We start from the raw sequence: 54,663 nt of genomic DNA, 5'->3' as shown, positions 1-54,663 counted from the left end.
GCGACGCGTCGGCTCGGGGAATATTGGAGCATCCAATGTGGCCCGAGCGGTGGGGGCACGGTTGGGGTTTCTGGTGGGGGTCTTTGACGCTTTGGGAAAGGGCACCCTCCCCCTCCTGTTATGTAAAGTTGTGGGCCTCTCTGTGCCCCAACAAATGGGCGTGGGATTGGCATTGGTGGCCGGTCACAACTGGTCGCCCTACCTGCGTTTCACGGGGGGGCGGGGCGTAGCCACCTCCCTAGGGGTGCTAATCGGCGCACCCCTCCCGGGAGTGCCCTGGGAACTGCTGGGGTTCGCCGTGGCCATGGGGCCGGGGTGGCTGGTGTTTCGCTCCACCGCTTTGTGGATAGGGATCGGCTTCCTCTCCCTTCCTGTGTGGGGTGCACTGGTCCCCGGGCGTCCTCATTTCTGGCTGACTGTCGGCCTGTTGGGTTTGGTGGCCCTGAAGCGCCTCTTGGCCAACTGGGAGCGCCCCGACGGGCGCTACCCCTGGTATAAGGTGTTCGTCTGGCGCATCCTGTACGACAGGGATGTGCCCACCCACGTGCCCTGGCAGGAGAGGGGCATCCCCCCCGCCCGCTAGGGGCTGGCGTGGGGAACCACGAATCCGTAGCGCTGGAGAATGGCGCGCCCCTCGGCCCCCAGCACGAACTGCACGAAGCGCCGCGCCTGAGCCTCCTGGCGCGTCCCCTTGACCACCACAATCCCTTGCTCTATGGGGGCGTGCACCTCTTCGGGGATCAGGTACCACTTGCCCGGTGTGCGCACCGCCAGGGCCAAGGCGACGATGGCCACATCCGCATTGCCTGTCTCGGCATACTGGAGGGCTTGGCGCACATTCTCCCCCAGCACCAGTTTGGGACGCAGAGCATCCCAAAGGCCAACGCTCTGGAGAGCCTGGCGGGCTGCCACGCCATAGGGGGCATGCTGGGGGTTAGCGATGGCGATGCGACGGATTTCGGGGCGGGCCAAGTCCTCCAGCCCCCCCAACTCCAGGGGGCTATCAGGGCGAGCCCACACCCCGATGCGCCCCCGCGCATAGAGGGCGAGAGTGTCGGCATAGGCCAAGCCCTTGCGCACCAGGTCCTCCACCAGAGCCATATCGGCTGAAGCGAACACATCCACAGGGGCGCCGTATTCAATCTGGTGAGCCAACTGCCCCGAGGAGCCAAAGGTGAAGGTAACGGGGATGCCCGTCTGCTCCTGAAAGCGTTGCCCCATCTCGCGGAAGGCGAAGGTCAGGTCCGCCGCTGCTGCCACCGTCAGGGCCGAAGGGATGTCCCCCTCACTGCGCTGGCACGCCCCACTCACCCACACCAAGAAGGCCAGAGCACCCAGGAGCAGATAACCTCTCTTGACCATTTCTCAACTAAAACTCAACCCAAACTTGACCGCCAGCCTCTAGAAAAGGGAAAGGGGAATGGCCTATACTTGGGGGCACACGGGTGTGGTATATAATCAAAGATGGAGGTGGCGAGGCGATGCAGGAGCAATCTCGGAGCACCGGTCAGCGCCCGACGGTGGGCGGGCACCCCCCCTTCGTATCCCAAGGGCATGTGCGCGCGTATACGCCCCTCCAGGCTTACTTCCTCCAGCGCCTGATGCGCCTGGTGCGTCTGCGCCAGGAAGCGGGAGACGTCCTGGCCCAGGAACCGTGGCTTCGCCGCGCCGTGGACAAGGCGATTTACTCCACCTTCCTGGATTGTGCGGAGTTGGGCGTGGGGGCTGAGGCCCGCCTGGTGCTGGGGCAAGGTAACGCCCCCTCCCCCAGTTAGCCCGTCGCCCCTTGCAGAGACACCGCGCCGTGTCAAGCCCCCGTGTGCAGGAGGAGGGCTATGACCCACTTCCCGACGGTGTGCCCCGACCGGGCAATTCCGACCCTCCGTTGCCCCGCCCCTGCTGACGCAGGAACTCCTCCAACTCCCTGACCATCTCCTCCGGCGCGGGGAGTTCCTCTTGGCGTTCGGGGGGCCGTTCCGCCAGCAAATCATGCGCCTCTTCCAGCCGCCGCAGGTGAGCCAGCATCTCAGCGTTGCCGGCGATGGCCTTGCCCACCTCGGCCTCAAAGGCCACAACCATCCCCCGCAAGGCACCCAGGGGGAAAGTTACTCCCAACAGACGCTCTAAACGGCTTAGCAGGGCGAGGCTGGACTTGGGATTGGGAGAGGTCTGCAGGTAGTGGGGCGAATGGGCCCACAAGGAGCAGAAGGGGAGGTGGGCTTGAGTGCACGCCTCGCTGAGGGCGGTGCCAATGCCGGTCGGCCCTTGATAGCGGGAACTGAACACCCCCAACCTTTCCAGCGTTCGGCGCAGGTCGGGGCGATTGGCCGTGCCGGTGATGCGCACCTCCCGCGTGTGGGGCACAGCGTCCAGAAGGCTTCCCAACATCACCACCCGCTCCACCCCCACCTGGTGCGCCAAGCTCAGAATGGTGCGGGTGAAGGTCTTCCACCGCAGGTGGGGTTCAATGCCCACGAACAGCAAGAGACCGAAAGGTGCACCCTCCCCTTGCCAGGCGTAGAAGTCGTTGCTGGGCCAATGGATGACCCGCTCCCCCCGCTCGTTCAAATAGACGACGGGGCGCACCCGTTGGAAGTCGTAGAACTCCTCGGGGTCAATACTCGCGCAAGCCGTGGCCCCCAAATGGCGCACCAGGTAGCGCACGGCATAGGTCGCACCCTCCTGGGCATCCGGCCAACCGGCAAAGGCCGTGATCAGCACCGGATGGGTCAGGCGGGGCATGGTATGCACGATCAGGCTCTCCACTGCTCCCCTCCCAGGGCCAGTGTAGCACATCCCCCTTGCCGCGCACATCCTGATGACCCCGCCTCCGCTCCCATACCCCTGGCCCGTGGGTGCTACAATAAGAGCTGGTTGTGCGAGGGGATGCGTTGACCACCACGAGCCTGGCGCGTGTTGAGGTCCAGTCCATTACCTGGAAGGGCCTCACCTGGCTGAATGTGGAACGGCCAACTATGGCCGAAATGGAATACCTGCGCGCCCGCTTCAACTTCCACCCCCTCGCCCTGGACGACTGCCTCTCCCGGGTCCAGTTGCCCAAAGTGGACGAGTTCGACGACCATATCTTCCTGGTGGTGCACTTCCCCCTGTTCAACAAGCAGATGCGCCTCACCCTGCCCAGCCAGGTGGCCATCTTCGCCGGGGCCCACTATGTGGTTACCGTCCACCGGGGGGAACTGAAACCCCTGGTGAAACTGTTCACCGACTGCCAGCAGAGTGAAGCGGTGCGGGACGAACTGATGGCCCGCTCCTCGGGCTACCTGCTGTATCGCATTTTGGATGTGTTGGTGGACTACTGCTTCCCCATCCTGGGCAAGATTATGGACCAGGTGGACGAGGTGGAGGAGCACCTGTTCGAGCGAGGCACCCGCCAAGTGGCCGAGCGCCTGTCCTATATCCGGCGGGATATTATCGCCTTTCGCCGCATCATTCGCCCCCAAATCGGAGTGATGGAACTGTTGGAGCGGCGAGAATATCCCTTCTTGAAGGTGGACCCCGATGTCTACTTCGGCGACTTGGCCGACCACACCCGCCGTATCTGGGCTGAACTGGAGGAACTGCGGGAGGTAACGCAAGGGCTCAACGAGACCCTTTTCACCCTCTCCAACCAACTTACCAACGACGCCCTGCGCATCCTCACCGTCATCTTCACGGCTTTGCTTCCCATCACCATCATTGGCACCCTCTACGGCATGAACTTGCAGTTGCCCATCGCCGAACACCCCCAGGCCTTTTGGATCACCACGGGGGCGGGCATCCTTCTGGGAGTGGTCTTGTGGTGGTGGTTCCGTCTCAACAAGTGGGTGTAGCATGCGCCTCCGCTTCCTGGGTGCCCATCAGAGCGAAGCTGGCCCCCACCGCCCCATGTCCATTTTGGTGGACACCACCCTGGCCCTAGACGCAGGCGGTTTGACGGGTGCCCTGACCCTGCCCGAGCAGGCTCGCCTGCAGGCCCTCCTCCTGACCCACCGCCACTACGACCACATCCGCGACATCCCTCTGCTGGGGCTCAACATTCTGGAGCGGGGCGCTCCCCTGTTCATCTATGGTTTGCCCGACACCTTAGAGCACCTACGCCGCTACCTCTTGGACGGCACCCTCTACGTGGACTTCTCCCGCCGTCCCTCACCCGAGGCTCCCCTTGTGCGTCTGGTGCCGGTGGAACCTCTGCACCCCTTTTCCCTGCAGGGCTACCAGGTGCGAGCGGTGCCCGTGCCCCACAGTGTCCCCAGCGTGGGGTGGGAGCTCACCACACCCGAGGGCAAGGTCGTGTTCTACACGGGCGACTGCGGCCCCCAGGTATCCACCGCTTGGGAGCACACTCGCCCCGACCTGCTGGTCATCGAGACCACCATGCCCGACCGCCTGCTGGGGCGGGCTACGGCCGCAGGCCACCTGACCCCCTCCACCATGGCCCAAGCGGTGGAGGCCCTCCTGCGCCGACGGGATACGCCCCTGCGCCTGGTCGTCGCCCACATCAACCCCGGGGTCAGGGACGAAGTGATCCGTGAGGTGCACCAGCGCTTGGGGCCGTTGGGTATCACCTTCCATATCGGTGTGGAGGGGTGGCAGACGGAGGTATGAACGGGGCTTTTGTTGAGGGGGGGTCCCCACTTCTGTTGGCGGATGTCAATGTGGGGCGTTTGGCCAAGTGGCTGCGGGCCCTGGGCTACGATGTCCTCAACGCCCCCCACATCCACGACCAGGATCTCCTGGCCCTGGCCCACGCACAAGGGCGTATCCTGCTGACCCGCGACCGTCATCTGCCCCAGGCCCCCCCTGTGCGACGGGGCCTCGTGCGCGTTCTGCTCGTGCACAGCGAGCATCTGGACCAGCAGGTACAAGAGGTTCTCACCTGGCCAGGGTTAGGCCCCCCTCGTCCCTTTACCCGGTGCATCCGGTGCAACACCCCCCTGGTTGCCGCCAGCCCCGCGGAGGTGCACACCCACGCTCCCCCGTATGTGCAACGCACCCAGCGCGAGTTCCGCCGGTGCCCCTCCTGTGGGCGTCTCTATTGGCGAGGAAGCCACTGGCGTCAGATGGAACACCGCCTGCACGCCCTCCTGCATTCCGTAGCCCCTGTTCAGGAGCGTCTATGAGCACCGCAGCCTTTGTGTATGCCCCTGTCCTCACCCAATACGTCCTGCGCCAGGACCACCCCCTCGTGCCTCGCCGCCTGCGCCTGGTCTACGAACTGTTAGAAGCCTACGGCGTATTCCAGCATCCCCACGCCCGCCTTGTTCCCCCGCGTATGGCCACTCCAGAGGAGCTCCTGTGGTTCCACACCCCCGATTATGTAGAGGCCGTGCAAAGCCTCAGTGGTGGTGAAACCCGCATCAATCCCCTTCGCTACAACTTCTCCCAGGAGGGGGATAACCCCGTGTTCCCCGGGATGTTTGAGGCCAGCGCCTGGGCAGTGGGAGCCTCCTTGGTGGCCGCCGACCTGGTGGCCCAGGGGAGCGTAGGGGCGGCGGTAAACTTCGCAGGGGGCCTGCACCACGCCATGCCCAACTACGCCTCGGGCTTCTGCATCTTCAACGACGTCGTTATTGCTATCCAGTCCTTGCTTCGCAGGGGGTTGAAGGTGGCCTACATCGACATTGACGCCCACCACGGGGATGGGGTGCAGTTCGCCTTCTATGACACCGACCAGGTGCTCACCATCTCCCTGCACGAATCCGGGGAGTACCTGTTCCCCGGCACGGGCTTTGTCCACGAAATCGGGGTGGGCAAAGGGCGAGGCTATGCAGTGAATGTTCCCCTCGCCCCGTATACCGACGATGAGACCTATCTGTGGGCCTTTCGGGAGGTAGTGCCCCCCCTCATTAACGCCTTTTGCCCCGATGTGCTGGCCACCCAACTGGGCATTGATACCCATCGGGACACACCCATTACCCACATGAAGATGACCGTGCAAGGGTTCATTGCCGTGGTGCGCGACTTGCAGGCGCTGGCTCGGGGGCGGTGGCTCGCCTTTGGGGGCGGGGGCTATGATCTGAGCGCCGTGGCGCGGGGATGGGCGTGGGCGTATGCCGTGATGGTGGGGATGGACCTCCCCGATACCATCCCGGCGTCCTTCCAAGAACGCTACGGGATCCGGCGTTTGCAGGATGACCCCCAGCCCCTGGACGAGACCCAACGCCGTCTGGTGCGCAGGTATGCCGAAGCGTCGGTGGCAGAGGTGAAGCGCCTGGTCTTCCCTCTGCACGGGCTGTCCGCCCTGGCGTGAAGAACGTCCCCAAGCAGCGCCACGGCCTCTCCCGCACCACCACTGGGCGGGGCAGGAAGGGGGACGACACATGGAGCACACCGGCGACCTGGAGGAGGCCAAGGAGCGCCTTTTCGCCTTATTACGCCGGGAGCGCCAAGCCGAGGGGCTGGATGAACGGGTGATTCAGGCCATGGAGCGGGTGCCCCGGGAGCGTTTCGTGCCCCCCGCCTTGCGCCACTTGGCGTATGAAGACATACCCCTGCCCATCGGCTGGGGCCAAACTATCTCCCAACCCTTTATCGTCTGCCTGATGACCTCCGCCCTGGACTTGCAGCCCACCGACAAGGTGCTGGAAATCGGCACAGGAAGTGGCTACCAGGCTGCCGTTCTGGCTGAACTGGTGCCGCGGGGCAAGGTGATTACAGTGGAACGGGTTCCTCACCTTTTGCACTCAGCACGGGCGATTCTGGAGGCCTTGGGCTATGGCAACCGCGTGGAGGTGCGCCCGGCGGGGGAGGTGCTCGGCTGCCCCGAGGAGGCCCCCTTCCACGCCATCCTCGTGACCGCAGGAGCACCCACTTTGCCGCGGGTGCTCCTGGAACAACTGGCCATCGGCGGCCGCATGGTCATCCCCATCGGCTCACGCTACGAACAGGATTTGATGCGGGTCGTTCGCACACGGGAGGGCTACTCCCTGCGCACTTTGGGGGCGTGTCGCTTCGTGCCCCTGATCGGCAAGGGCGCCTGGGAAGAGGACGACCAAATCACTGAAACACCTCACCTGTAAGGCTGCGCCCTAGCGCCCCTCAAGCAGACATCTCCCCTATGCCTGTGGTAAGATAGGGGCGAACCACCCCCAGGGGTGCGGGAGGTGTGCCCCATGCCCAGCAAGGTTACCACCCTTGACCAGGCCGTCCGTATGGTCAAACCCCACGACCTCATCGGCCTGACCCTTCCAGGGGAGTTCCTGGCCCAGCCCATGGGGTTTGTGCGTGCCCTGGTGCGCGAAGGAACCCGCCCCCTGCGCCTGCTGGGTGTAACGGGCGGGAGCATCAACTGCGACCTTCTCATCGGGGCGGGGCTTGTGGCCCAGATCGAAACCTGCCATATGCGCCTGGGGGAACTGGGCACTGCCCCCAACTTCGAGCGGGCCGTCAAGGCCGGCACCCTCACAGTCCTGGACAACACCTGAGGGGTCATCCTCTCCATGCTCCAGGCTGGAGCCATGGGCGTCCCCTTTGTCCCCGTGCGGGGGCTATTTGGCTCGGACCTCCTGCGCGCCCGCACCGACTGGAAAGTCATACCCCATCCCTTCAACCCGAGCGAGGAGATTGTCGTTTGCCCCGCTTTGAACCCCTCGGTGGCCCTCTTTCACGCTTTGGTTGCCGACGAGGAGGGCAACTGCATCGTCCCGGGACGGCAGGAGGCGGTGCCTATGGCTCGCGCCGCTGACGCTGTCATCGTTACCGCCGAGGAGGTGGTGCACGGACCCTTGTCGCCTCGGGACGCCGAGGGAACCTTCATCCCGGGTATCTACATCACCGCCGTGGTGCATCTGCCCTTCGGCGCCCACCCCACAGGGATGCCGGGACGCTACCCGCCCGATATGGCTCACATCCGCACCTATGCCCAGGCGGCCAAACAGGGCCAGGTCGGTGAGTACCTGGAGCGCTATGTGCTGGGCCCGCGCAGCGAAGAGGAGTATCAGGCTCTGGTAGGCATCCGCACGCCCGCCTAGGGGAGGAGCCATGCCCATACCCCGCTATACCGTGGAGGAACTGATGGCCTGTGTAATCGCCCGGGAGGTGCGCGATGGAGAGACCTGTGCCACGGGCATGGCCTCACCTCTGCCGGCGGCGGGGCTTCTCTTGGCCCAGGCTATCTACGCCCCCCGCGCCAGGATCATTATCTTGGAGCACCCCGATCCCCGTTTCAACCCCTTCCCCGATGCCAGCGGGATTCACTTCCTGGCCCAACGGGGCAAACTCGACCTCTTCTTCCTCAGCGGCATCCAGATTGACCGCTTTGGCAATTTCAATCTGCACGTTATCGGCGACTACTACCAGCCGCGGGTGCGCATGCCAGGGGCCTACGGCTCAGGAATGCTGTATTACATGGCCAAGCGGGTGATCCTGTTCCGCACCGAACATACCCGCCGCACCTTCGTGGAGCGGGTGGATTTCATCTCGGGAGCGGGGAGCACGCCCCCAACCGTCTACCGCCCCGGCGGCCCGTATAAATGCGTAACGCCGATGGCTGTGCTCCGCTTCCGCAAAGACCCGCCGGGCTGGGAACTGGAATCCGTCCACCCTGGCCACACTGTTGAGGAGGTGCAGGCCAACACGGGCTTCCCTCTGGAACTGGCTGCGGACTTCCGCACCACCCCCGAGCCCACCCAGCAAGAACTCCGCGCCTTGCGCACAACGGTGCGGGAGCGCCTGGCCCCCGCCTATCCCCAGTTCGCCCAGGAGAAAATCGTAGCGGGGTAACCCATCCATAGCAGCTCAAGCCACTGCCCCACACAAGGGATGGGTGCCCTTAGCCCATGGGCGCGTTACCCGGTCAAACCATCTCGGCGGAGGCTTGGCGGAACGCCGTTTCGTCCAGAACCCCTGCAGCCAAGTCTATCAGGATGGCATCCACCCTGTTCGCGAGGTCTATGAGCACGGGGGCGTGGGAGTCCAGAATGCCCTGTACCTGTGTCAAAAGCCACTGCTCGAGAGCCTGGGCCGCAATGTGGCCACTAGCTAGCGGGCCACCGCGCGGGAGCCCTGACGCCTATGCGTATCCGAGACACCGCCCCTTGCTTCGGCCTGAAGAGCAGGACGGGCCGTGGTGCACGCGCTCCCAAAGGATACGTTACCTCCAGCCCAATGGTCAATGGGTTGTAAAGGGGCACCAGTATTTGCAGCCGGATGGAACCCTCGGCAGTTCAGGTCAGTCAGACCTGAAGCACATCCGCATCGGTGCGATGATCTACACCATACGGTGGCCCGCCAGAGATTCCGCCGGAAGGATATAATAGACACAGCCTCTACGAAGGAGCATCCGTGCGCCCCAACGCCACAAAAGCCAAACTCCTCCAAGACCAAGCCGTTTACGGGTGGATCATCCAGACCCCCTCGCCCTCCATCGTGGAACTGGCGGGCCTGGCGGGCCTGGACTTCGTCATGCTGGACTGTGAGCACGGCCCCATCACCGCGGAATCTCTGGAGGACCTGTGCCGCGCCGCCGAGGTGGTGGGGGTTACCCCCCTGGTGCGCGTCCCCGCCAACCACCCCGAGGCCATCTTGCGGGCATTGGACAGGGGAGCGGCGGGAATCATTGTCCCCCACATCCGCACCGCACACGACGCCCAGGAGGCAGTGCGCGCCGCCCGTTTCGCCCCCGAAGGGGAGCGGGGCTTCGCCGGCTACATCGGCGCCCGTTGGACAATTGGTATCCAAGATGCCAACCCCTTCGCCTTCGCCAACCGGGAGGTGCTGGTCTCGGGCATGGTGGAGGACAAAGAGGGCTGGCAGAACCTGGACAGCATCCTGAGGGTGCCGGGGCTGGACGCTGTCCATATCGGCCCGGGCGATTTGTCCCAGTCATTGGGATACCTGGGCAAGACAGACCATCCCACAGTCCAACAGGCTGTGGAAGACATCGTCACCCGTGCTCGGCGGGCGGGGAAGGTGGTGGGCTTGGGGGGCATACGCCCCCGCGACCTCGAGGCCCTGCGCCGCTGGCACAGCTTGGGCGTGCGCTTCTTCACCCTCTCCTTCGCCCAGATGGCTGTGGAAGCAGCCCGCGACTTGCTGGCCCAGGTGCGCGGCAAGGGCTAACCCCCGTTCCTGCCATCGTTGCCCCAAACATCCTCTCTCGTTGCGTTACAATTAGGTGAGGAAGAGGAGGCGTATGGCGTCGGAGGAACACCCCCAAGTCTCCATCTACCTCTTCCCCCATCTAGAGGAGTTCCTCGTAACCGACACACGCCCCGAGGTGCCGGGCACCCCCCGTGTGCTATTCATCCCCTGGCGGGAGGCTTTGGATACCACCTTCTACCAAGAGGTGGAGAGGGCCTTCAGTGAAGCCCTTCGGGAGCAGGAGCCTTTCCCCTTGGCCCACCTGATGGTTCTGCCCACGCGCCTCGAGGGTATCCTGCGGGAGGCGGGGTTGAAAGCCATTTTGCGCCGCCTGGACATCCCCCCGGAAAGCCCATCCCTGCCGCGCATCGGGGTGTTCCTGGTGGCGGGACAGGCCTTGGCACGGAGCGGACGCACCATCGCCGAGGCCCTGGGAGAGTTGGTAGACCATCTGGCACCGCCCTCCTTCCAAGCCCAAGCCGCCCAAGCCCTCCAGCGGTTCCTGGAGCAGGAGCACGAAACCCTGCGCCGTTTGGAGCGCCAGTATCTGCAGAAGGCCCTTCTGGGCGAGGAGCCCGGCTTCTACACCCTCTGGCAACAGCCCAAAGACACCCCCTAGCCTGCCCCCCTTCCGCCCCCTTGACACCCCCGCCCAATTCTCTACAGTGATTTCAGCACTACGGGAGGTGAGGCCATGAAAGTCTACGCCCCCCTGCGCGGGCGCACCTTGGCTGAGGTGCCCGCCGAAGCCCGCCGTGCCGAACACCTGGGCTACGACGGCGTCACCCTCAGCGAACTGACCACTGATCCCTTCCTCACCGCCACTTTAGCGGCCGAACATACCCAGCAGGCCCGCGTGGGCACCGCTATTGCCGTGGCCTTTCCCCGCTCGCCCATGGTCGTCGCCTACGAGGCGTGGAACCTACAGGCCTTCTCCCAGGGGCGCTTTGAACTGGGGCTGGGCACTCAGGTCAAGGGCCACAACGAACGGCGCTTCAGCGTGGCGTGGAGTGCTCCCGGCCCCCGTATTCGCGAATATGTGCAGGCCCTGCGCGCCATCTGGGACTGCTGGCAGAACGGCACTCCCCTCAACTTCCGCGGCCAGCATTACACCTTCACCCTCATGACCCCCGAGTTCAATCCTGGCCCCATCGCTCACCCCCGCATCCCCGTCTACCTGGCCGCCGTCAACCCTTATATGGCGCGCCTAGCTGCCGAAGTAGCCGACGGCGTCCTGTTGCACGGCTTCATGACCTGGAAGTACATCGCTGAAGTCGCCTTGCCCGCCATTGAAGCAGGAGCCCGCAAGGCTGGCAAGTCTTTGAAAGATGTGGAGATCTCCGGCGGGGGGTTCATCGTTACGGGCGCTACCGAAGAGGAGGTGTTGCAGAACCTGGAGGTTACGCGTCGGCGCATCGCCTTCTACGCCTCCACCCGCACCTACAAGGCCGTCATGGACTTACACGGCTGGGGGGATGTTACCCTCCGCCTCCACGACCTTACCCTGCAGGGCCGATGGAAGGAGATTGCCTCCTTAATAACCGACCAGATGGTAGACGCCTTCTGCGTGGTGGGCACTTACGACAGCATTTTCCCCCGCCTGAAGGAGAAGTACGCGGGGCACGCCACCCGCATCGCCCTCCCCCTTCCCACGACGTCAGGCCCCGGCGACAATGCCCTTCGCCAACTGCTCGCAGCCCTGAAAACCGTATAAAAGGCTGTGAAGCGCCATCTTGGCCCCTTGCGCCGACAGAAAGGCAAGGTTACCATATGCCCAAAGCCCTGCACACGGTGGGAGGTGCCCCCATGCTGGACATGGCCCTGTCCGATGTGAAAGTGCTGGACTTCACCCACGCCATCGCCGGCCCCTACTGCACCAAACTCCTGGCCGACTTTGGGGCCGATGTCATCAAGGTAGAACGCCCCGATGGGGGGGATCCCGCCCGCCGCTGGGGCCCCTTCCCCAACGACGACCCCCACCCCGAGAAGAGCGGTCTGTTCCTCCTCCTGAACACCAACAAGCGCTCCATCACCCTCAACCTCAAAACCGAGGCCGGCAAGAAAATCGCCCGCCAACTGGTGGAATGGGCCGACATCATTGTGGAGAGTTTTCGGCCGGGCACGATGGCCAAGTTCGGCTTGGACTACCCCACCCTCCATGCCCACAAGCCCACCCTCGTCTACACCTCCATCTCCAACTTTGGGCAGACCGGCCCGTACCGGGACTACCTGGCGTCCGAGATCATCATTTACGGCATGGGCGGGGAACTGTATAGCACCGGCCTGGACTTCCGTGAGCCGGTCAAGATGTACGGCACCATTTGCCAGTTCCTGGCCGGCAACATCGCCGCCCTGGCCACCCTGGGGGCCGTGTTCGCCGCCCGTCACCAGTCCCTGGGCCAGCATGTGGACATCTCCCTCATGGAGACCCAACTGGGCAGTCAAGACCGGCGCATGCCAGCCCTGGTGGCCTACCAATACACGGGCGAAGTCAGTGGGCGCATCCCCCTGGGGCAAGCGGGCTATCCCATCGGCATCTACCCCTGTAAGGACGGCTACTTTGAGATCATGAGCGGGCTGGGACGCTTCCGCCAGGCGGTGGAGATGCTGGGCAACCCCGACTGGCTCCGCGACCCCAAATGGTATGCCCCCACCGCCCAGCAAGACCCCGCCCTCAAGGAGGAGTTTGAGAGCCACTTCTTCCCCTGGCTGATGGAGCACACGATGGCCGAACTGTGGGAACTGGCCCAACGCCACCGCGTCCTCTCTGCCCCTGTCAACACCGTGGCCGATGTGGTCAACGACCCCGTGTTCAATCAGCGGGGGGCCTTTGTGGAGGTAGAGCATCCCGTGGCCGGCAAGGTGAAAATGCCCGCCCGCCCCTTCATCATGAGCGAGACCCCCTGGCAGTTGCGCCGCCCGGCCCCCCTGTTGGGGCAACACAACGAGGAGGTGCTCTGCGGAATGCTGGGTTACAGCAAAGAGGACCTGGTCAAACTTCGGGAACAGAATGTGATCTAGGCCTGGCCAATCCTGTGGTAAGGAGGGTCGCCATGCCCCGTCTCCCCCTGGAAGGCATCCGCATCGTGGACATCACCGTAGTGTGGGCAGGCCCCTACGCCTGCTTCCTGTTGGCCCACCTGGGTGCGGAGGTCATCCGTGTGGAGTCCATCAAGTTCTTCCAGCCCCTCACACGGGGGCCTCTCCCCCGCCCCCCCAAAGCCGTCGTGCAGCGGGGGCAGCCCCCGTGGATCTGGGGCATGCCCAACCGCGACCCCGGCCAGCGCCCCTGGAACCGCTCACCTATGTTCAACTCCCACGCCTCCAACAAACTCAGCATGACCGTAGACCTGCGGGTGCCCAAAGGCAAGGAGATCCTCGCCCGCCTGGTCAAGATCTCCGATGTGGTCATAGAGAACAACGTCACCGAAACCATGGATAAAATGGGCATTACCTATGACTGGCTGCGCTCCATCAAGCCCGACATCATCTTCGTGCGGATGCCCGCCCTGGGCAATACCGGGAAGTACGCTAACTACCGCCTACTGGGCTCCATGAATGAGGGTGTGGCGGGCCACAACACCCTGCGGGGCTATCCCGACATGGACCCCACCGCCGTTACCCCCGTCTACGCCGCCGACGCCGCCTCCGGGGCGGGAGCTGCCTTCGCCGTGCTGGCCGCTTTACACTACCGTCAGCGCACAGGTAAGGGTCAGTTGGTGGAACTCTCCCAGATTGAAAACTTTATGCCCTACCTGGGGCAAGCCATCCTGGACTACACCATGAACGGGCGCGTCCAGCGCACCTTGGGCAACCGCCATCCCTGGGCTATCCAGGGCGTCTACCGCTGTAAGGGCGAGGACCGCTGGTGCGCCATCACCATCTTTAACGATGACCAGTTCGTCAAGTTCTGCCAGGCCACTGGCCATCCCGAATGGGCCACCGACCCCCGCTTCGCCGACGCCATCAGCCGCTACAAGCACCACGACGACCTGGACAAACTCATTGAATCCTGGACTAGCCTCCACACCCCCTATGAGGTGTTCCACCTGCTCCAGCGGGCAGGAGTACCCGCCGGCCCCGTGATGGACCAGCGGGACGCCTATAACGACCCCCACCTGCAGGCCCGGGGCTTCTTCAAGAAAGCCTCCCAAGAGGACTGTGGCGAGCACCTCTACCCCGGCGCGCCCTTCACCATGTCCGCCACACCCCCCACCATCCGTCGGGGCCCTGTGCGCCTGGGCCAGGACAACGAGTATGTCTACAAGACCCTCCTCAAGTTCAGCGACGCCGAATACCAGCAACTCATCGCCGAGGGCCACATCGGCACAGAGTTGGCTCCCGATGTGGTGACTTCGTAGGGTCGGGTTATGCCATCGGGACGAGTTGAGACCATCTGCATCGCCACGGGGCCGGGCCAGCCCATGCTGCCGGTTGAGCGCGTCCGCGCCATCGCCGGCCTGGGGCTGGAGGGCGACCGCTATGCCCTGGGCAAGGGGTATTACTCCTCCACCCCCGGCACCGGCCGCCAACTCACCCTTATAGAGGCCGAGGTGCTGGACGCCCTGTGGCAGGAGCGGGGCATTCGCCTCTTGCCCACCGAACACCGCCGCAACATCACCACTCGGGGCATAGCCTTGGCCCCCCTGGTGGGCAAGCGCTTCCGCATCGGCCCCGTCGTGTGCGTCGGCATGCGCCTGTGCGAGCCCTGCGCATATCTGGAGGGCCTCACCGGCAAACCCATCCTGGAGCCGCTGGTGCACAAGGCCGGCCTGCGTGCCGACATCCTGACCACCGGCATCATCCAGGTGGGCGACCCGATTGAAGAGATACAGGAGTAACCGACGCCAGGGAACGACGCCCCGTGGGGCACAGATCCAGCAGGGGGCACACCCCACAGCGGGGGGCACGCTTCCGGCATACCTCCTTGCCCAAGCGCACCAGAAGGGCATGGTACTCCTGGAAGGTAACCACATCGGCAGGCATATGCTCCATAAACAGGCGTTGTACCTCCCCGTAGCGCGCTCGCTCCCCCACCACCCCCAAGCGCTGGAAGATGCGGATGGTATAGGCGTCCACCACGAACACGGGCTTCCCCGCCGCATACAGCAGGATGTCGTCGGCCGTCTCCTCCCCGATGCCGTAGATCCCCAGCAGTTCCGCCCGTAGGGCTTGAGTATCCTGGGCGAAGAAAGCCTCCAGGTCGTCGTTGTAGCGGGCCAGGTGCTCCACGAAGGCCTTCACCTTGCGGGCCTTCACCGTGAAATACCCCGAGGGGCGCACCAACCGAGCCAACTCCTCCAAAGGGAGGGCCCGCAGGGCCGCCGGTGACAACGCCCCCACCCGTTTCAGGTTGCCCAAGGCACGCTCTACATTCCTCCACGCTGCAGCCTGGGTCAGAATGGCCCCGATGCACACCTCCAAGGCCCCGTCCCCTGGCCACCACCCTTGGGGGCCATAGGCACGGTAGAGGCGCTGGTAAACCTCCTCTACTAGCCGGCGCAGCGTATCAGTGCCCACGGTGCCCCTCTGCGGGATAGCGTGTCCACACCGGCAGGGGTGTATCCAAACGCACCTCGTCCAACCCGACACGACACCGATAAGCGTAGGCCTCCACCCCCTGGGCTAAGGCGGAGCGCAACGCCTCCCCAAAAGCCGGGTCTGCGGGGTCGTTGGGGGCGAAGGCGTGGGCATCCTCCCGTTGGACAACAAACACCACACACGCCCGATGCCCCTGGCCCACCGCCTCTACCAGGCTGGCCATATGGCGTTGGCCGCGGCTGGTGGGCGCATCGGGGAACAGGCCCACACCCTCCTCCACCAGCGTGACCGACTTGGCCTCCACCCAGCACAGGCGTCCGTCCCGTTCCAGGAGCAGGTCCAATCGGCTATGGCCGAAGGGCACCTCCCGCCCCCGCAGGCGCCACCCCTGGAACGCGGGCACACGCCTTTCCCCAATCGCCTCTGCCAGCAGGGCGGAGGGCAAGCGCGCATCCGCCGATGCCAAAGTATGCCCCACATCCACCAGCACCAGGTCATACACTGTCTTGCGCACTGCCCCTACACGGGGCGTTACCCAGCACACCCGCCCCCGCTGTAGGAGTTCCCACATCCGCCCCGAGTTGGCTATATGCACCAAAGCAGGGGAGCCGTCTACCAGCACCCGTCCCGCAAAACGGTTCAGGCGCTCCAGGAAAATGGCCTGCACAAGGGGAGGCAACCGCATACACCCTCGCCCCCATGATAGCGACGCAGTGTTGCCCACACCTGGCGAGTCCCGTATCATAAAAAACGCTACGCCCACCCAAGCCCAAAGGGGGACAGATGAAGGCAGTTGTCTTTGAACGGCACGGGGGCCCCGAAGTTCTGCAGTATAAGGACATCCCCGACCCCAAACCTGGGCCCAACGAAGTGGTCATACACGTGAAAGCGGCAGCCGCCAACTACACCGACATTTGGGCGCGCCGTGGCTTGCCAGGGATGCAGATCATCCTGCCCCATGTCTCGGGCTCCGATGCGGCGGGGGTGGTGGTGGAGGTGGGGAGCGCCGTGACAGGCATCAAAGTGGGCGACGAGGTGCTGGTGCACCCCTCCCTGGCGTGCCGCACCTGCGAGATGTGCACAGGCGGGCAGGAGTTCTTCTGTCGGGATTTCAAGATCTGGGGCTTCCAGACCGGCCCCAACGACGGGGGCCACGCCCAGTATGCCAAACTGCCCGCCGTCAACATCATCCCCAAACCGAAAGCCCTCTCTTTCGCTGAAGCCGCCTCCCTGCCTCTGGTGCTCATGACCGCCTGGCGCATGCTGGTGAGCCGGGCACGGGTGCAGCCGGGCGACTTCGTCCTTATATGGGGAGGGGCGGGCGGGTTGGGGGTCATGGCCATCCAAATCTGTCGCCTATTCGGGGCACGCCCCATCGCCGTGGTGAGCAGTGAAGAGAAGGCCCGCAAAGTGGCCGACCTGGGTGCCGAGTTCGTCATCAATCGCGCCAAACAGGATGTCTACGAGGAGGTGCGACGCATCACCAACCGTCGGGGTGTGGACATCGTCTTTGAGCATGTGGGACAGGCCACTTTTCCCACCAGCGTCCGCGCCCTGCGGTGGGGAGGCACCCTGGTAACCTGTGGGGCCACCTCGGGCTTTGAAGCCACCACCGACCTGCGCTTCCTATGGAACAAGCAACTGAACTTCCTCGGCTCCCATATGGGGAATAAGGCCGAACTGCTGCAAGCCCTGCGGTGGGTAGAGGCGGGCAAAATCCGCCCCGTCATCCACCACATCCTCCCCCTGCGGGAGGTGCCCCGCGGTCAGGAGATGATGGAAAAAGACCAGGTTATCGGCAAACTGGTCTATGTGCCCGAAGGGGCGTGATGGGGAGAGGGGGGTACCCTCCGCCCCCGTGTGGCCCGACGCAGCTCCGTTTCCACCACCTCAAAATCCCGCCGGGAGAGCAAGTGCATCTGCTCCACAAAAGCCAAGGGCCAATCCTCGGGACGCCACCGCTTCACGTATTCCAGGCTGGGGGCCAGCAGGCGGGCATCCACCGCTGGGACCTCCTCCGGCACCAAAACTGGCTGCAAGGGAACCACCAAGCGCTGGGGGGGGCTCCCCTCGGCTTGGGCAGGCCCGGCCACGGTGGCGGTGCCCGCGAACACCTGCTTTTTCTTCACAAAGAGCAACACCCGATCCCCCACGGCCATGCGATCGGCCTTGCGCTTGTGCCGGGGGTGCAGGTAAAGGCTGGCGAACTTCCGCCCCCGCAAGTCCTCATACTCTTGGGGAGTGAGGGTGATCATCCAGAAGTTCATCGGCTCCCTCCCCCTAAGCCCTAGGGGTAAGATACCATACGCCCCCTCCCCACAGCACGGGTGATGAGGTTGCGTATGCGCACACGCCCGCTAGGCACCACAGGCCTTTTGGTGTCGGAGGTGGGCTTCGGAGCCTGGGCCATCGGCGGCAACCTCTACGGCAACAGCTACGGCCCCACCGATGACGCCGTCTCCCGACGCGCCCTCCAGGAGGCCCTGGACTTGGGGTGCACCTTCTTCGACACCGCCGATGTCTACGGCCACGGCCACAGCGAGGAACTGGTGGGAGAGGTAGTGGGCAATCGCCCCGATGTGGTGGTGGCGACCAAGGTGGGGGGCAACTTCTACCGCCCCCACGGCGTAGTTATGGACTTCTCCCCCCGCTACATCCGCTTCGCCTGCGAGCAGAGCTTGCGCCGCCTCCGCCGCGACGTGATAGATCTCTACCAACTCCACAACCCCCCCCTCCCCTTCCTTTTTCACCCCGGTTTCTTCGCCGTCTTGGAGGACCTGCAGAAAGAGGGCAAAATACGTTTTTACGGCGTCTCCATCCACGCCCCCCAGGAGGGGATGGCTGCCCTGCGGACGGGTCGTCCCGCCGCTCTGCAAGCCGTCTACAACCTCCTGCGCCAGGAGATGGCAGTAGACCTCTTCCCTTTGGCCCACCAGCAGGGCGTGGGCATCATCGCCCGGGAGCCCCTCCACAACGGCTTCCTGACAGGTAAATACACCGAGGATGCCACCTTCCCCCCGGGGGACATCCGTCACCTGTGGCCACGGGCCTACATACGCCGCCTGGTGCGGGCGGCGGAGGCGTTGCGCCCCCTCACCTCTCCCCAGAGGAGCCTAGCCCACCTGGCCATCCGCTTCGTCCTGGACAATCCTGCCATCTCGGTGGTCATCCCGGGGGCCAAGACGCCCGAGCAGGTGCGGGAGAACATGGCAGCCTCCGCCTTACCCCCCCTCACCGAGGAGGAGAAAACCTACATCAGCCGTGTCCTGCAGGACTGGGAGGGGGAATCGCCTACCCCGCCAGGCTCATAATGGCGTAGAGGTGGCGGAACAGTTTCCCCACCTCCCTCACAAAAACGAAGGGGCTGACAGGGCGTGCCGGGTCCACATGGCGAAACAGGGTGAACTCGGTATAGCGCACGGGCACCTTCCCCCGCAAGGCTTGGGCCAGGCGGCGCGCCTCTGACGCCGGGACCAGGGCATCCTCTCGGTCCTGCATAATGAGCACGGGCGCCCGCAGCCCGTCCAGATACTGGGAAGGGGAGATGCGCCGCAGAAACTCCTGGCCCTCCGCCGGCAGGTGGGACAGCAGCACGCGGGCCTCCTCCAGTGTGGCGCCTTCCAGCAGGCCCAGGACGGCCCGCCCCTCGGGGGAAAGGCTTTCCCGCGCCGTGGCATCGCCAGCCAGGGCGCGTTGCACCAACTCCCCCTCCTCTGGGGGCAGGGAGGCCACCAAGTGCCCCTCGAACACCTCCCGTGTGAGGGGGTCCGGCTCCCAAGGCTCCTGCAGGCCATTCCAGAAACGGGTGCGGGAGGCGATTTGCACCACCAGGTCGCGGGCATCAAAGTACACGCTCAGGGCGTTTACAAAGGCCACCTGGTCGCGGATGCGGGGGTCGGCAGCGGCCATCAAGGCAAACGACGCCCCCACGCAAAACCCCCCCATCCCCACCCGCCGGGCGTCCACACCGGGCAACCCCACCAAATACTGATACGCCCCCACCAGCATCTCCACCTCCGCAGGATCAATGCGGTTCTGGGTCATCGGCTCGGACCAGGGGATAAGGGTTACAATGCCTGCACGGGCCAGGGCTTTCCCCAGGTTCACCACCCGCGGATCGTCCCGTCCCGCCGGGTTGACCCCCAAAAAAAGGACGACCGCTCCCCTCCGGCCAGAGCGGGACGGCTCATACAGGTCTGCAATCGCCTCCCCACGGGGGGTGGGAAAGCGCACCTCCCGCACCCGGGGCTCGGGGGCGAACCACTTCTGGGGCTGCACCGGCAGTTGAGGCAGGATTTGGGTTACGAACAGAGCGGTCTTCAGGGAGGTGCGCCCCGGCGGGCTCCACCCGACACCTATGACGACAAGGAGCACCACCCCCAGCACCAGCCAACGCCGCACTGCGCCTCCTGTCCTTATACTATCAGAGCCTTCATCGGGGGTATGATATAAGGTTAGGGGTGGAGTGTGGACGACGCCCTGCTCATCGCCCAGAGCAAGCAAGGGGATTCCGAGGCCTTCAACCGCCTAGTGGTCCGCTACCAGGGGCAGGTGTTCACCCTGGCCTACCGCATGCTGGGCGACCGGGCCGCCGCCGAAGACGCCACCCAGGAGACCTTCCTCTCTGCCTATCAGAACATTCACTCCTTCCACGAGGGGAACTTTCGCGCCTGGCTGTTGCGCATTGCTGTCAATGCCTGCCGCGACCACCTACGCTCCGGTTATCGGCGGAAGACCCTCTCCCTGGAGGGCATGGCCGAGGAGGACCCCACCACACCGTTCCCCAGTAACGATGAGGCCCCCGAAGACTACGCCTTGCGCCGGGAACTGCGGGAGGCCATCGCCCAGGGTCTGAAGGCCCTCCCCCCTGACCAGCGCCTCGCCATCCTCCTGGTGGATGTGCAGGGCCTCTCCTACGAGGAGGCGGCACAGGTGATGGGCGTCCCCATCGGCACCGTCAAATCTCGCCTCAGCCGCGCCCGCCTGGCTATGCGCACCTTCCTGCTGAGCAAAAAGGAACTTCTCCCCACCTCCCTCCGTTCTCCTTAGCAGAGGGGGTGTGACCTATATGTGGCTGTGGGGACGGCGTCGTGGGGCGCATCCCAGCCCAGAAATGCTCTCCTGCTTCCTGGACGACCAGGTGAGCAAAGGGGAGCGTCTACGCATAGAAAGGCACCTGGAGGTGTGTGCGGAGTGCCGTCGGATGGTGGAGGACTTGCGCCAGGTGCGTCAGTGGCTCCAGACCCTTCCCCAAGAGCAACCGTCCTCCCCCATTCGCATCGCCCCACCTGCACCGCATCCTGCCCCGCGCTTGGCCGTCCCCCACCTGCTCGTTCCCAGCGCGGTGGCTATGGGTCTGCTCCTGATGGTTCTGGTGGCCACGGATCTCTCCCTCGGCTTCCAGGCTCGTCAGGGCACTCCCCTGCCTCCCCCTGCTGCCTCGGCTACTCAGCCCGGTCAAAGCGTGCTCATCCTTGCCCCCGACATCCCCAAAGAGGCGGTCCCACCCCCGTCCCCCTCTCCTACACCTATCGGCGAGGCTCTGCCCAAGCCGACCCCCCGTCCCCTTCTGGCCTGGGGCCTTGTGGAAGGCGTGGTGACTGGCGTCTTGCTCCTGATGCTGGCCCTGGCACGCCTGGTGCGCCGGATGGCCTAGTTTCCCTCTTGGGAACCTTTCACTGCTGCGCAGTGTAGTATCCTGTGGAGCCCCTGGTGGAGGTGGCCCATGCGCCGATACGCTTTGGCTTTCGCTTTGGCCCTTACCGTATGGGTTTTAGTCGGGTGCACCCGTCCCGCCAGTCCCCCTGCCAGCACTGCCCCGGGTGCCCCACCTGCACTCCCGGCCACCGGTGCCTCCCTGGTGGTGCAGCCCTCCCAGCCCGCCGGCCTCTGGGTAACGGGCGAGGGACGGCTTACCCTTACCCCCACTGTGGCCCACCTCTCCCTGGGAGTAGAGGCCCGCGCCGACACCGTGAGCGCCGCCCGCGACGAAGCCGCCCGCGCCTTGAGGCGCATCCTGGACGCCCTCAAGGCCAACGGCATCGCCGAGCGGGATATCCAAACCCGCTACTTCACCATTCAGCCTCTTTACACCTACCGGGAGCGCGTCCTCCCCGGCGGCGAACGGCAAGGGGAGCAGGTGCTCATCGGCTACCAGGTGAGCAACCTGGTAAGCGTGAAAGTGCGCGCCCTGGACCGCATCGGCACGGTGATAGACGATGCCGTGGCAGCGGGGGGGAACCTGGTACGGGTGCAGGGCATCGCCTTCGGAGTGGAGGATGGGGAGCACCGGCGCGCCCTGGCCCAGGCACGGGAGGCGGCTGTCAAAGACGCTTTAGACAAAGCCCGCCAGATGGCCTCGGCCGCCGGCATCAGTTTGGGTAAGCTGATCTCTTTGAGTGAAGCGGGGGGCGGTGTGCCCCTCGCCCCGCTGGAGGCGATGCGGGCGGCGACGGCCCCCGAGACACCCACACCTATCAGCCCCGGGGAACTGACGGTAACCGTTACGGTGCAGGCCCTGTTCGCCCTGCCTTAGGTAAAACGGAACAAGCGGACAGCCAGCACAGCGCTCACCACCATCCAGCCCCCCAGGATAGCCAAATCCACGGGATAGGCCCACAGGGGCTTGGCCTCTAACAGCATCCCCCGCAGGGAGTCAATAAGGGGCGTCAGGGGCAAGTATTGGGCCATCACCGCCAACACACGGGGCAAACCTGCCGTGTCAAAAAATACCCCCGAGAAGATCATCATAGGCATGGCGATGGCGTTGCCCAACCCGCTGGCGGCGTTCACTGTCTTGGAGACAGCCCCCGCCACAAACCCCAAGTTGAGGAAGATCATATTGCTCACCATGATCAAAGGAATGCCCCACACCAGCCCGCGCGGGACAATATAGGCGTCAAAAGCCAAAACCCCGACCGCTAGGAGCAACCCCGCCTGCACCCCTGCCAAGACCATATTGGCCAGCACGCGGGCCAAAAAGAAAGTCCCCACCGACAGGGGTGTGGTCTGCAACCGCTTCAACAGTTTCAGTTCCCTTGCCTCCGCCAGCCCCACCGCCATCCCAATGATTGAGAACTGCATCACCGCCATTCCCACCAAGCCCGGCAGCACGAAGTCAAAGTAGCGCAGACGGCGCGATTGAACAGGCTCAGCCTGCAAAGACAGCACCCGCTGCGCCCCGATGAGGTGTAAGTTCATCTCATCCACATAGCGTTGCACCACCCCCACCACCAGTGGGGCCGTGACTTGGGCGCGGTCGTACAACATGGTAACCGTGGACGCTTCGCCCCCCCGCCCGAACTCCGGCGGCAGGATAAGCGCATAGCGCACATCCCCCTGCGTCAGGGCGGTGCGCGCCCGCTCCTCATCGGGGTAAGGCTCCAACTTCAGCACCGGATTGGCCCCCAGCGCCGCCAGAAAACCCTGGGATGCCCCGTTCTGGGCGTGGTCCACCACCGCCACCGTGCTGGTGGGCGGTTCCCCGAACCGGAAGAAGCCAAAGCCCACCACAAAGACGACCGGGAACAGCAAAGCCCAGAACAGGGCCACGCGGTCGCGTAGGAGCATCTTCAGGTTGGCCACTACCAAGGGCCACAGCACCGTCCACCTCCTAGTCCTGCAACCGCCTCCCCGTCAAGGCGAGGAACACATCCTCCAAGGTGGCCGACGTCACCTCCAGGTGCTCCAAAGGCACCGCGTGAGCCTGTGCCCACGCCAGCAAGTCCCGCAACGTGCGGGTAGCATCGGCCGATCGCAGGTGATAGGTGCCGTTCTGGTGCACCACCTGCCCTTTCACCCCATCCAATCGCCCCAGCACCTCCACCGCCAACGGGCGTGAACTGACCACCTTCACCACATAGGGTTGCTCTAAACGCCGCACCAAGCCCATCGGAGTATCCAAGGCCACAATTGTCCCCCGGTCCATAATGGCCACCCGTTGGCAGAGGAACTGGGCCTCCTCCATATAGTGGGTGGTGAGCACCACCGTCCGCCCCTGGCGGTGCACCTGTTGAATAAACTCCCACAGACTGCGGCGGGCTTGAGGATCCAGGCCCGTGGTGGGCTCGTCCAAAAACAGCACCTCGGGGTCGTTGACCAGAGCGGCGGCGATGGCGAACCGCTGTTTCTGCCCGCCCGACAGTTTGGCCACCGTGCTGTTGGCCTTCTCCTCCAGCCCCACCATCCGCAGCAACTCCATCGGGGGGAGACGCCGCCGATACAAACGCCCGAACAGGTGCAAAATCTCCTTTAGAGTGAGGAACTCAAAATAGGCCGAGGCCTGCAGGTGTACCCCAATCCGCTCCTTCACCTTATGGGGCTCCTGATGGGTGTCCATGCCCAACACCAGGGTGCGCCCCGCATCGGGGGTGAGCAGGCCCTCAATGGTCTCAAGGAGGGTGGTCTTCCCCGCGCCGTTGGGGCCGAGAACGCCGAAGATCTCCCCTTTGCGCACCGTAAAGGAAACCTCGTTCACGGCCACCAGCGTGCCGTACCGCTTCACCAGGCCCTCTACTCGGATGGCCTCGTCCGACAAGGGGCCGTGCATCGGCGCCTCCACTTGTCTATTGTATGCTACGGCGCGTGGGGACAACCCCTGCATGGGGTGCCGCCCAAAACACAAGGAGGGGGGATTCCCCCCTCCTGGCACACTGAGATCCCCGATGGCGCTAGGTGGCAGCCGGCCTGGCCTGGCGTTGGTGCATCTTGTCCACCAGTTCCCGCACCGCAGCCGCCGAACGCTGAAGGGCGGCTGCCTCCTCCGGACGCAGGGGGAGTTCAATGATCTGCTCCACCCCCTTGGCCCCCAGTTTCACCGGCACCCCCACGCACAACCCCTTGATGCCATACTCCCCGTTCAGGTACACACAGCAGGGGAGCACCTGCTTGCGGTCGTAGACGATGGCGTCCACCATCTGCACCACCGCTGCGCTGGGGGCATAGTAGGCGCTCCCCGTCTTCAGGAGGGCCACAATCTCCCCACCCCCGTCGCGAGTGCGCTGGACGATTTTCTCCAGGCGCTCCCGAGAGAGCAGGCGCTCCACTGGGCTACCGCCCACATTGGTATACCCCACCAGGGGCACCATCGTGTCGCCGTGCCCTCCCAACACATAGGCGTGCACATCCTGCACCGACACCCCCAGCTCCATCGCCAAAAAGGTGCGGAAGCGGGCCGTATCCAGGATGCCCGACTGGCCTATCACCCGCTCCCGGGGCAACCCTGACACCTCCAAGGCGTGCTGGGTCATGGCGTCCAGAGGGTTGGTAACGACGATGAGGATGGCGTTCGGTGAACGCCGCACTGTCTCGCGGGTGACATGCCCGACGATGTCCATATTGGTGAACAGCAGGTCGTCCCGGCTCATCCCGGGCTTGCGGGCCACCCCCGAGGTGATGATCACGATATCCGAGTTAGCCGTCTCCTCGTACCCGTTGGTGCCGATGCAGCGGGCATCGGATCCCACCACCGGCCCCGATTCCAGGATGTCTAACGCCTTCCCCTGGGGCAGGCCCTCCACGATGTCCACCAGCACGATGTCGGCATAGCCTCGGTCGAACAGGCGCTGGGCGACGCTGGCTCCCACATTCCCCGCCCCCACCACGGTGATCTTCCTACGCATGGGTCTTCACCTCCTGCAGTTTGCGGATAATGGCGTCCGCCATCTGGGCTGTGCCCACAGCGGTGGGGTCGTCCCGGTGGGGCTTGAAGTCGTAGGTGACATACTTCCCCTCGCGGATGACCTCAGCCACAGCCCGCTCCACCCGGTCGGCCGCCTCCTTCTCCCCCAGGTAGCGGAGCATCAGCACGCCCGAGAGAATCATCGCCGTGGGATTCACCTTATTGAGCCCCTTATAGCGGGGGGCGGAGCCGTGCACCGCCTCAAACACCGCCCCGTGCTCCCCAATGTTGGCCCCGGGGGCGACCCCTAACCCCCCCACGAGCCCGGCGCACAGGTCCGAGCAGATGTCCCCATACAGGTTGGGGAGCACCAGCACATCAAACTCCTCGGGACGCATCACCAACTGCATAAAGGTGGCATCCACCAGGCGCTCCTCATACTGGATATCGGGATAGTTCTTGGCCACCTGGCGCGCCACCTCAAAGAACAGACCATCGGTGAACTTCAAGATGTTGGCTTTGGTAACCGCCGTAACCTTCTTGCGGTTATTCTGGCGGGCGTAGTCAAAGGCGAACTTCACGATGCGCCGTGTGCCGAACTCGGAGATGGACTTGATGGAGAAGCCCGCGTGCTCGGGGTCCAACACCTTTTGCCCACTGCGGTAAATCAGGTCAATGAGGTCTTTGGTATAGGGCCCCCCCTTGGCGAACTCCACGCCGGCGTAGAGATCCTCCGTATTCTCCCGAATGACCACCAGGTCAATGTTCTCGTACTTACTGCGCACGCCCGGGTAGGACTTGGCGGGACGCACACAGGCATACAGGTCCAGTTCCTTGCGGATGGCCACATTGACCGAGCGAAAGCCCGTGCCCACCGGGGTGGTGATAGGCCCCTTCAGGGCCACCTTATTGCGCCGAATGGACTCCAGCACGCCCTGGGGGAGGGGGGTGCCGTATTTGGCCATCACCTCCTCGCCCGCCTCCTGCACTTCCCACTCAATCTGCACCCCCGAAGCCTCCAGCACCCGCACCGCCGCCTGGGTTACCTCCGGCCCTATGCCGTCCCCTGGGATAAGGGTTACCCTGTAGGTCATATGCTCCCTCCGTTGCTCCTGACGCTCCGTGTGCCTCCCCCTCTGTCTGTCTGCCCCATAGAATACCCCAAAACCCCTGATAGAGTATACCTATAGGCCTGCCCCCATAAAAGGGGGGAGCACCCTCCCTGGCGCTCCCCTGGCGACAAGGCTTCACTCTATTATAGCCAAGACCTCCCCCCTCTGGACCTTCTGGCCGGGGCGGCCCTGCAGGCGCACCACACCCCCGCACGGGGCCGTGAGGGCGTTCTCCATTTTCATGGCCTCCAAATAGGCCACCACTTGCCCCTCCTGCACCCGCTGCCCCTCCTCCACCAGATAGCGGGTCACAACCCCCGGCATCGGTGCCACCAGACGGTTCTCCCGCACTGCGGGTGGTCGGGGGGGCAGGGGTAAGGTGTGCAGGTGGCCGGGGATGTGGGGATACAGAGAGGAGACCCCCCGCCGGAAGAGGCGCATGCCTCGGGCCTGCCAGGGCACCTGTCGCCACACCGACGGCACAGACACGGTCCAGACACCTATAGGGGGATGTTGCCGTGCTTCTTGGGAGGAAGGGTATCCCGTTTGTTGGCCAGCATCGCCAGGGCGCGGATGATTTTGGGGCGTGTCTCGGCAGGGTCTATCACATCGTCCAGGAACCCCCGGCTGGCGGCCACATAGGGGTTAGCGAAACGCTCCTTGTAGTCCTGAATGAGGCGCGCCCGCTCCCCCTCCGGATCGGGGTGTTTTGCCAGGTGCTCCCGATAGAGGATGTTCACCGCCCCCTCCGGCCCCATCACCGCCACCTCTCCTGTCGGCCAGGCGTAGTTGATGTCGCCCCGCAGGTGCTTGCTGCTCATCACCAGATAGGCCCCCCCATACGCCTTGCGCAACAGCACACTCACTTTGGGCACCGTCGCCTCCGTGTAGGCGTAGATGAGCTTGGCCCCGTGGCGGATGATGCCCCCGTGCTCCTGGTGCACGCCCGGCATGAAGCCCGGCACATCCACGAAAGTGACTAACGGGATGTTGAAGCAATCGCAGAAGCGCACGAAGCGGGCCGCTTTCACCGAGGCATCAATGTCCAGCACGCCCGCCAGGTGCTGGGGCTGTTGGGCCACTACCCCCACGGCGCGCCCCGCCAGGCGCGCAAACCCGACCACGATATTGGGTGCCCACCGCTCGTGCACCTCCAGAAAATCCCCCTGGTCCACCACCCGCCGTATCACCTCCTTCACATCGTAGGACTTCATCGGGTTCTCGGGCACCAGCACCCGCAGAGCCTCGTCCCGCCGGTCAGGAGGGTCGCCCGTATCCAGGATAGGAGGGTCCTCCGTGTTGTTACTGGGGAGAAAAGAGAGGAGACGACGCACCTGCTGTAAACACTCCTGCTCCGTGTCAAAGGCGAAGTGAGCCACCCCGCTCTTGGTGGTATGGACGTGGGCACCCCCCAGCTCTTCGTGGGTCACCTCCTCCCCCGTTACCGCCTTGATGACATCGGGGCCGGTGATATACATCTGCCCGATGCCCCGCACCATGAACACGAAGTCGGTGAGGGCGGGGGAGTAGGTGGCTCCCCCGGCGCTCGGGCCCAAGATAACCGAAATCTGGGGAATAACCCCACTGGCCAGCACATTGCGTTTGAAGATCTCCCCATACCCCGCCAAGCTCAGCACCCCCTCTTGAATACGTGCCCCGCCCGAGTCGCACATCCCCACCACGGGAGCTCCCACCTTCATAGCCAAGTCCATAATCTTGCAGATCTTCTCGGCCACCGCCTCCGACAGGGAGCCTCCCAGCACTGTAAAGTCCTGGGCATACACAAACACCGTGCGCCCGTCCACCGTCCCCCAGCCCGTTACCACCGCATCCCCCAGCACCTTCTGCTCTGCCAAGCCGAACTCGGAGGTGCGGTGGGTGACGAACATGTCCAGTTCGTGGAAACTCCCCTCGTCCAGAAACAGGGCGATGCGCTCCCGAGCGGTGAGTTTACCCTTGCCGTGCTGTTGCTGAATGCGCTTTTCCCCCCCGCCTAAGCGGGCCTGGGCCTGCAGGCGCAAGAGGTGCTCCAGTTTCGGGGGCAAAGAGGTCTGGTTGTCCATACGCCCTCAACGACACCGTTCCAGCGTTGCCATATATTATACCCGAACGCCCAACCCAGCCCTTTGCCCACAACGCCCCCAGCACGCGCGCCTCGGGCAAGCCCCCTTGACAAACGGGGCAGGGGGGACTATAGTAATCGTGAAGTTTGGAACAACCTCTGTTGCGGGGTCTCACGGACTAAGGGTGGGGGACTATCGTGCGCCTTGTCGGAGTGCTCGTGAGCCTTGCGGCCCTGGCGCTTCTGGCCTGTCGCCCGGCGGGAGCGCCGACACCCACCGCCACCCCTGGTGTCCCGCCCGCCCCTGTCTCGGCACCCACCGTTGCCCCCGTGCCCGAGGGGCCTGCGCCTACCACCCCTGACGCTGCCCCCACCACGCCCCCCATCCTTCTGCCCACCCCAACACCCACCCCCATCCCCACACCCGCGCCGATAGCCCGCCCCCGCTACGGAGGCACCTTCCGCTACGCCGCCCCCGAACCCCCCAGCCTGGACATCCACGCCTTCATCAGTTCCCCCACCCAAGCCCACGGGAGTTATGTCTACAACGGCCTCCTGCGCTTCCCCTACCCCCACGAACAGAAGTTCCCCGCCGACTACACCATCTACCCCGATTTGGCCGAGCGCTGGGAGTTCTCCCCCGACGGTAAAACCCTCACCCTGTACCTGCGTAAAGGCGTCCGATGGCACAACAGACCCCCCGTCAACGCCCGCCTTCTGGATGCCGAGGATGTCAAGTACTCTTTGGAGCGCTTCGCCGCCCGCTCCATCTTCCGTTACCGCGCCGAACCCATCGACGCCATCGAGGTAGTGGACGCCTCCACCCTGCGCCTGCGCCTGAAGGCCCCCCACGCCCCTCTCCTGCACAACCTGGCCGACCCCTCCTTCATGTATATCCTGCCCAAAGAGGGGGGCACCTTCCGCGACTTCAACACCGTTGAGACCACCATCGGCACCGGCCCCTTCACCCTGGAGACCTACACCCGCGGTGTCCAACTGGTCTACAAGAACAACCCCGCCTTCTACGTGGAGGGCTCCCCCTATCTGGAGCAGGTGGTGTGGGAGGTGGTGGCCGACCCCGCCACCCGCCTGGCCCTTTTGCGGGCGGGGCGTGTGGACACCGTTGGCTACCGGGGCTTCATCACCGAAGAGGAGGCCCGCCCCTTAGCGAAAGTCCGTCCCGACATCCCCCAAACCAAATACCTGCGGGTGGATATGGGACACATCTACATGCGTACCGACCGCCCCCCCTTCAACGACATTCGGGTGCGGCGGGCGGTGTCGCTGGCCATCAACCGCCAGGCGTGGCTGGCCACCCTCCACGAAGGGGAAGGGTGCATAGACAACGGGCCTGTCCCCTGCGCCCTGCAAGCCTGGAAACTGGACATCAGCCGAGAGGACCCCGCCCGCCTGAAGTATTACATCGGTTACGACCCCGCCGAGGCCCGCCGCCTCCTGACCGAGGCGGGTTACCCCCAGGGCCTTGCCGTTACCCTGAACTATGCCCCCGTGTTCTATGGGCCCATCTGGGAATCCCGTTATGCCCTTACCCAGCAGGATCTGGAGGGGGCGGGCTTTCGCATCATCCCCAACCCCCAAGACCTGGGCCTTTATGTGTCCACCACCTTTGTGGGACGCTATGAGCACATGGCCATCGGCCCTGTAACCCCCTTCGGCGAGGTGGACGACTGGCTCTACGGCTTCTACTACCCTGGCCAAGCTAACAACCGCTCCCACGTGGATGACCCCCATTTGACCCCCCTCCTGGTAGCCCAGCGCCAGGCACTGGACCCTGCCGAGCGCCGCCGTATCGTCTTGGAGATACAGCGCTACCTGCTGGACAAGGCCTACTACATTTACTTGCCCATCGGCTACTCCTATAGCGTCCACGCCCCCCGGGTGCGCAACTTCGTCCAGCACGACTCCCACGGCACAGGCAAAATTCTGCAGTGGACCTGGGTAGAGGGGCCATAACCCAGAGCGGGGCGCCCCCCTTTCTGACAAGGTACGCCAACTGTCGTCCCCTGCCTTGCTTTGCTTCGGGATTCCCTAAGCGAACGGTTTCCGCCTAGTTGCACTCACTGCGCGGGCAAAAAATCCATCATCCCCCTCTGCCCCCTTGACAAAGGGCGTACACCGTTCCTATACTAATGCCACCTTGTGCCACCTTGCGGACGGGAAAGGAGGTCCGCATGCGGCGCGCTATCCGCAATCGGCAACTTGAGAGTTCATGCCCCCTCCAGCGCCTTTCCAGCATTCCACCGCACCAACCCTCTGTGCGGGACACGGCGTCGCCCTGTGTGCATCCACCCCCGGGTGCGGGCCGTCGTGCAGCAGGCTTCCACACACCACTGGTCCACTCATCCAGAAGTAACTAGAAGAGCGGTAGGGGGAACCGATGCGCCAATACATCCTGCGCCGGATGTTTTATGTTGTTCCCACCCTTTTTGTGGTAACCATCGTCGTCTTCTTGATGCTTCGCTTCCTGCCTGGGGATGTGGTGCACCAAATGCTGGAGGGGTATGCGTATGCCCCCACAGTGGAGGCCCTGCGCAAAGAGCTTGGCCTGGACCGGCCTATCCTGGTCCAGTATGCTACCTGGATTAGTGACATCTTCCGAGGCGACTTGGGCCATTCCCTCTGGACGAAACAGCCCATCGTGCAGGAGTTTGCCCGCCGCTTCCCCGTTACCCTGGAACTGGCTATCCTGACCATAATCGTTTCGGTGGTCATCGGGGTTGGGGTGGGGGTGATTTCCGCTATTCGCCAGGACTCCTGGGCCGACTACCTGGGGCGCATCTTCGCCATCGCTATGCTGGCTATCCCCTTCTTTTGGCTGGCGGTGCTGGTGGTGGTGCTCCCCTCCATCTACCTGCGGTGGACACCCGTGTGGACCTATGTTTCCTTCACCGAGAATCCCCTGGAGAACTTGAAGATCATGGCCATCCCCGCCCTGGTGTTCGGGCTGACGCGGGCCGGCCCGGTCATGCGCATTATGCGCTCCGCCATGCTGGAGGTGATGCGCCAGGACTATATCCGCACCGCCTGGGCCAAGGGCCTGTCGGAGCAGGTGATCATTACCCGCCACGCCCTCAAGAACGCCCTTATCCCCGTGGTGAGCATCATCGGCATCCAGATGCCCTTCCTCATTGGGGGCTCGGTGATCATTGAGTCCATCTTTCGCCTGCCGGGGGTAGGACAGTTCTTCTTTGAAGCCCTCATTCGGCGGGACTACCCGGTGGTGCAGGGCATCAACCTCATTCTGGCCACCTTCGTTATCCTGCTCAACCTGGCAGTGGATATCAGTTACGCCTACCTGGACCCGCGCATCCGCTATCGTTAGCCTGGGAGGGAGAGCATGCGTCAGGCCGAGGCGACGGTTGGTCTGCAAACCGTGTGGAAGCGCCGCATGCCCTGGTGGGCTGAGGTGCTGGTGCGCCTGGTGCGCACCAAACCCCTGGGGCTGGTGGGGGCCATTATCCTCCTTATCATGACCTTCGCGGCCATCTTCGCAGAATTCATTACCCCCTACGGCTACGCTGAGGCTATCTTGACCGACCGCTTCGCCGGCTATAGCAGGGCCCACTGGTTGGGAGCCGACCAGCTAGGACGCGATGTGTTTACCCGCATTGTCTATGGGGCACGCATCTCCCTGGCCATCGGCTTTGTGGCTGTTGTGATCGCTTCGCTGGTCTCCCTCCTCATCGGTGTCCCCTCCGCCTACTTCGGCGGACGCACCGATATCATCCTTCAACGGCTCGTGGACGCCTGGATGGCCTTCCCGGGCCTGCTGATTTTGCTCACCGTGTTGTCTCTTACGGGGCCGGGGCTGGTGCAGATCACCGTGGTGCTGGGCATCTCCTCGGGCATCGCCAACTCCCGCGTGATTCGGGGTGTCGCCCTCTCCATCAAGGAGAACCAGTACATTGAAGCCGCCCGCGCCATAGGAGCCACACCCTTGCGCATTATGCTGGCCCATGTGGTGCCCAACACCATGGCCACGGTCATCGTGTTGGCTACTATCGGCCTGGGCACCATCATTCTCACCGAGGCGAGCCTCTCCTTCCTGGGGTATGGGGTGCCACCCCCGCGGCCCACCTGGGGCGGTATGCTCAGCCTGGAGGGCCTGCGCTACATGTATGAAGCCCCCTGGATGGCCATTTGGCCAGGCGTGGCCCTCTCCCTGGCCGTGTTCGCCTTCAATATGTTCGGGGACGCTTTGCGGGACCTCCTGGACCCCCGTCTGCGCGGGGCGGGGTAGATTCGGAGTGCACAAAGGCCCTCTCGGTTAGGGGTTGCGCCCTCGCAAATTGCCCTTTTATGCCCCTTTTTCGCCCTTGACAGGGCCGAAGTCCCAGCGCCTAGTATAAGGGTGCGACACTTTGCCCGTTGAGACGGGCCGTGGGGCCTCCTCGGAGGCCTAGATAGGTGGTAGCTATGGGGGCCTTTTCTCCCTCCCGTGTGGGCGGATGGTGTGCGGTGGCGGGGTCAGCCCTGCTCCTCATCAGTGTTCCCCTACTGGTCGCCTTGCGCCCCGATGGCCTGCCCCCCCTGCACACTCCGCTGCCCGACGCCATGCGCACTCTGCAGGGGCATCTGCTCCCCTTCTGGATAGGAGAGCACCTTGTGCTGACAGCCTTCTTCTTCTTGCTGGGGGTAGCGGTATGGGGAGCCACGCACCCCCTGCGGGAGAGGAACCGCCCCCTGGGATGGCTCGCCCTGCTGGCGGGGGGCATCGCCATGCTGGCTACCGCCCTGGCATTCTTGTGGCATGCGGTACTTGACCCCATCTTCGCCAGCCTTTACGCCACCCACGACCCCGCTGCCAGAGCCTACCTGGTGCAGATGGCCACCCAGGTGGACAAAGTGCGCTCCACCCTCCTCCTGCTGGGGTACCTGTCCATCCCCTGGGCCTTCCTGTTCACCGTGGTCCATACAGCCCACCGAACTGCGCCGCTGTGGTGGGCCTGGCTGTCCTGGACTGTGGTTATCGCTGTGGCCCTCTTTCCGCCCGTGGCCCTGGCCTGGAGCCTGCCCGCCGGGCCTATCGTGCTGGGCAAAGGTGTATCCCTGGCCGCAGGGGATGAGCGGTCCCCCTCCTCCCGCCGTCGCCTACGGGCACGGGCCTCGCCCTAGCAGAAGGAAGCACCCAGCCCAAGGGGGTGCATCGTGAAAGAGCAGATAGACGCCTTCCTGGAACACCTGGCCGTGGAGCGGGGGGCATCCCCTCACACCATTGCCGCCTATCGTAACGATTTGCACCAACTCCTGGAGTTCCTGACCACCCAGGAGCGCATCAGCCGATGGGATCAGGTTGACCTGGGGGTTTTGACCCGCTTCGTGCTGTGGCTTCTAGAGAAGCGCTACACCAACACCACCCTGGCCCGCCGGGTGGCGGCGGTCAAGTCCCTCCTCCACTTCTTGGTGCGGGAAGGGGTGCTGGCCAGCAACCCCGCCGAAGACCTGGGCTCCCCCAAAGCGGGACGCCACCTCCCCAAAGCCCTTTCCGAGGAAGAGGTGGAACGGCTCCTGCAAGCGACGGGGAAGGAGCAGACCCCCGAAGCCCTGCGCGACCGGGCTATGCTGGAACTCCTGTACGCTACGGGGATGCGGGTGAGCGAGTTAACCGGGTTGGATCTGCGGGATATTAACCTGCGGGAAGGGACAGTGCGGTGCCGGGGCAAGGGGAACAAGGAGCGGGTCATCCCCATCCACTCAGTGGCAGAGGAGGCCCTGAGGGCTTACCTGGAGCGGGGACGCCCCCGCCTTGTCCCCGATTTGCGGGAGCAGGCCCTGTTCGTCAACCAACGGGGGGAGCGCCTTACCCGCCAGGGCTTCTGGCTGATTTTGAAGGGGTATGCCCGCAAGGCGGGCATCACCTCCCCTGTTACCCCCCACACCCTGCGCCACAGTTTCGCCACCCACCTGCTCCGAGGCGGGGCACCCCTGCGCCACGTGCAGGAACTGTTGGGCCACGCCAGCATCGCCACCACCCAGATCTACACCTACCTCACCAACCAGCACCTTCAAGAGGCCTACGACAAGGCCCACCCCCGCGCCCGCTAGCACACTCCCTTGACACCCTCTTGTGGGTTTGCTATAGTGGTGCGTCCACACTTGCTAATGGGAGGATGCGCATGCGCAGGCGTGGACTGTTTCTGCCGGTGCTGTTGTTGGTGGGGGCGCTAGCCTTCCTTATCGGCTCCGCTGTGCAGGTGGCCCTTACCCGTTCCAAGACCTCCCCCACCCAGGCTCCCACCCTTACCCAGCACACCTCCCCAGCCGCCGAGACCCCATCCGATGGCTTGCGGGAGAGCCTGGCCCTGCGGGGGCGCATGCACATCCGCCTCTATGACTCCCAGGGCAACCTGGTGGACGAGCGCTCCGTCAACAACCTCATCACCCACCGGGGCAAAGCATCCATTCTCAGTGAGGCATTCGACGCATTCAACCCCATAGATCCCAACCCCGGAGGAGCAGATGCTCACCTGCCGGGAGTTGTGCAGTTAGGCGATTGTGGCGCGGATAACGTCTGCAATCCGCCCACCCCTAGTGACACCGCATTGGAGAGATACTTGCATACAATGGCCTTCCACTCTAGTGCTTTGGACATCCCGAACAAAACGGTATCCCTTGAATACCGTATCGGTGGTGGTGGGGGTACCATTCGTGAAGTGGGTATTGTTAGCAGTTCTGGTGGAGTCTTGGTCAACCGTGTGCTGCTCACCCCCCCCGTAGTCTATACTAACGCCGAATTCCTTGTGGTATCCATGGAGTTCCGTTTCCCCTAAACGAAAGAGCCCGCTGTGCATCCTTGGCCTGCTCATAGGAGGGACGCTATGGCAAAAGCGAGAATAGCCATCCTGGTGATCAGCCTCGTGGCCTTGTTGGGGGGTCTCGCCCTGCAAGGCTATGCCTTCGTCCGCACCCGCACGGGACAGTCGCCCCCTGTGGTTGGGGTGGTGCCCGAAGGGGAGGCGGGCCCCCTCGGCCTGCAGGGGCGCATGGCCGTGGTCCTCTACGACCCCGACGGACAGGTGGTGGCCCGCCACGAGGCCCGCAACATTATCACCGACATCGGTAAGGCTGCCTTCCTTGCCGAAGCCTTCGGCCCCTTCTGGACCCCCGCTAGCATCCCTGGCGACAACCTAAGCCTGACAGTGCTGGAGGTGGGCGACTGTGGCGCTGACGGGGTGTGCAACCCGCCCACCGCCTCGGACACGGCACTGGAGCGGGCCGTCCGCTTCGTGTCTCGCCTTTATACCCCTGCCGTGGATGTCGCCAGCACTAGCGTGACGATGGTTTTCCGCATCGGTACCACCACTGCCGATGAGGTCTATCGTGAGGCGGGCCTGCGGGACGCCAACCGCACTCTCCTGTTCAACCGCGTGACCTTCCCGCCGGTACACAAGCCTGCCGGTTCCAGTGTGGAGTTCTTCCTCACCTTTATCCTGCCCTAACGGAGTGGGCCTATGTGGCGGCAACGCCTGCTCACCGCCTTGGGGGTAGCCCTTGGGGCGTTCCTCCTGGGGTATCTGTTCGCCCCCTGGGGGTTGTACCTGTTGGCCAAGGAGCCACCCCCCGCAACGACCCCAGACCCCCCTCCCGCTCCCACGAAAGAACCCCCCATCACCATCCTGCCCGACCCTCCACCCGACGATAAAGGTGATCTGATTCGCATCCCCCCTATGCCACCCGGCCCTCCACCGATGCCAGGCATTCCTGCGAAGGTGGAACCCTCTGTGCCCCCACCTTTGACTTATATGCTTAACCTGTTGGAGGGTGTGCGCCGCGCCCTGTGGCTCCCCTCTGGATTTCACGAATCTTTCCTTCCCCTGACCGACACCGTTAGCCGTGCCCTTAATCTCCCCTCGGCCCCCCGAGAGACCTTCCCGCCGCTCTCCGACACCCTTAGCCGTGCCCTTAACCTCCCCTCGGCCCCCCGAGAGACCTTGCCTGCCCTCCAGGAACGGGTTCGAGCGACTGTGCATACCACCACTCCCTCGTGGGTCCAAATGGAGCGGGACTAGTCCCCCACCTTGCGCATCGGCCCCCAACCCGCTACCCTAGCAGGTGAGGGAGGACCATGCGCATCGCCATCGGCAGCGACGAGGCTACCCCCCTGACCACCTGGGTGCTGGAGCACCTGCGCCGGCTGGGGCACCAGGTCGTCCCCTTCGGCGCCCTGCGGGAGGGGGACAACCCCAACTGGCCCGTCGTGGCCCAGAGGGTGGGGGAGGCGGTGGCCTCGGGAGAGTGCCAGCAGGGCATCCTGTTCTGCTGGACGGGCACAGGGGTCTGCATGGCGGCCAACAAAGTCCCTGGGGTGCGGGCCGCCCTCTGCCCCGACGCCCCCACCGCCGCCGGCGCCCGCAAATGGAACGACGCCAATGTGCTGTGCATGAGCCTGCGCCTCACCACCCCCGCCGTGGCGCAAGAGATACTGGACGCCTGGTTCACAGCCCAACCCGACCCTTCGGAAGAGGCCAACATCACTTGGCTGAAGGAGAGGGATACACTTTCTGCCCGCCTGGGGCGGTAGGAGGGGCGGTATGCCGGTCATCACCATCAACGGCGAGTATGGAAGCGGTGCCCCCGAGGTGGGCGTGGAGGTCGCCCGCACCCTGGGAATGGACTATGTGGACCGCCTGGTGCTGGCCGAAGCCAGCCGGCGCATACGGGTGCCGGTGGCAGCCCTGGCCCAGCGGGAGGAGCGCTCCCCCACCCTAGGCGAACGGGCCGCCCGCCTACTCCAGCGCGTCCTGGAGCGCAGCGCCCTGGCCGGAGGCGACCCCTACTTCGGGGCCAGCATGGACGCCCTGCTGTTACAACCCTACCCCGAGGGCACCCACGAACCCGCCCAAGAGATGGACGACCGTCGCTTCGTGGAGGCCATCAGCCAAGCCATACGCACCCTGGCCCAGAGCGACAACATCGTGGTGGTAGGTCGAGCCTCTAACCTGGTGCTCCAGGATCACCCCCGCGCCCTCCATATCGGCCTGGTCGCCCCCTATGAACGACGCCTGGCGGTCATTATGGAGCGGGAGCATCTGGACAGGCCTCGCGCCGAACGCCATATCGCTCAGGTGGAACGGGCCCGGGATGTTTACTACCGGCGCTTTTTCAAAACCGACCCCAGCACACCCCATCAGTACCACTTGGTGCTTAACACGGGGTTGCTCACTTTCCACCAAGCGGCCGATTTCATTGTCCACCTGGCCAGACTCTACTGGCCCCCAGCCACACCCTAAAGGAGCCGACACCCATGCCCAGGAAGACCCGCCGGGGCCGTCGGCCCCGCTTCCTCAACACCCCCGCTCCCACCGGGACAGCCACCCTGCCCCCTAAGCCCTCTGCCCCTGCCCCCGAGACCCCACGTCCCGCCCTTTCCCCTTCCCTCCGTCCACCGCCCGGTGCACCGAGTATGCGTCTTCCCATCGGGCGGGAGTTGGCGGCCGTTGGCATCGTCGCAGGGATGTGCTTAGCTATCCTGCTGGTGCTCTGGCTCCTCCTGCGCTAGGAGGGGCACTGATATGGAGACCCCCACCCCTGCCCTCCAGGAGCGCCTCAAGGCTTTACCTGACCGTCCCGGCGTCTACATGTTCCTCGACGCACGCGGCCAGGTGCTCTATGTGGGCAAGGCGGCGCGTCTGCGCGACCGGGGGAGGGCCTATTGCGCCGACAGCGCTGACCATCCCCCCAAAATCCGCCGCATGCTCGCCCGCGCCGCCGACCTGGAGGTCATCCTCACCCACTCGGAGAGCGAAGCGCTCCTTTTGGAAAACACCCTCATCAAGCGCCATCGCCCTCCCTACAATACCCGCCTGCGGGACGACAAAACCTACCCCTACATCCGCATTGACCTGCAGGAGGATTTCCCCCTCGTCTACTTCACCCGCAAGGTGCATGCGGACGGGGCCCTGTACTTCGGCCCCTACGCCTCGGCGGGCTCGGTGCGCCGCACCTTAGACCTCCTGAAACGCCTGTTCCCCTACCGCTCCTGCACCAAGACCATCACCGGCACAGACCCCCGCCCCTGCCTGGAATACTTCATCCACCGGTGTGCCGCCCCCTGCACAGGCTACATCTCCCGCGAGGGGTATCGGGAGATCATCCAACAGGTCATCCAGTTCCTGCAGGGCAAGGCGGAAGAGGTCCTGCGCAGGCTCCATCAGCAGATGCGGGAGGCCGCCGAGAGGTGGGACTTTGAACGGGCCGCCGGCCTGCGCGACCAGATTCGCGCCATCCAACAGGTGCTGGAAGAGCAGAAGGTCGTCTCCTTGAAGCGGGAGGATATGGACATCATCGCCCTGGCTCACGAGCACGCCCAGGCCCGCGCCGAGGTGTTCTTCATCCGCCAAGGCAAACTGGTGGAGCGCGACCACTTCTCCCTAGAAGGCACTCAGGACGAGCCCCCCGCCCAGGTGCTGGCCCACTTCCTTCTCCAGTTTTACCAGGCCGCTACCTTTATCCCACCCCTTGTGGTCGTCCCCTGCCTGCCCCAGGACGCCAACCTTATCGCCCAAACCCTGACCGCCAAGCGCGGCGCACCCGTGCGCCTGATGGTGCCCAAGCGGGGAGCCAAAAAGCGCCTATTGGACATGGCCACGGAGAATGCCCAGGAGGGGTTACGCTTGCAGCAAGCCCGCGCCCTGGCCGACCAAGACGCCTTGCAAAAGGCCCTGGCCGAGGTGCAGGAGGCCCTCAACCTCCCCCGCCTCCCCGTCCGCATCGAATGCTACGACATCTCCAACATCCGGGGCACGGATGCCGTGGGGAGCATGGTAGTGTTCGTGCATGGGAAGCCCCACCGCGCCCACTACCGCCGCTTCAAAGTGCGCACCGTCCAGGGGATAGACGACTACGCCATGCTCCGGGAAGTTCTGCGCCGGCGTTTCACCCGCCTGGCCGAGGCCTACCGCAAAGCCCCCCACCTGTTCGCCCCAGGCAACACACCCCCCGACCAGGAGGCGTGGGGCATCGTCCCCGACCTGGTGGTGGTGGACGGAGGCAAAGGGCACCTCTCGGTGGCCCAAGAGGTGTTCCTGGCATTGGGCCTATCCACCGACTTCATCCCCCTCGCCGCCCTGGCAAAAGAGCGGGAGGAACTGTTTGTGCCCCACGCCCCCGAGCCCATCCTTCTGCCCCGCGGCTCCCAAGGGCTTTTCTTGGTGCAGCGCCTGCGGGACGAAGCCCACCGCTTCGCCGTCTCCTACCATCAGCGTCTGCGCTCCAAACGGCAGACCAGCTCCGTCTTGGACACCGTGCCGGGCATCGGCCCCAAGCGCAAGCGCCTCCTCTTGCGCACCTTCGGCTCCCTCAAAGCCATCAAAGATGCCCCGGTGGAGCGCATCGCCGCCCTGCCCGGGATGACATGGGCTTTGGCCCAACGTCTCAAGGAGTCCCTGTAGCCCCCTCCACGGGCGCTGCCTCCACCGGCAGGCCCAGACGCACCCGCACCTGCCATAGGAGCATGGAGGCGTCTCCACGGGGGTGCGGCGTCAGACCCCGCGCCTGCAGAAACTCCTTCAGCTCCTGAATGCTGGACGGCTCCACCACCTGCCCCGGCCCTATCTGAATGCGCGGGCGATGGGTAACGAACCACCGCACCCGCCCCGGAGACGGGGATACAGGGGCTGAAGAAGCGCCAGGGGGGGGCGAGGCAGCGGGTGGGGGGGATGCCGAGGGGCGCAGGGGCGAGGGCACGCCCTCACCCCCTCGCCGAGCCTGCCCCGCCCGCTCCTGCTCCCTCAACACCTGCAGCAAGTGCATCGCCACCTCTAGGAACTCGGGCGTCTCCGGACAGCGGAGCACCCCCCCGCTGAAAGTAATCTCCAGCATTGGCCCTCCAGTGTCGTCTCGCATGATAATATAACGACACCGAGGGCGTCAAGATGCCCGTCTCGCCGAGCGGGCAGGCGACCTACCGCCCCTTGAACACGGGGGGACGCTTCTCCACAAAGGCACGCATCCCCTCCTTGCGGTCCTCCGAGGCGTGCAAGATGGTGGAGCACCGCGCCTCATACTCCAGGGCCGAGTACAGGTCCATCTGCATCCCCACCTGCACACAGGACTTGATCAGCGCCAAAGCCAGCGGAGGCCGCTGCAAGAGCACCTGGGCCAGCGCCTTGGCCTCGTCCATGAGGCGCTCCGCAGGGACGACGCGGTTCACCAGACCCCACGCCAGGGCGGTGCGCGCGTCAATGAAGTCCCCAATATACATCAGCTCCTTCGCCCGCCCGATGCCAATAAGACGGGGGAGGCGTTGCGTCCCCCCTGCGCCGGGCAAAATGCCCAACTTCACCTCCGGCTGGCCGAACTGGGCATCCTCCGAGGCGACACGCAGGTCACACGCCATGGCCAGTTCACAGCCCCCTCCCACTGCATACCCGTGCACGGCCGCAATGGTGATACAAGGCAGGTTCTCCAAGCGGGTGGCGATGCGGGTAGTAGCGCGGGGTAAGGCAACCCCTGGCTCCTCCTCGGCCATCTCCTTGATATCTGCTCCCGCACAGAAGGAACGCCCCTCCCCTCTCAGAATAAGCACCCGCACGTCCCGTTTGCGCTCCACCTCGCTGAAAAAGGCGTCCAACTCCTGCACCAGTTGCCGACTCAAAGCATTCAGGCGATGGGGACGGTTCAGGGATAACACTCCCAGCATCCCCTCCTGCTGGTACAGCAAAGTTTCGTAGGGCATAGGCACCTCCTTGTCCGCTCTGCCAGCATCATAAAAGCCAAGCGCGCCCAACACAAGCCCCCCCAAGACACCTCACCCCGGGACGCACCCCTGCCCCCTGGTGGACAGGGGGATCGCCCCGCGCCATTGGACACCCCCCAGTCGGGAGGCTATAATGGCTGAAAGGAGTGCAACACACCATGAGCCGTTTCCGTGATGCGCTGACCGCAGGACGCTTCGTCGTCACGGTAGAACTCAATCCCCCTAAAGGCACAGACCTTTCCGAGATGCTTAGCAAGGCCCAAGCCCTGCGGGGAATGGTAGACGCCTTCAACCTGACCGATTGCACCGGGGCACGCATGGCTATGGCCCCCATCGCCCCCGCCCGCTTTTTGTTGGACCACGGCCTAGAGCCGATCCTGCAAATCACCGGGCGCGACCGCAACCGCATCGCTATCCAGGCTGAATTGCTGGCGGCAGCGGCTTTAGGCATCCACAACATCGCCGTCATGAGCGGTGACCCGCCAGGTACGGGCGACCACCCCGAGGCAAAGGCCGTCTTTGACCTGGAGGCCATCGGCATCCTGAAGGCGGCTTCAGCCCTTATGGAGGGGCACGATTTGGCGGGCAATCCCCTCAAAGGGGCACCCCAGTTCCACCTGGGGGCGGTGGTCAACCCTGGGGCTAAAGACCTGGACAAGGAACTCCAACGCCTAGAGGAGAAAATCGCCGCCGGCGCCCGCTTCTTCCAAACGCAAGCCATCTACGAGCCCGATAAGTTCAGCACCTTTATGAAGCGGGTGGAGCACTACCGCCTGCCCTTCCTGGCGGGCATCATCGTGCTCAAGTCGGCGGCTATGGCCCGTAATCTCAATCAGAACCTCCCCGGCGTGTTCATCCCCGAGCCCCTCATCGCCGAACTGGAGAAGGCCCCCGACCGCACCGCCGCGAGCATCGCCCTGGCGGCACGCATCATTCGTGCAGTGCGCCCCCTCTGCCAGGGGGTGCACATTATGGCCATCGGATGGGAGCGCCACATCCCCTCCATTCTGGCCCAAGCGGGCCTGGCCCCCGTCGCCCCGTGAACCCCACACCAGGGGAAGCCATGCTCTACATCGGCGTGGACATCATTGAAATCCCCCGTATCGCCCGCGCCGTGGAGCGGTGGGGCGAGCGCTTTCTGACGCGCATCTACACCCCCCAGGAGCTCTCCTACGCCAGAGGACAGGCCCCCCAGTTGGCCACCCGCTTCGCCGCCAAAGAGGCCGTCATGAAAGCCCTGGGCACGGGCATTCGGGGCGTCTCCTGGACAGAAATTGAGGTGGTGCGGGAACGGGGCCAGCCCCCGACCATCCGCCTGACGGGGCGGGCCTTAGCCCGCGCCCACCACCTGGGCATCCGCCGTTTCGCCCTCTCCCTCTCCCACAGCCGCGACCTGGCCATCGCCGTCGTCATCGGGGAGACGACGCCTGCAGGGGAACACACCCCCATCCTTGCCCTCCCGCTAACGCCATGAAGGTGGTAACCGCTGACCAGATGCGTCGCCTGGAACGACAGGCCGAGGCCCTGGGCATCACCCGGGACACCTTGATGGAGAACGCCGGCCTGCGGGTGGCTGAGAAGGTCTGGACGATGCTGGGAAAGCGCCCCGGGGCGGAGGTGCTGGCCCTCATCGGCCCGGGCAACAACGGGGGCGACGGCCTGGTGGCGGCGCGCCACCTGGCCTCGTGGGGGGCAAAGGTTACCGCCTACCTTATCCTGCCCCGCTCCCCCGAGGACGCCAAACTCACCGCCGCTCGGCAACGGGGTGTGGAGGTGGTGGAAGCCCCTAGCGACGAGGAGTTGCGCACCCTCCGCACCCTGCTGGCCCGTGCCGACCTGGTGCTGGACGCCATCTTAGGGATCGGCAGACGCCGCCCCTTCGAAGGGCTGTTCGCCGAGGTGTTGGATGTCACAGTCTGCGCCCAACGGGAGCGCCCGGAGGTGCGTCTTGTGGCCCTGGACCTCCCCTCGGGGTTGGATGCGGACACGGGTGCCGTTGACACCCACACCCCCTACGCCGACCTTACCCTCACCCTGGGCTTCCCCAAAGTCGGTCTGTTCCGGTTCCCCGGTGCCGAGCGGGTAGGGCGCCTGGAGGTGGTGGACATCGGTATCCCAGAGCACCTGGCCGAGGACATCGCCCTGGACCTGCTGGACGCCCGGTGGGCGCGTCACACCCTCCCTCCTCGCCCCCTGTCAGCCCATAAGGGCACCTTCGGGCGTGTGCTGGCAGTGGTGGGCTCACCCCGCTACATCGGTGCCGCCTACCTGGCGTGTATGGGCGCTGCCCGTGTGGGGGCGGGCTATGTTACCCTGGCAGCACCCACCAGCATCCACCCCATCCTGGCCGCCAAGTTGACCGAAGTTACCCACCTCCCCCTCCCGGAGGCGGCCAGCGGGGTCTTCTCCCCGGAGGCGGTTCGGGAGCTGCGCCGCTCCGCCAGTCAGTTTGAGGTGCTCCTCATCGGATGCGGGTTGGGACAAACCCCCGCCGCCGAAGCCCTTCTCCGCCACCTCTTGCTCAGCGAGACCCCCCTGCATATCCCCATGCTGTTGGACGCCGATGCCCTGAACATCTTGGCCCGCCAGGAACGCTGGTGGGAGAAACTGCGGGCACCCGCTGTGCTCACTCCCCACCCGGGGGAGATGGCCCGCCTGCTGGACAGCACAGTTGAGGAGGTGGAGCAGGACCGTTTGGGCACGGCCCGTGAGGCGTCTCAACGCTGGGGGGTTACGGTGGTGCTCAAGGGGCCGTTCACCGTCATCGCCTCCCCTGAGGGCAATGTGCGCTTGAGCCCCTTCGCCAACCCCGCCCTGGCCACCGCGGGCACGGGGGATGTGCTGGCAGGAGCCATCGCAGGCCTTATGGCCCAAGGCCTGCATCCCTTTGATGCAGCCAGTTTGGGTGTTTTCCTGCACGGCTTGGCGGGGGAGGTAGCCCGCCAGGAGATCGGCGACGCTGGCACTATAGCGGGAGACCTTTTGCCCCTCCTTCCCCGCGTTATCAAGGGCCTCAAGGCAGGGCATCACCTTCCCTTCTCGGTCATGGGATCAGAAAAGGTATAATCAGCGAGGGGAGAGCATGCTCCTAGCCCTGGACATCGGCAACAGCAATGTGAAGATCGGGGCCTTTCGGGGGGAGGAGTTGGTGGCCACCTGGCGCGTCGCCACCGACCCCCGCCGCATGCCTGATGACTACGGGGTGCTCCTGCTCTCCCTGCTCAACCTGCGGGGCCTGCACCCCTCCCACATACGGGATGCCGCTTTATGTAGTGTGGTCCCCCCCCTTACCTGGGTCTTTGAGGAGATGTGCCGCACCTTTTTCCAGGTGAAACCCCTCATCGTGGGGGCCGGCGTCAAAACAGGCATGCGTATCCTGTACGACACCCCTCGGGATGTGGGGGCCGACCGCGTGGCGGCGTCGGCGGCCGCTTATCGCCTGTATGGGGGGCCGGTGATTGTGGTGGAGGTGGGCACCTTCACGGTGCTGGACGCCGTGACCCGCGACGGCGACTACCTGGGCGGCGCCATTCACCCCGGCCCCCAGGTGGTGGCCGAAGCGGTGTTCACCTCCGCCTCCCAACTGCGGCGGGTGGAACTGGTGCGCCCCAAGAGCGCCATCGGGCGCAACACGGTCGCCGCCATTCAGTCAGGCGTCCTCCTGGGCCACATCGGCATGGTGGAAGGCCTGGTCAAGCGCTTCAAAGAGGAACTGGGAGACGACGCCAAAGTCATCGGCACTGGCGGGCTGGTCTCCCTCATCGCCCGGGAGACTGACATCTTCACTGCCGTCAACCCGGACCTGATTTTGCACGGTCTGCGTATTATTTATGAGATGAACCGCCCCGAGCGGTAGGGCACACCCCCACAGGGAGGCCCTTACCTTTGGGAGAAAGGAAGGGACCTATGCCGACGGTTCTCCACGGGAAGCACATCGTTCTGGGGGTCACGGGGAGCATCGCCTCCTTCAAGGCGGCCGACCTGGCCAGCAAACTGGTGCAACACGGCGCTCTGGTGGACACGGTGCTCACCCGCGAGGCGTGTCAATTCATCACCCCCCTCACCTTCCAGGCCCTCACCCATCGCCCCGTCCTGACGGATCTGTTTGATCCCCGCGCCGAAACGGCTATGGACCATGTGGCCCTGGCCCTGCGGGCCGACCTGATCCTCGTCTGCCCTGCCACAGCCCACACCATCGCCCGCCTCTCTGTGGGCTTGACCGATGATGTGCTCACCACCACCGCCTTGGCCTCCCGTGCGCCGCTGGTGGTGGTGCCCGCTATGGACGCCCACATGTATGCCCACCCTGTTCTGCAGGAGCACTTGGAACGCCTCCAAAAACGGGGCGTGCATGTGGTTGGGCCGGTGGAGGGGCGGCTGGCCTCCGGCCTGGTGGGCAAGGGGCGCATGGCCGAAGTCGCCGACATCCTGGGACATGTGCGCTGGGTGCTGGGCCGAGCAACGGGCGATTTGCGGGGATACACCATCGTCGCCACGGCCGGAGGCACCCAGGAACCCATAGACCCTGTGCGGGTGGTAACCAACCGCTCCTCGGGCAAAATGGGCTATGCCGTTGCGGAAGCAGCCCGCGACCGTGGGGCGCGCGCCATCCTGATCACCGCCCCCACCAGTTTGCCCGACCCCGCAGGCGTAGAGGTGCGGCGGGTAACCACAGCCCTCCAGATGCGGGATGCGGTGCTGGAGGCGTGCCGAGAGGCCGATGCCTTAATCATGGCGGCCGCTGTGGCCGACTACCGCCCCACCCGCCTGGCCCCTCAAAAGATCAAAAAAGGCCCCCCCCTGTGGACAGTGGAACTCACCCGCAACCCCGACATCATCGCCGAGGTGGACGGGAAAGTCATTAAGGTGGGCTTCGCTGCCGAGACGGAGAACCTGCTGGCCAACGCCCGGGAAAAACTCCAGGCCAAAGGCATGCACCTCATCGCCGCCAACGATGTAACCGCTGCCGACAGCGGGTTCGGGGCAGAGACCAACCGCGTCGTCCTCCTGGACAAGGAGGGGGGTATAGAACAACTGCCCCTGCTCCCCAAATACGAGGTAGCCCAGCGCATTCTGGACCGGGTGAAGGCCCTTTTGGTGCAGCGAACGGAGCAGGTTCAACCGTCGGCCCGCTAGCGGGCGGGAGCCGTCTGCCCCGGGGTAGCCAGGGCCTCGCGTGTGGCGCGGATTTGGGCTTCGTGCTCCCTCAGGTGGCGAGCAACGCTCTCAATGAACGCCTGCACCGTCATCCGCCGATTCTGGTAGACACAGGGCCGGGCCAGGTCAGCCTCGTCCAGGCGCAGAAGGATAGACACCGCCTCGGCGTGGGCCTCGGCCATACGGGAGAGAATGACCGGCAGGGAATCCTGGCCGTGCTCGGCCACGGCGCGCAGGCGCTGCTCCCGCTCCGCCTCGGTGGCACGGGCGAGGGTGGGGGCCTCCTGCTGGCGGGCCAGCAAGACCTTGCGGAGCCAAAAGGGCTCCATCTCGATGGTGTGGGCCAGCACCTGGGCCACCGACCACTCCCCCTCCTTGGGGGGCGTATACAGTTCCCGCGGAGTTATGCCCTCCAAAGCCCGCTCCAATGCCTCGTGCGCCCCCTCCAGTTCCCGCAGCAGGGCATGCACGCGCGGTCCGGACATAGGCACCTCCTCGTCTTCAGGGGTCAAGCGCGCTTTATGTCGTCTCCTACGGCATCGTCCAGATGAGACGCCTCTGCTCGCACTTGCCGAATGCGACGCCACAGCCACCACACCACCCCAACCCCCAGGACCACCACAACGGGAATGTCGAAGGGGCGCGACAGGTGGCGTATGCGCTCCCAATGCTCCCCCAAAAGGTAGCCTCCCCATGCCAGGCCCAACGACCAGGGGAACGCCCCGAGCAAGGTATACACACAAAACTTGCCCAAATGCATGCGCGCCACGCCTGCGGGGAAACTGACCAAACTGCGCACCACAGGCAACAGACGGGCGAAGAACACAGTGGCCTCGCCATATTTGGCGAACCAGCGCTCGGCCTGATCCAGGTCCTGCCGTGTGAGGAGAACCCAACGTCCCCACCGCAGCAAGACAGCCCGTCCCCACACTGCCCCCACCCAATACAGAAACAACGAGCCCAGCAGATGGCCGAATGCCCCCAAAAAGGCCGCCAGCATCAGACCCGGCACCCCCAGACCCCGAGCCTGCACGAGAAGCCACCCCCCCAAAGGCATCACCACCTCGCTGGGCATGGGGACGAAGACGCTTTCTAGGGCGGACAGAGCCACCAAACCGGGCCAGCCTAAGGTCTGGTACACGGTCTGAACCCACCGCAGAAGAAACTGCTCCATCGCCACTCCTTGAGTGCGGGACTGGGCCCCTTCTGCACTTTACCACCATCACCTGGTGGAAGGCAAGATAAGACGACACGAGGGCATCGCCTCAAAGCGTTCTAAACACTTTTTAAACATCGCTTATCCAATGCCATTCCTTGTCCTATACAGGGTCTTGACAAGACGGAAACGGTGTGCTAACCTTTGGAGTAAAGGAGGAGGAGGCTATGGTGTCCAAACCGCAGGTGCGCAAGACCCGCCTGATGCTCCAGGTGGAAGAGCGTTATGGGCGTCCCCTGGAGCGTCTTCTGCCCGAACTGGTGAACGAAAAGGGTTTATCGGCCACCGCCCACGAACTGGGGGTCAGCAAGGCCACCTTGGGCTACTGGCTTCTCAAACTGGGCATCCAAGTGCGGCGCATCGCCCTGGCGCCGGGGGAGGACCTGTCCATTACCCGTACGGGCCCGTAAATGCTCCGGGGCGGTCTTCCCATCGTGCCTCCGCAGAGGCCCTTGCGGCGAGGGGAGCGCAAGGGCCTTCGCTATGGAGTGGGACACGAGGAAACCCCCGCGCCCCAGCGGGCGGTGCCCCAGGGAGGAACAAACGGGCACACCTTACCGTTTCCTGAGCTGAGAAGCGGTCCGCTCCAGCACTTCTAGAAATTGAGGCAAAAAGGGACGCTCCAACCCCTTGACACTTGGACGCCATCTCCCTAGACTAGGCGGGTGATAGGGTTGGGGTGCTCGGGGTGGCCGCCTGATCACAGCACTATCACAGAGAAGGGGGGTTCTGTGAAAGGTTTCCCGAGCGCACGGCTCCTTGGTATTCTGCTCGTACTGTCCCTGATAGGAGTGCTGGCTCTGACGGCCTGTCAAGGCCCGCAAGGGGTGGCAGGGCCACCAGGCCCCCAAGGCCCGCCGGGCCCCGCTGGCCCGCCTGGCCCCCAGGGTCCGCCCGGCCCGCAAGGCCCCGCAGGTCCGCCAGGACCTCAAGGCCCTCAGGGTGAGCGTGGTCCTGCCGGTCCGCCTGGCTCCCCGGCCTCGGCTGAACCCACCCTGGTCTTCCCCAGGACCACCTACACCACCGCCGAGCGCTTCACCGCCTACCTCTCCGGCTTCAAGCCCCGGGAGGCCGTCATCCTGGTGGCCGTAACCCCCACCGGTGAGTTCCTCCTGGTGGGCGACGAGGCCAACTCCTCCGGCGCTCTGCGCCTCACAAGTGGTGCGGGGCAGTTGGCGCAACTGGGGCCTGGCATCTGGACCATCAAAGCGATCGGCGACCAAGGCTCCGTGGCCACTGCACCCCTCGAAGTTACCCCGCCGCCACCCACACCGACGCCTACACCGCGGCCGCCGACGCCCACACCGACACCTACACCGCGCCCAGGCTAGCCCTATCGCTCTGCGGGGCATCCAAAGGGGGCCACCTGTTCCAGGTGGCCCCCTGGGCTTCCTAGGAGTCCTCCAGCCCTTGCCTTGTTCTCCTGCCGGCTGGTACATTAAGCGTGGGCACCGCTGCAAGGGAGGTACACTATAGATACTCAGCGCCTCCGCCAACTCCTGGAAGCCGTGCGCCAGGGCGAGGTGTCGTTGGAGGAAGCCCTGGAGACCCTGCGCCACCTCCCCTACGCCGACCTCGGCTTCGCCCGCCCCGACCTGCACCGCGCTCTGCGCAAGGGGTTCCCAGAGGTCATCTTCGGCATGGGCAAATCTCCCCACCAGGTGGCCACCATCGCCCAGCGCCTGGCCGAAGGTGCTGACCGCCTCCTCGTCACCCGTGCCACCCCGGCCCACTTTCAGGCCGTCCAAGCCCTCCTGCCCGACGCCCAGTGGCACGAGACGGCACGGGCTATCGTCGTAGATCGGCGCACTGCGACGCGCCCGGTTCCGGGGGTGGCTGTGGTATGCGCCGGCACCGCCGACCTGCCCGTGGCCGAGGAGGCTGCCCTTGTCGCCTCCCTAATGGATTGCCAAGTGGAGCGCTTCTACGATGTGGGCGTGGCGGGCCTGCACCGCCTTCTGAATGTGCTCCCCAACCTCTCCAAGGCGCGGGCCATCGTCGTTGTAGCGGGGATGGAGGGGGCACTCCCGAGCGTGGTGGGGGGGCTGGTGCAGGCCCCTGTCATCGCCGTCCCCACCAGCGTGGGCTATGGAGCCAGTTTCCACGGCCTCGCCGCCCTGCTGGCCATGCTCAACTCCTGCGCTCCCGGCGTGGCCGTGGTCAACATCGATAACGGCTTCGGGGCAGGCTACCTGGCTGGCCTCATCGTGCGCACCGCCGTGGGCACCTAGAGACCTTGCCCTGCACCCTTCGCAGAGGATATACTTAAAGCGATGCACCAGGTGCCTTCTCCCCCCAAGGGTTGGTTGCGCCAGGGAGGCGGGAAACTCCTTCTGGTGGGGGTGCTCCTCGTGGCCTCTTTGGGCTACTTCGGGTGGACCGCCTTCCGCTCCTCCACCGTCTATTACCGAACTGTGGACGAGCTGCTGGCTCTCGGGGAGCGGGCCTATCACAAGGACATGCGCGTCAGCGGCAAACTGGTAGCAGGCTCTTTTCAGCGCGTCCCTGGGAGCACCCAGGCCTTCTTCGTCCTCACTGACCCCAAGGGCGAAGGACGCCTCCTCGCCACCTACACCGGCGTGGTGCCCGAACTCTTCTTCAACCCCTACTCGGAAATCGTTTTGGAGGGGCAATTACAGCCTAATGGGGTCTTTGTGGCCGAGCAGGTCATCGTCAAGTGCCCCTCTAAGTACGCCTCCCAGCCTTTGGGGGAGGTTCCCCAGGGCAACTAGCCCCCTTAGCCCAGCCTAGCCCACCCAGCGCCCCAACACCACACTGGTCACCAGCGCCAGCCCGAAGTAGAGGTGCAGCTGGGCAGTAACCAGGTCTAGAAAGGTGAAGGCAACCCTTCGGGGCTGGAAGGCAGCCCGCACATTGCGCCACGCCAAAGGCAGGGTCAGGAAGGTCAGCACACCCCACCAGGGCAGCAACCCCACGCCGATGGCGACGGCCACCGCCCCATAGGTGGCCACCACCAGCGCCAGGTAGTAATAGCCCGACCCCTTGAACCCTAGATACCCCGCCACCGTAGTGAAGCCCGCCCGCTGGTCGTCCTGGATATCGCGGAAGTTATTGCCGTGTAAGATCGCCGTGGTCAGAAAGCCCAACGGCAGGGACAGGATGACCGGCTCCCAGGCGAAACCCTGGGCCTGCACATAGTAAGCCCCCAGGGCCATCAGGGGATTGAAAGCCAGAAACACAGCCAAGTCGCCCAGGGCGCGGTACTTCAAACCGATAGGCGGAACGGTGTAAAAGACCCCCAGGAAAGCCCCCGCCAGGGCGATGTAGAGCACCGGAAGCCCCCGCAAAACCGTCAACGCCCCCCCGATGCCCGCGGCCACCAGCAGGAGCACCACCCCAAAGACCAGGTGCTGGCGTGGCGACAGCATGCGGTCGGGTAATACCCGGCTGGAGCCTAAAGTGGCCCAGGTGTCCACGCCCCGACGGTAGTCCATATAGTCGCTCAGCACATTCACCCCGGCGTGGACGAGCAGAGCACCCACAAGGGTGGCCACCAGCAGGGGCCACGACAGGGTGGGAGCCAGCAGACCACCCAACAGGGCGGCGAAAAAGGTAACGGTAAAGGCGAAGGGGCGCACCGCTTGCCAGTACACCTTCCAGGTGGGCGTTGCGGTGCGCAGAGGACCCTGGAAGGCCTGCAGCACCGTATCCGTTACCTCCACCTGGGCACGGGGCTTCCATTCTACCCGATAGTCGGAGATCAGGAGACGCGTGGGGCGGATGCGGAACACCAGCAGGGGGAAGTACTTGGCGAACACCACCGCCTGAGGCACCTTGCGGAACAGAAGGTGGCGCTCGGGGCGCTCGGCCACCGGCCCCAGGATTTCGATCTCCCCCTCCCCCTGCAGGAAGAGGTCGGGCACTCCACGGTCAATGATAAAGAACACCTTGGGGTTCTGGAGGATGTTCTGGTAGTGGTGGCCGCGCCCGGGGGTGGGTTTTTCAATCACCCCGTAGAGATAGCCGCCCTCTTCCGCGAAATAGACCTTATTGGCCCAGACGCGCCCTTCGGCGTGGCTCACCAAGGTCATGGTGCGGTTGTGTTGGAAGATGCGCTTGGCCGCTTTGAGGGCCTGCATCGTTTCCGCAGAGAGGGTAGTGGTGCTCATGCCGTCCTCCTTCCCATCGGAGCGCGCACCCGTGCTTTGAGAAGGCCTTCACTATCATACCCAACAGCCTCGGGGGTGGCAACTCCCCCCACCTTGTTCCGTCCCGCAAGCGCCCTGCGCCCCAAAAACAGGGGCCCTGCTCTGCGCAGGGCCCCGGCGCCATCTCGGCAGCTGCCCCCTGCTACCCATAGCGGGAGAGGAACTCGTCGGGATCGAACTCCACCTTGATCTGCTCAAAGGCCCGCAGGCGCTCCTCATACACAGGGCGCTCGCTGCGGTAGAACACCCCTAGCAGGGTCTTCTCCTGGGGCATGGCCAAGCGGATAGCCGCCATATAGTCCGTGGGGTCGTGGTCCTTGGGGATATCCTGAACGCGGGCGTCGTAGTAGTTATAGGTGTTATGGAACTCGGTGCAGGGGCTTTGCACATGCAGGAAGGCGAACCCTTTATGACGAATCCCCTCCACGATGAGTTCCTGGAGTTGCTTGGGCCGTCCCGAATACCCCCGTGCCACCCAGGATGCCCCCGACGCCAGCGCCATCAGCACAGGGTTCATGGGCATCTCCACCGTGCCATAGGGGCTAGACTTACTCTTGTGGCCGACGAAGGATGTGGGGGAATACTGGGCCTTGGTAAGGCCGTAAGTCTGGTTGTCCATGCACACCGTCAGGATATCCAGGTTGCGGCGGGCGGCATGGGGGAAGTGGCCGGCACCAATGCTGAACAGGTCGCCATCCCCGCCCATGACCACCACCGTCAGATCCGGACGGGCCATCTTGATACCGGTCGCCACGGGCAAGGCCCGCCCGTGCAGGGTATGGGTGCCATAGGTGTTGCAGAAATACGGGATGCGGCTAGAGCATCCGATGCCCGATACTACCACCACCTTCTCCGGGCGCAGTTGCAGGTCAGCCAAAGCCTTATAGGTGGCCGACAGCACCGCAAAGTCCCCACACCCGGGGCACCAGGTGGGCTTCACCTCACTCTTATAATCCTTCGCCGTAAGGGGGATGGCGCTAACGACCATTGACAACCTCCTCTATCTTGCGCTGAATCTCCCCGGCCGTGAAGGGGAGGCCACCCCATTTGTTGATGCGCACCACCGGGATGCCGAACACACTGCGCAGGTAGCGGGCGAACTGCCCCGTGTAGTTAATCTCCGGGACAATGACCATGTCCATCGAGGAGATGAACTGCTCCAGGTGCTTTTCGGGCAGGGGGTTGAGGACCTTGGGGTGGAGGGCAGCCACCTTCATCCCCTTGGCCACACAGCGCTCCACCGCCTCCCGGATGGCGCCCTCGGTGGAGCCCCACCCGATGACCCCGATGCGGGCGTCCGGAGCGCCGTAGCGGGGCGGCGCCTCCAGTTCCTTCTGGAGAGTCTCCAGTTTGCGGAAGCGCTTGGGCACCATCTTCTCGTGGGAGGCCAAGGGGTTATCCACATGCCCCTTCTCATCGTGCTCCAACCCAGGGGCCACATACATCCCCCCTGGCGTACCAGGGATGGACATAGGCGAGATACCCGTCTCGGTGATAGCGAAGCGCTCGTAGCCGTTGGCCAGGTCGTCCGCAGTGGGCTGAATGCGATCCACCACCTTCACCTTGGACAAATCAGGCTTCAGCAACGACTCGGTGCGGTGGGAAAGGGACTGGTCCGACAGGAAGATGACGGGCGTCTGATACTTTTCGGCCAAGTTGAAGGCGTTGATGATCTGCCAGAAGGCGTCCTCCACGGAGCCGGGGGCGATGACGATGCGGGGGAACTCCCCGTGCCCACCGAACAGAGCGTGGTTGAGGTCGCCTTGCTCCAGTTTGGTGGGCATCCCCGTGCTGGGGCCGGCGCGTTGAGCATCCACAATGACGCAGGGCACCTCGGCCATCCCGCTCCAGCCCATAAACTCGGTCATCAGCGAGAGGCCCGGGCCGGAGGTGGCCGTCATGGCCTTGACGCCGGCAAAAGAGGCCCCCAGCACCGCCCCAATGGCAGCGATTTCGTCCTCGGCCTGCAAGCTGGTTCCCCCCAAGCGGGGAAGAGTCTGGGCCATCAGTTCCAGAATTTCGCTGGCGGGGGTGATGGGATAGCCGGCATAGAAGCGGCACCCGGCAGTCAGGGCACCCGCCACGATGGCATCGTTCCCGCTCATGACCAGGCGGCCCACCCGTTCCGTGGGCGTCAGGTAGTAGGGGTCCGCCTTGGTCAAGTTCTTCTGAGCGTAGTTCAGCCCGGCTTCCAAGGCCTTGAGGTTCTGGTCCAACAGTTCGGCGCGCCGCTTATAGCGCTGGGTGATGAACTGGGTGAGGGAGGTGGGGTCCAGGCCGAACAGGCCCGCCAGCACCCCCGTGACCACCACATTCTTGCCCCGCACAAAGTTCAGGTCCTGGCGGGCGATGCGATTGAAGGGGATGGGGTAAAAGACCGTGCGGGGACGGGGTTCGGGCGTAACCTCATCGGGGTCATAAATAAGCACCCCCTCTTCGGTGTTGAGGAGGTGCTTGTGCTTCTCATAGGCCTCCAGGTTAAAGGCAACCAGGACATCCACCTGGTCGCCCATGGAGAGGACAGGGCGGGGCCCGACACGCACCTGGTACCAGGCGTGCCCCCCCTTGATCTCGGCGGGATAGGTGCGGAAGGTAAACACATGGTAGCCCGTCCGTGCCGATGCCAGGGTAAAGATATCGCCCGTGGAGATGACCCCCTCACCACCTTCCCCGCCCAATCGGATGACAATTTCGCTCTTGGGCATAGCCTCCTCCCGGCGTGGGCTGCCTGGGCCGATCTCACCGCGCCTGGGCTGTCTCATCATAGCACACCTTACGGGGGCATGTCAAACTGTGGACTTGCGCCGTTCCCTTCGTGCATGGCACTACCCTGGAGAAGCTGTGCCCCCCCGCAGTGCGCCCCGCTTCTATAGAAAACACCTTCCACTTAGGGCCACCCAAAGGCCCACATGTAGGTCTCAAAAGCGCCAAGTGTCCTGGAAAAGGCGCCCAACCCCCTTGACAAACGCCCGAGTGCATGGCAGTGTGA

At 64.5% G+C, this 54,663-nt stretch carries 61 protein-coding genes and 2 pseudogenes (1 of these 63 only partly in view); 43 read left to right on the top strand and 20 right to left on the bottom strand.

Going from position 1 to position 54,663, the window contains the following annotated elements; translation table 11 throughout:
- On the top strand, window positions 1-583 hold the 3' portion of the coding sequence (locus NZ951_04690) for a glycerol-3-phosphate acyltransferase (GenBank protein MCS7207219.1). Its footprint begins 92 nt before the window's first position; the window shows 583 of its 675 coding nt (coding positions 93-675); its start codon lies off the left edge, out of view; its stop codon occupies window positions 581-583.
- Here NZ951_04690 and modA read toward each other — a convergent pair.
- The gene (gene modA / locus NZ951_04685; protein ID MCS7207218.1) at window positions 580-1,362 is read right to left on the bottom strand and encodes a molybdate ABC transporter substrate-binding protein; all 783 of its coding nucleotides are present in this window, start codon (window positions 1,360-1,362) and stop codon (window positions 580-582) included. The genes NZ951_04690 and modA overlap by 4 nt on opposite strands.
- A 119-nt stretch (window positions 1,363-1,481) precedes the next feature.
- On the opposite strand from modA, the gene NZ951_04680 reads away from it, so the two are divergent.
- Complete coding sequence (locus tag NZ951_04680) at window positions 1,482-1,775, top strand: hypothetical protein (protein ID MCS7207217.1); 294 nt, start codon at window positions 1,482-1,484, stop codon at window positions 1,773-1,775.
- Between the two features lie 58 nt (window positions 1,776-1,833).
- Here the strand turns inward: NZ951_04680 and NZ951_04675 are convergent, their stop codons facing one another.
- Complete coding sequence (locus tag NZ951_04675; protein ID MCS7207216.1) at window positions 1,834-2,766, bottom strand: PAC2 family protein; 933 nt, start codon at window positions 2,764-2,766, stop codon at window positions 1,834-1,836.
- Between the two features lie 125 nt (window positions 2,767-2,891).
- Here NZ951_04675 and NZ951_04670 point away from each other — a divergent pair, with 125 nt between their 5' ends.
- The 8 genes from NZ951_04670 (at window position 2,892) to NZ951_04635 (ending at window position 8,721) form a co-directional block, all read left to right on the top strand.
- Window positions 2,892-3,830, top strand: a complete 939-nt coding sequence (locus NZ951_04670; protein MCS7207215.1) for a magnesium transporter CorA family protein — start codon at window positions 2,892-2,894, stop codon at window positions 3,828-3,830.
- 1 nt (window position 3,831) lies between these two features.
- Window positions 3,832-4,605, top strand: a complete 774-nt coding sequence (locus NZ951_04665) for an MBL fold metallo-hydrolase (GenBank protein ID MCS7207214.1) — start codon at window positions 3,832-3,834, stop codon at window positions 4,603-4,605.
- Window positions 4,602-5,120, top strand: a complete 519-nt coding sequence (locus NZ951_04660) for a Mut7-C RNAse domain-containing protein (GenBank protein MCS7207213.1) — start codon at window positions 4,602-4,604, stop codon at window positions 5,118-5,120. Before NZ951_04665 ends, NZ951_04660 begins: the two co-directional genes overlap by 4 nt.
- Complete coding sequence (locus tag NZ951_04655) at window positions 5,117-6,250, top strand: acetoin utilization protein AcuC (protein ID MCS7207212.1); 1,134 nt, start codon at window positions 5,117-5,119, stop codon at window positions 6,248-6,250. The genes NZ951_04660 and NZ951_04655 overlap by 4 nt, the downstream gene beginning before the upstream one ends.
- Window positions 6,251-6,320: 70 nt before the next feature.
- Window positions 6,321-7,019, top strand: a complete 699-nt coding sequence (locus NZ951_04650; protein ID MCS7207211.1) for a protein-L-isoaspartate(D-aspartate) O-methyltransferase — start codon at window positions 6,321-6,323, stop codon at window positions 7,017-7,019.
- Between the two features lie 93 nt (window positions 7,020-7,112).
- Complete coding sequence (locus tag NZ951_04645; protein ID MCS7207210.1) at window positions 7,113-7,424, top strand: hypothetical protein; 312 nt, start codon at window positions 7,113-7,115, stop codon at window positions 7,422-7,424.
- A gap of 15 nt (window positions 7,425-7,439) precedes the next feature.
- A complete protein-coding gene (locus NZ951_04640) occupies window positions 7,440-7,970 on the top strand; it encodes a hypothetical protein (protein MCS7207209.1) in 531 nt (176 codons plus the stop codon).
- Between the two features lie 10 nt (window positions 7,971-7,980).
- Window positions 7,981-8,721 (top strand): CoA synthetase, encoded by a 741-nt coding sequence (locus NZ951_04635; protein MCS7207208.1) that lies wholly within the window; start codon window positions 7,981-7,983, stop codon window positions 8,719-8,721.
- A 73-nt stretch (window positions 8,722-8,794) separates the two neighbouring features.
- Here the strand turns inward: NZ951_04635 and NZ951_04630 are convergent, their stop codons facing one another.
- Window positions 8,795-8,938 (bottom strand): hypothetical protein, encoded by a 144-nt coding sequence (locus NZ951_04630; GenBank protein ID MCS7207207.1) that lies wholly within the window; start codon window positions 8,936-8,938, stop codon window positions 8,795-8,797.
- A gap of 344 nt (window positions 8,939-9,282) precedes the next feature.
- Between NZ951_04630 and NZ951_04625 the strand changes: the two genes are divergently transcribed.
- The 6 genes from NZ951_04625 to NZ951_04600 all read left to right on the top strand — a co-directional run bounded on the left by NZ951_04625 (window position 9,283) and on the right by NZ951_04600 (window position 14,921).
- Complete coding sequence (locus NZ951_04625) at window positions 9,283-10,059, top strand: aldolase/citrate lyase family protein (protein MCS7207206.1); 777 nt, start codon at window positions 9,283-9,285, stop codon at window positions 10,057-10,059.
- A gap of 73 nt (window positions 10,060-10,132) precedes the next feature.
- Window positions 10,133-10,699 carry a hypothetical protein gene (locus NZ951_04620; GenBank protein MCS7207205.1) on the top strand — a complete coding sequence of 189 codons (567 nt, stop codon included), beginning with the start codon at window positions 10,133-10,135 and terminating at the stop codon, window positions 10,697-10,699.
- 75 nt (window positions 10,700-10,774) lie between these two features.
- Window positions 10,775-11,794, top strand: a complete 1,020-nt coding sequence (locus tag NZ951_04615) for a TIGR03617 family F420-dependent LLM class oxidoreductase (GenBank protein MCS7207204.1) — start codon at window positions 10,775-10,777, stop codon at window positions 11,792-11,794.
- Window positions 11,795-11,850: 56 nt separating this feature from the next.
- Window positions 11,851-13,101, top strand: a complete 1,251-nt coding sequence (locus NZ951_04610) for a CoA transferase (protein ID MCS7207203.1) — start codon at window positions 11,851-11,853, stop codon at window positions 13,099-13,101.
- 32 nt (window positions 13,102-13,133) lie between these two features.
- On the top strand, window positions 13,134-14,441 hold the full coding sequence (locus NZ951_04605; GenBank protein ID MCS7207202.1) for a CoA transferase: 1,308 nt from the start codon (window positions 13,134-13,136) through the stop codon (window positions 14,439-14,441).
- 9 nt (window positions 14,442-14,450) lie between these two features.
- Window positions 14,451-14,921, top strand: a complete 471-nt coding sequence (locus NZ951_04600) for an MOSC domain-containing protein (protein ID MCS7207201.1) — start codon at window positions 14,451-14,453, stop codon at window positions 14,919-14,921.
- On the opposite strand, the gene NZ951_04595 is transcribed toward NZ951_04600, so the two are convergent.
- Both NZ951_04595 and sfsA read right to left on the bottom strand, forming a co-directional pair.
- Window positions 14,881-15,600, bottom strand: a complete 720-nt coding sequence (locus NZ951_04595; GenBank protein MCS7207200.1) for an endonuclease III domain-containing protein — start codon at window positions 15,598-15,600, stop codon at window positions 14,881-14,883. The genes NZ951_04600 and NZ951_04595 overlap by 41 nt on opposite strands.
- Window positions 15,590-16,306, bottom strand: a complete 717-nt coding sequence (sfsA, locus tag NZ951_04590) for a DNA/RNA nuclease SfsA (GenBank protein MCS7207199.1) — start codon at window positions 16,304-16,306, stop codon at window positions 15,590-15,592. Before sfsA ends, NZ951_04595 begins: the two co-directional genes overlap by 11 nt.
- A gap of 98 nt (window positions 16,307-16,404) precedes the next feature.
- Here sfsA and NZ951_04585 point away from each other — a divergent pair, with 98 nt between their 5' ends.
- Entirely contained in the window at window positions 16,405-17,451 is a 1,047-nt protein-coding gene (locus NZ951_04585) for a zinc-binding dehydrogenase (GenBank protein ID MCS7207198.1), read from the top strand.
- Here the strand turns inward: NZ951_04585 and NZ951_04580 are convergent.
- The gene (locus tag NZ951_04580; GenBank protein ID MCS7207197.1) at window positions 17,430-17,888 is read right to left on the bottom strand and encodes a hypothetical protein; all 459 of its coding nucleotides are present in this window, start codon (window positions 17,886-17,888) and stop codon (window positions 17,430-17,432) included. The two genes, NZ951_04585 and NZ951_04580, sit on opposite strands and share 22 nt — an antisense overlap.
- A gap of 75 nt (window positions 17,889-17,963) precedes the next feature.
- On the opposite strand from NZ951_04580, the gene NZ951_04575 reads away from it, so the two are divergent.
- Window positions 17,964-18,932, top strand: coding sequence for an aldo/keto reductase (locus NZ951_04575; GenBank protein MCS7207196.1), 969 nt, complete (start codon window positions 17,964-17,966; stop codon window positions 18,930-18,932).
- On the opposite strand, the gene NZ951_04570 is transcribed toward NZ951_04575, so the two are convergent.
- Window positions 18,913-20,022, bottom strand: coding sequence for a hypothetical protein (locus tag NZ951_04570; GenBank protein ID MCS7207195.1), 1,110 nt, complete (start codon window positions 20,020-20,022; stop codon window positions 18,913-18,915). The two genes, NZ951_04575 and NZ951_04570, sit on opposite strands and share 20 nt — an antisense overlap.
- A gap of 66 nt (window positions 20,023-20,088) precedes the next feature.
- Between NZ951_04570 and NZ951_04565 the strand changes: the two genes are divergently transcribed.
- The 3 genes from NZ951_04565 (at window position 20,089) to NZ951_04555 (ending at window position 22,156) form a co-directional block, all read left to right on the top strand.
- Window positions 20,089-20,670: a sigma-70 family RNA polymerase sigma factor gene (locus NZ951_04565; protein MCS7207194.1), complete on the top strand. Its 582-nt coding sequence runs from the start codon at window positions 20,089-20,091 to the stop codon at window positions 20,668-20,670.
- A gap of 19 nt (window positions 20,671-20,689) precedes the next feature.
- Complete coding sequence (locus NZ951_04560; protein ID MCS7207193.1) at window positions 20,690-21,277, top strand: zf-HC2 domain-containing protein; 588 nt, start codon at window positions 20,690-20,692, stop codon at window positions 21,275-21,277.
- Between the two features lie 69 nt (window positions 21,278-21,346).
- Entirely contained in the window at window positions 21,347-22,156 is an 810-nt protein-coding gene (locus NZ951_04555) for an SIMPL domain-containing protein (protein MCS7207192.1), read from the top strand.
- Here NZ951_04555 and NZ951_04550 read toward each other — a convergent pair.
- The 6 genes and pseudogenes from NZ951_04550 to NZ951_04525 all read right to left on the bottom strand — a co-directional run bounded on the left by NZ951_04550 (window position 22,153) and on the right by NZ951_04525 (window position 28,415).
- Entirely contained in the window at window positions 22,153-23,223 is a 1,071-nt protein-coding gene (locus NZ951_04550) for an ABC transporter permease (protein MCS7207191.1), read from the bottom strand. The two genes, NZ951_04555 and NZ951_04550, sit on opposite strands and share 4 nt — an antisense overlap.
- A gap of 10 nt (window positions 23,224-23,233) precedes the next feature.
- Window positions 23,234-24,169 carry an ABC transporter ATP-binding protein gene (locus tag NZ951_04545; GenBank protein ID MCS7207190.1) on the bottom strand — a complete coding sequence of 312 codons (936 nt, stop codon included), beginning with the start codon at window positions 24,167-24,169 and terminating at the stop codon, window positions 23,234-23,236.
- A gap of 121 nt (window positions 24,170-24,290) precedes the next feature.
- Window positions 24,291-25,241, bottom strand: coding sequence for a malate dehydrogenase (gene mdh, locus NZ951_04540; GenBank protein MCS7207189.1), 951 nt, complete (start codon window positions 25,239-25,241; stop codon window positions 24,291-24,293).
- Window positions 25,234-26,334 carry an isocitrate/isopropylmalate dehydrogenase family protein gene (locus NZ951_04535; protein MCS7207188.1) on the bottom strand — a complete coding sequence of 367 codons (1,101 nt, stop codon included), beginning with the start codon at window positions 26,332-26,334 and terminating at the stop codon, window positions 25,234-25,236. The genes mdh and NZ951_04535 overlap by 8 nt, the downstream gene beginning before the upstream one ends.
- Window positions 26,335-26,529: 195 nt before the next feature.
- A pseudogene (locus NZ951_04530) lies at window positions 26,530-26,682 on the bottom strand (acetyl-CoA carboxylase biotin carboxyl carrier protein subunit).
- Window positions 26,683-26,852: 170 nt separating this feature from the next.
- Window positions 26,853-28,415, bottom strand: a complete 1,563-nt coding sequence (locus NZ951_04525; protein MCS7207187.1) for an acyl-CoA carboxylase subunit beta — start codon at window positions 28,413-28,415, stop codon at window positions 26,853-26,855.
- A gap of 266 nt (window positions 28,416-28,681) precedes the next feature.
- Between NZ951_04525 and NZ951_04520 the strand changes: the two are divergent.
- The 13 genes and pseudogenes from NZ951_04520 to uvrC all read left to right on the top strand — a co-directional run bounded on the left by NZ951_04520 (window position 28,682) and on the right by uvrC (window position 39,825).
- Window positions 28,682-28,880 (top strand): annotated as a pseudogene (locus NZ951_04520) (hypothetical protein).
- Window positions 28,881-28,903: 23 nt separating this feature from the next.
- Window positions 28,904-30,388: an ABC transporter substrate-binding protein gene (locus NZ951_04515; protein MCS7207186.1), complete on the top strand. Its 1,485-nt coding sequence runs from the start codon at window positions 28,904-28,906 to the stop codon at window positions 30,386-30,388.
- Window positions 30,389-30,812: 424 nt separating this feature from the next.
- Entirely contained in the window at window positions 30,813-31,757 is a 945-nt protein-coding gene (locus tag NZ951_04510; GenBank protein MCS7207185.1) for an ABC transporter permease, read from the top strand.
- A 15-nt stretch (window positions 31,758-31,772) separates the two neighbouring features.
- Window positions 31,773-32,675 (top strand): ABC transporter permease, encoded by a 903-nt coding sequence (locus tag NZ951_04505; protein MCS7207184.1) that lies wholly within the window; start codon window positions 31,773-31,775, stop codon window positions 32,673-32,675.
- A 176-nt stretch (window positions 32,676-32,851) separates the two neighbouring features.
- Entirely contained in the window at window positions 32,852-33,550 is a 699-nt protein-coding gene (locus NZ951_04500; protein MCS7207183.1) for a hypothetical protein, read from the top strand.
- A gap of 33 nt (window positions 33,551-33,583) precedes the next feature.
- Window positions 33,584-34,480: a site-specific tyrosine recombinase XerD gene (xerD, locus tag NZ951_04495; protein ID MCS7207182.1), complete on the top strand. Its 897-nt coding sequence runs from the start codon at window positions 33,584-33,586 to the stop codon at window positions 34,478-34,480.
- Window positions 34,481-34,551: 71 nt separating this feature from the next.
- On the top strand, window positions 34,552-35,205 hold the full coding sequence (locus NZ951_04490) for a hypothetical protein (GenBank protein MCS7207181.1): 654 nt from the start codon (window positions 34,552-34,554) through the stop codon (window positions 35,203-35,205).
- Between the two features lie 48 nt (window positions 35,206-35,253).
- Window positions 35,254-35,874: a phage tail protein gene (locus NZ951_04485; GenBank protein MCS7207180.1), complete on the top strand. Its 621-nt coding sequence runs from the start codon at window positions 35,254-35,256 to the stop codon at window positions 35,872-35,874.
- 12 nt (window positions 35,875-35,886) lie between these two features.
- Window positions 35,887-36,444, top strand: a complete 558-nt coding sequence (locus tag NZ951_04480; GenBank protein ID MCS7207179.1) for a hypothetical protein — start codon at window positions 35,887-35,889, stop codon at window positions 36,442-36,444.
- A gap of 56 nt (window positions 36,445-36,500) precedes the next feature.
- On the top strand, window positions 36,501-36,956 hold the full coding sequence (locus NZ951_04475; GenBank protein ID MCS7207178.1) for an RpiB/LacA/LacB family sugar-phosphate isomerase: 456 nt from the start codon (window positions 36,501-36,503) through the stop codon (window positions 36,954-36,956).
- A gap of 10 nt (window positions 36,957-36,966) precedes the next feature.
- A complete protein-coding gene (locus NZ951_04470) occupies window positions 36,967-37,665 on the top strand; it encodes a cytidylate kinase-like family protein (protein ID MCS7207177.1) in 699 nt (232 codons plus the stop codon).
- 14 nt (window positions 37,666-37,679) lie between these two features.
- Window positions 37,680-37,934 (top strand): hypothetical protein, encoded by a 255-nt coding sequence (locus NZ951_04465; GenBank protein ID MCS7207176.1) that lies wholly within the window; start codon window positions 37,680-37,682, stop codon window positions 37,932-37,934.
- 13 nt (window positions 37,935-37,947) lie between these two features.
- Window positions 37,948-39,825 (top strand): excinuclease ABC subunit UvrC, encoded by a 1,878-nt coding sequence (uvrC, locus tag NZ951_04460; GenBank protein ID MCS7207175.1) that lies wholly within the window; start codon window positions 37,948-37,950, stop codon window positions 39,823-39,825.
- Here the strand turns inward: uvrC and NZ951_04455 are convergent.
- Together NZ951_04455 and NZ951_04450 are read right to left on the bottom strand one after the other, a co-directional pair.
- Window positions 39,809-40,255, bottom strand: a complete 447-nt coding sequence (locus NZ951_04455) for a hypothetical protein (GenBank protein ID MCS7207174.1) — start codon at window positions 40,253-40,255, stop codon at window positions 39,809-39,811. The genes uvrC and NZ951_04455 overlap by 17 nt on opposite strands.
- 82 nt (window positions 40,256-40,337) lie before the next feature.
- Window positions 40,338-41,111, bottom strand: a complete 774-nt coding sequence (locus NZ951_04450) for an enoyl-CoA hydratase-related protein (protein ID MCS7207173.1) — start codon at window positions 41,109-41,111, stop codon at window positions 40,338-40,340.
- Between the two features lie 179 nt (window positions 41,112-41,290).
- On the opposite strand from NZ951_04450, the gene NZ951_04445 reads away from it, so the two are divergent.
- From NZ951_04445 to coaBC, 5 genes are read left to right on the top strand one after another with little or no spacing between them, the layout of a single operon-like run.
- Window positions 41,291-42,175, top strand: coding sequence for a methylenetetrahydrofolate reductase (locus NZ951_04445; GenBank protein MCS7207172.1), 885 nt, complete (start codon window positions 41,291-41,293; stop codon window positions 42,173-42,175).
- Window positions 42,176-42,195: 20 nt separating this feature from the next.
- The gene (acpS, locus tag NZ951_04440) at window positions 42,196-42,606 is read left to right on the top strand and encodes a holo-ACP synthase (GenBank protein MCS7207171.1); all 411 of its coding nucleotides are present in this window, start codon (window positions 42,196-42,198) and stop codon (window positions 42,604-42,606) included.
- Window positions 42,607-42,626: 20 nt separating this feature from the next.
- Window positions 42,627-44,198, top strand: a complete 1,572-nt coding sequence (locus tag NZ951_04435) for an NAD(P)H-hydrate dehydratase (protein MCS7207170.1) — start codon at window positions 42,627-42,629, stop codon at window positions 44,196-44,198.
- Between the two features lie 16 nt (window positions 44,199-44,214).
- The gene (locus NZ951_04430; protein MCS7207169.1) at window positions 44,215-44,988 is read left to right on the top strand and encodes a type III pantothenate kinase; all 774 of its coding nucleotides are present in this window, start codon (window positions 44,215-44,217) and stop codon (window positions 44,986-44,988) included.
- Window positions 44,989-45,038: 50 nt separating this feature from the next.
- Entirely contained in the window at window positions 45,039-46,268 is a 1,230-nt protein-coding gene (gene coaBC, locus NZ951_04425) for a bifunctional phosphopantothenoylcysteine decarboxylase/phosphopantothenate--cysteine ligase CoaBC (GenBank protein ID MCS7207168.1), read from the top strand.
- On the opposite strand, the gene NZ951_04420 is transcribed toward coaBC, so the two are convergent.
- Together NZ951_04420 and NZ951_04415 are read right to left on the bottom strand one after the other, a co-directional pair.
- Window positions 46,265-46,774 carry a DinB family protein gene (locus NZ951_04420; protein ID MCS7207167.1) on the bottom strand — a complete coding sequence of 170 codons (510 nt, stop codon included), beginning with the start codon at window positions 46,772-46,774 and terminating at the stop codon, window positions 46,265-46,267. The two genes, coaBC and NZ951_04420, sit on opposite strands and share 4 nt — an antisense overlap.
- Before the next feature lie 23 nt (window positions 46,775-46,797).
- Complete coding sequence (locus NZ951_04415) at window positions 46,798-47,463, bottom strand: DedA family protein (GenBank protein ID MCS7207166.1); 666 nt, start codon at window positions 47,461-47,463, stop codon at window positions 46,798-46,800.
- 209 nt (window positions 47,464-47,672) lie between these two features.
- Between NZ951_04415 and NZ951_04410 the strand changes: the two genes are divergently transcribed.
- The 4 genes from NZ951_04410 (at window position 47,673) to NZ951_04395 (ending at window position 50,237) form a co-directional block, all read left to right on the top strand.
- A complete protein-coding gene (locus NZ951_04410; protein ID MCS7207165.1) occupies window positions 47,673-47,915 on the top strand; it encodes a hypothetical protein in 243 nt (80 codons plus the stop codon).
- 321 nt (window positions 47,916-48,236) lie between these two features.
- The gene (locus NZ951_04405; protein ID MCS7207164.1) at window positions 48,237-48,836 is read left to right on the top strand and encodes a hypothetical protein; all 600 of its coding nucleotides are present in this window, start codon (window positions 48,237-48,239) and stop codon (window positions 48,834-48,836) included.
- Between the two features lie 141 nt (window positions 48,837-48,977).
- Entirely contained in the window at window positions 48,978-49,736 is a 759-nt protein-coding gene (larB, locus tag NZ951_04400; protein MCS7207163.1) for a nickel pincer cofactor biosynthesis protein LarB, read from the top strand.
- A 42-nt stretch (window positions 49,737-49,778) separates the two neighbouring features.
- Window positions 49,779-50,237 (top strand): cytochrome c maturation protein CcmE, encoded by a 459-nt coding sequence (locus tag NZ951_04395; GenBank protein MCS7207162.1) that lies wholly within the window; start codon window positions 49,779-49,781, stop codon window positions 50,235-50,237.
- A 15-nt stretch (window positions 50,238-50,252) separates the two neighbouring features.
- Here the strand turns inward: NZ951_04395 and NZ951_04390 are convergent, their stop codons facing one another.
- The 3 genes from NZ951_04390 to NZ951_04380 all read right to left on the bottom strand — a co-directional run bounded on the left by NZ951_04390 (window position 50,253) and on the right by NZ951_04380 (window position 54,379).
- Window positions 50,253-51,635, bottom strand: coding sequence for a UbiA family prenyltransferase (locus NZ951_04390; GenBank protein MCS7207161.1), 1,383 nt, complete (start codon window positions 51,633-51,635; stop codon window positions 50,253-50,255).
- Window positions 51,636-51,816: 181 nt separating this feature from the next.
- Window positions 51,817-52,662, bottom strand: coding sequence for a 2-oxoacid:ferredoxin oxidoreductase subunit beta (locus tag NZ951_04385; GenBank protein MCS7207160.1), 846 nt, complete (start codon window positions 52,660-52,662; stop codon window positions 51,817-51,819).
- Window positions 52,652-54,379 carry a 2-oxoacid:acceptor oxidoreductase subunit alpha gene (locus tag NZ951_04380; protein ID MCS7207159.1) on the bottom strand — a complete coding sequence of 576 codons (1,728 nt, stop codon included), beginning with the start codon at window positions 54,377-54,379 and terminating at the stop codon, window positions 52,652-52,654. Before NZ951_04380 ends, NZ951_04385 begins: the two co-directional genes overlap by 11 nt.
- Window positions 54,380-54,663: the final 284 nt, after the last annotated feature.

The sequence above is a fragment of the Dehalococcoidia bacterium genome (assembly GCA_025060295.1).
GTDB lineage: Bacteria > Chloroflexota > Dehalococcoidia > Lucifugimonadales > HRBIN23 > HRBIN23.
The sequence above is the reverse complement of the archived record's forward strand: the minus strand, read 5'-3'. Positions and strand labels throughout refer to the sequence as shown.

What these genes read in the sequence shown, in the direction of transcription:
- modA (MCS7207218.1), bottom strand. Translation starts at nt 1,362, where the DNA reads ATGGTCAAGAGAGGTTATCTGCTCCTGGGTGCTCTGGCCTTCTTGGTG.
- NZ951_04680 (MCS7207217.1), top strand. Translation starts at nt 1,482, where the DNA reads ATGCAGGAGCAATCTCGGAGCACCGGTCAGCGCCCGACGGTGGGCGGG.
- NZ951_04665 (MCS7207214.1), top strand. Translation starts at nt 3,832, where the DNA reads ATGCGCCTCCGCTTCCTGGGTGCCCATCAGAGCGAAGCTGGCCCCCAC.
- NZ951_04660 (MCS7207213.1), top strand. Translation starts at nt 4,602, where the DNA reads ATGAACGGGGCTTTTGTTGAGGGGGGGTCCCCACTTCTGTTGGCGGAT.
- NZ951_04655 (MCS7207212.1), top strand. Translation starts at nt 5,117, where the DNA reads ATGAGCACCGCAGCCTTTGTGTATGCCCCTGTCCTCACCCAATACGTC.
- NZ951_04650 (MCS7207211.1), top strand. Translation starts at nt 6,321, where the DNA reads ATGGAGCACACCGGCGACCTGGAGGAGGCCAAGGAGCGCCTTTTCGCC.
- NZ951_04645 (MCS7207210.1), top strand. Translation starts at nt 7,113, where the DNA reads ATGCCCAGCAAGGTTACCACCCTTGACCAGGCCGTCCGTATGGTCAAA.
- NZ951_04640 (MCS7207209.1), top strand. Translation starts at nt 7,440, where the DNA reads ATGCTCCAGGCTGGAGCCATGGGCGTCCCCTTTGTCCCCGTGCGGGGG.
- NZ951_04635 (MCS7207208.1), top strand. Translation starts at nt 7,981, where the DNA reads ATGCCCATACCCCGCTATACCGTGGAGGAACTGATGGCCTGTGTAATC.
- NZ951_04620 (MCS7207205.1), top strand. Translation starts at nt 10,133, where the DNA reads ATGGCGTCGGAGGAACACCCCCAAGTCTCCATCTACCTCTTCCCCCAT.
- NZ951_04615 (MCS7207204.1), top strand. Translation starts at nt 10,775, where the DNA reads ATGAAAGTCTACGCCCCCCTGCGCGGGCGCACCTTGGCTGAGGTGCCC.
- NZ951_04610 (MCS7207203.1), top strand. Translation starts at nt 11,851, where the DNA reads ATGCCCAAAGCCCTGCACACGGTGGGAGGTGCCCCCATGCTGGACATG.
- NZ951_04605 (MCS7207202.1), top strand. Translation starts at nt 13,134, where the DNA reads ATGCCCCGTCTCCCCCTGGAAGGCATCCGCATCGTGGACATCACCGTA.
- NZ951_04600 (MCS7207201.1), top strand. Translation starts at nt 14,451, where the DNA reads ATGCCATCGGGACGAGTTGAGACCATCTGCATCGCCACGGGGCCGGGC.
- sfsA (MCS7207199.1), bottom strand. Translation starts at nt 16,306, where the DNA reads ATGCGGTTGCCTCCCCTTGTGCAGGCCATTTTCCTGGAGCGCCTGAAC.
- NZ951_04585 (MCS7207198.1), top strand. Translation starts at nt 16,405, where the DNA reads ATGAAGGCAGTTGTCTTTGAACGGCACGGGGGCCCCGAAGTTCTGCAG.
- NZ951_04580 (MCS7207197.1), bottom strand. Translation starts at nt 17,888, where the DNA reads ATGAACTTCTGGATGATCACCCTCACTCCCCAAGAGTATGAGGACTTG.
- NZ951_04575 (MCS7207196.1), top strand. Translation starts at nt 17,964, where the DNA reads ATGCGCACACGCCCGCTAGGCACCACAGGCCTTTTGGTGTCGGAGGTG.
- NZ951_04560 (MCS7207193.1), top strand. Translation starts at nt 20,690, where the DNA reads ATGTGGCTGTGGGGACGGCGTCGTGGGGCGCATCCCAGCCCAGAAATG.
- NZ951_04555 (MCS7207192.1), top strand. Translation starts at nt 21,347, where the DNA reads ATGCGCCGATACGCTTTGGCTTTCGCTTTGGCCCTTACCGTATGGGTT.
- NZ951_04545 (MCS7207190.1), bottom strand. Translation starts at nt 24,169, where the DNA reads ATGCACGGCCCCTTGTCGGACGAGGCCATCCGAGTAGAGGGCCTGGTG.
- mdh (MCS7207189.1), bottom strand. Translation starts at nt 25,241, where the DNA reads ATGCGTAGGAAGATCACCGTGGTGGGGGCGGGGAATGTGGGAGCCAGC.
- NZ951_04535 (MCS7207188.1), bottom strand. Translation starts at nt 26,334, where the DNA reads ATGACCTACAGGGTAACCCTTATCCCAGGGGACGGCATAGGGCCGGAG.
- NZ951_04525 (MCS7207187.1), bottom strand. Translation starts at nt 28,415, where the DNA reads ATGGACAACCAGACCTCTTTGCCCCCGAAACTGGAGCACCTCTTGCGC.
- NZ951_04510 (MCS7207185.1), top strand. Translation starts at nt 30,813, where the DNA reads ATGCGCCAATACATCCTGCGCCGGATGTTTTATGTTGTTCCCACCCTT.
- NZ951_04505 (MCS7207184.1), top strand. Translation starts at nt 31,773, where the DNA reads ATGCGTCAGGCCGAGGCGACGGTTGGTCTGCAAACCGTGTGGAAGCGC.
- NZ951_04500 (MCS7207183.1), top strand. Translation starts at nt 32,852, where the DNA reads ATGGGGGCCTTTTCTCCCTCCCGTGTGGGCGGATGGTGTGCGGTGGCG.
- NZ951_04490 (MCS7207181.1), top strand. Translation starts at nt 34,552, where the DNA reads ATGCGCAGGCGTGGACTGTTTCTGCCGGTGCTGTTGTTGGTGGGGGCG.
- NZ951_04485 (MCS7207180.1), top strand. Translation starts at nt 35,254, where the DNA reads ATGGCAAAAGCGAGAATAGCCATCCTGGTGATCAGCCTCGTGGCCTTG.
- NZ951_04480 (MCS7207179.1), top strand. Translation starts at nt 35,887, where the DNA reads ATGTGGCGGCAACGCCTGCTCACCGCCTTGGGGGTAGCCCTTGGGGCG.
- NZ951_04475 (MCS7207178.1), top strand. Translation starts at nt 36,501, where the DNA reads ATGCGCATCGCCATCGGCAGCGACGAGGCTACCCCCCTGACCACCTGG.
- NZ951_04470 (MCS7207177.1), top strand. Translation starts at nt 36,967, where the DNA reads ATGCCGGTCATCACCATCAACGGCGAGTATGGAAGCGGTGCCCCCGAG.
- NZ951_04465 (MCS7207176.1), top strand. Translation starts at nt 37,680, where the DNA reads ATGCCCAGGAAGACCCGCCGGGGCCGTCGGCCCCGCTTCCTCAACACC.
- uvrC (MCS7207175.1), top strand. Translation starts at nt 37,948, where the DNA reads ATGGAGACCCCCACCCCTGCCCTCCAGGAGCGCCTCAAGGCTTTACCT.
- NZ951_04455 (MCS7207174.1), bottom strand. Translation starts at nt 40,255, where the DNA reads ATGCTGGAGATTACTTTCAGCGGGGGGGTGCTCCGCTGTCCGGAGACG.
- NZ951_04450 (MCS7207173.1), bottom strand. Translation starts at nt 41,111, where the DNA reads ATGCCCTACGAAACTTTGCTGTACCAGCAGGAGGGGATGCTGGGAGTG.
- NZ951_04445 (MCS7207172.1), top strand. Translation starts at nt 41,291, where the DNA reads ATGAGCCGTTTCCGTGATGCGCTGACCGCAGGACGCTTCGTCGTCACG.
- acpS (MCS7207171.1), top strand. Translation starts at nt 42,196, where the DNA reads ATGCTCTACATCGGCGTGGACATCATTGAAATCCCCCGTATCGCCCGC.
- NZ951_04435 (MCS7207170.1), top strand. Translation starts at nt 42,627, where the DNA reads ATGCGTCGCCTGGAACGACAGGCCGAGGCCCTGGGCATCACCCGGGAC.
- NZ951_04430 (MCS7207169.1), top strand. Translation starts at nt 44,215, where the DNA reads ATGCTCCTAGCCCTGGACATCGGCAACAGCAATGTGAAGATCGGGGCC.
- coaBC (MCS7207168.1), top strand. Translation starts at nt 45,039, where the DNA reads ATGCCGACGGTTCTCCACGGGAAGCACATCGTTCTGGGGGTCACGGGG.
- NZ951_04420 (MCS7207167.1), bottom strand. Translation starts at nt 46,774, where the DNA reads ATGTCCGGACCGCGCGTGCATGCCCTGCTGCGGGAACTGGAGGGGGCG.
- NZ951_04415 (MCS7207166.1), bottom strand. Translation starts at nt 47,463, where the DNA reads ATGGAGCAGTTTCTTCTGCGGTGGGTTCAGACCGTGTACCAGACCTTA.
- NZ951_04410 (MCS7207165.1), top strand. Translation starts at nt 47,673, where the DNA reads ATGGTGTCCAAACCGCAGGTGCGCAAGACCCGCCTGATGCTCCAGGTG.
- NZ951_04395 (MCS7207162.1), top strand. Translation starts at nt 49,779, where the DNA reads ATGCACCAGGTGCCTTCTCCCCCCAAGGGTTGGTTGCGCCAGGGAGGC.
- NZ951_04390 (MCS7207161.1), bottom strand. Translation starts at nt 51,635, where the DNA reads ATGAGCACCACTACCCTCTCTGCGGAAACGATGCAGGCCCTCAAAGCG.
- NZ951_04385 (MCS7207160.1), bottom strand. Translation starts at nt 52,662, where the DNA reads ATGGTCGTTAGCGCCATCCCCCTTACGGCGAAGGATTATAAGAGTGAG.
- NZ951_04380 (MCS7207159.1), bottom strand. Translation starts at nt 54,379, where the DNA reads ATGCCCAAGAGCGAAATTGTCATCCGATTGGGCGGGGAAGGTGGTGAG.